Here is a 57,671-nt window from a genome sequence, read left to right as displayed (position 1 = left end):
AATCGCGGTCGGTCACGTCGCGGCGGTAGCCGTTAGTGATGAAAATGTCCTTCAACCCGTCGTTGTCGTAATCCGCCACGAGCGGTGCCCAGCTCCAATCGGTTTTGGAAATGCCGGCCAGCAGCCCGACCTCGGAAAACAGCGGCGTGCGTGAACCGGACTCGTCGCGGTTGAATGTCCCCAAATTGAGTTGCAGCATATTCCGCATGTATTGCAGCTGGTAGCCATATTGCTCCGAAATGCTCATTTCCTTACGGTCGTAATCCTGTCCGGCGAGCATTTTTTTCTGTCTCAAATTATCCTCGGGCAGCATATCGAGCTGGAAAATATCGGGGTAAGTATCGTTGTTGATGTCGGCAATGTCCACGCCCATTCCGAACAGCGCCGTGTGTGCGGTAGCCTCCTTGATTACGTTGTTGAATACAGGTTTTGCGCCGGCGCCGGCATTCAGGTACAGCATGTCGCTGCTGATGAAGTCGTTGGAACAATAAATGTCGGGGTAGCCGTCCTTGTTCAGATCGCTGAGGGCCAATCCGAGGCCCAGTCCTTCGTATTTCACACCGGCCTCTTTGGAAATATTGGTGTATTTGGGCGCACCATTCTCCTGAAATCCTTCATTGATATAAAATTTACCTGTGCTCGGGTAGGAGCCGTCGTTGTAGGTTTTACGGATGAAATTCGGGTTTTGCAGGTCGGGCGCGGTGTTCATCAGGTAGGCGTCGAGGTCGCCGTCGAGGTCCGCGTCGAAGAAGGCGGTTTGGGTGGTAAATGCATTGTCATTCAGCGCATATTCTTTCGCCAGTTCCTTAAAAGTCGGCACGCCGTCCGGCCCGTTTCCCTGGTTCACAAAAAGCAGGTTTTCAGAATCCGGCATTTTCATGTGCCGGGCAACGCTGATGTAAATATCGAGCCGGCCGTCCTGGTTAATATCCACCATCGAAATGCCGCTGCACCAGCGGGTAGTGCCCACGCCGGCCTTTTCGGTAATATCCTCAAATGCCCATTGGTGGGAGGTAGTGTCGATTTTGCTCAGGTACAACCTGCTGCTCACCTGGTTGCCGCCGAAGAAAATATCGGGTTTGCCATCTCCATTTACGTCCCCGATGCCCACACCGCCACCATTGTAAAAGTTGGTGAATGTGAATGGGTTAATGGAGTCGTTAGGGGTAAGTTTGTTGACGAAGTGTACACTGGTTTCGTCGGAAGTGTGACTCAAAAACAACGTGTCGCTTTTGGACTTACAGGAAACCAATGCATGGATTAAAAAGAACATAAGCAAAGAAATGACACCGGAACTGAGCCGGTGCCATTTCATATTTGCCAATTGATTTGCAGGATTAATAACCCGGGTTCTGATCTTTGGCTTCGATTTTTGCATTGTTATCGACTTCCTGTTGCGGTATGGGCAGTAATTCGTGTTTGTTGGCCTGAAAATAAGCGATCGGCTCGGTTTTCAGCTTGCTGTTTTTCCGCCATCTCAAAATGTCGCGGTTGCGGATCTGCTCACCGCTCAGCTCCACCCGGCGCTCATGCATTATGGCCGCAAACACCTGATCTTTGCTCCCCACCGGGTATTTGGCAGTAGGGTAAGCCGGCATCGAAACGCTCTTCCGCGCCCTGATCATATTCAGGTACTGCACCGCCTGCGCAGTGTTGCCCAGCTCGTTTTCCACCTCTGCCAGCGACAGGATGGTTTCGGCAAATCGCATGATCCGCTGATTGATACCGCCGGTCAGGAACGATTCGTTCATTTTGTACATCAGCGAGTATTTCTGCCAGCTGATCTTTTGTGTCACACCATCCACGACCGACGAGCTGCCGTTTTGCTGTCCGTCAGTCAAAGTCGAAGCGCCTTTGTTGTACTTCTCGCCGGTGAAATAAAACGAATCGTCGTAGCGCGGGTCTGTTTTGGCGTCGCCTTTGGTGGTTTTTTCAAATTCAGCCAGCAGGCCGTTTGAAGGAATGACATTTCGCCAGCCGATGGCCGAGTATTCCTGCGTCCGCACCGTTTCGGTACCGGCCGTGGCGCCATTTCCATCGCCGTCCCAGTTGTACACGCCGCCCGAAGGATAGAAGTTCACTTCGAAAATGGATTCTTTGTTGAATTCGGTTTCTTCCAGGAAGTTGTCGTTGTAGTTATCGACCAGCGCATACACCTTCGAATCGTACAATTTCAACAGTTCGGTTTTGGCGCTCGCATAATCGCCTTTTTGCATGAAAACGCGCGCCAGCAGCATTTGTGCCGCGCCTTTGGTAACCCTTCCCTGGTTGGCCGCATCGTAGGTAGCCGGGAGCTGGCCCTGGATTTCCTGTAATTCGGAAACGAGGTAGGCGTATACCTCCGCGTCGGTGGACCTTGGCAGGCTTCCGTCGACTGTCAGCACGTAGTTCTTGTACAAAGGCACGCCGCCCCACATGCTCACGAGCTCGTAGTAGGCGTAGGCGCGCAGGAAGCGTGCTTCGGCCAGCAACCGGGCCTTGTCGGCGGGCGCAATGTCGGATACTGCCGTGGAGTTATCGACGACCGAGTTGGCGCGGTGGATGAGCCGGTAATAGGCGAGCCAAACCGTGCCCATGACCGAGTTACCGCTGTCGTGGGTCCCCAGGAGCAGCTGGTTGCGGGGCGTTTCGAGTTGTCCGCCGCCGGCCGCCATGTCGTCGCTGCGCATGTCGTGCAGGAAAAACCACTCGCGTGCTACCAGGTTATTGGATTTGAGCATGGAATACACGCTGGTAACCCCGCTCGTTAGTTCCGCACCATTTTTGTAATAATTTTCGACCGTCACGCCGTTCGGGTTGGTTTTTTCGAGCACGTCCTCCTTGCAGGAAAAAATGATGCCGAACAAAAGCAGTGACCCAAGTATGATATTTCTCTTCATTTCAGTGCTTTTTCAATGTTGTTAAAAACCAAAACTCAATCCTACCTGCAAGGTTCTGGGCTGCGGGTACATGCCATAGTCGATACCGTTGATCAGCTGCGTGCCGGTGCCCGTAGACGATCCGTTGACACCGATTTCCGGGTCAAGACCTGAGTATTTGGTCAGCGTAAGCAGGTTGGTGGCCGATACGTACACTCTCGCTTTGGTAATGGTATTCCGTGTCAGTGAAGCCAGGCCTTTGGAAGGAATGGTGTAACCGATGCTGAAATTTTTGATCCGCATGTAAGAGCCGTTTTCGATAAACCGGTCGCTGGTTTTGCTGTTGTTGTTCGGGTCACCGCTCACTGCGCGGGGCACATCGGTATCGGTATTTTGAGGTGTCCATGCGTTCAGTACATCCGTTCCTGCATTAAATAGCCGCAGCATACCTTGTTCGATCACCTTGGTACCGTTGTAAATTTTGTTTCCCTGCACACCTTGCAAATACAGCGAGAAATCGAAGCCTTTGTAGCTACCACCGAAATTGCCGCCGTAGCTGAATTTCGGAATGAAGCTGCCCAGGTATTGGCGGTCGTTGCCGTCGATGACGCCGTCGCCATTCAGGTCCTTGAAACGGATGTCGCCGGGCGCTGCGGCAGGCTGGTATTTGGTCTGGTCGTTTCCATCGGCGGCATTGGCAGCGTTAATTTCAGCCTGGTTTTGGAAGATACCATCCACTTTCCATCCATAGAACGACTGGATCGGATGTCCGGCCTCTGTTTTAGTAATGTCAAAACCACCGAAATCGTCATTCTTGCCGGAGAAAATCGTGGCGCTCTCCGTGGCAAGGCTCACTACCTTGTTTCGGGTAATGTCCAGGTTTACAGAAGCATTCCACTTGAAATCGCCGTCGTTTTTATTGTAGCCCAACTGGAATTCATAGCCCCAGTTTTTCATTTTACCAATGTTGGACAATGGGGAAGAAGAATAGCCGAGCGAATTAGGGATCGGCACTTCGAGCAAAAGTCCGTCGGTATTTCTGTTGTAACGCTCAGCGGTGAATGTAACGCTGTTGTTGAACAAAGCCAGATCGATACCGAAGTTGGTCATCGCTGTGCTTTCCCATTTCAGCTGGGTGTTGCCCAGGGCGCTGAAATACGAGCCAAGCAGCTTGCTTCCGCCGAAATAGTAGTTGGAGTTATCCGCTTGTACGAGCGACTGCCATGCGTAGCTTCCGATTCCGTTGAAGCCGGTTTGTCCGTAGCTCGCGCGGAGTTTCAATTCGGAAATGGCAGGGACGCTTTTCAAAAACTCCTCCTCGCTGATACGCCAGCCCAGTGACAATGAAGGGAATGTACCCCACTTATTACCAGGTGCGAACCTCGACGAGCCGTCGCGACGGACCGATCCGCTGAGCAAATACTTGCCTGCATATTCGTAGTTCAAACGGCCGACGTAGGAGATGAGCGCACTTTCATCGAGCGTGCTGCTCGCATTCGGGTTGGAAATACCCTGCATCTGGTCGATGTCGTTGTTCGGCCGGTAACCCGAGCCGTTGAGCGTATTGGTCCTGAAAGTTTGCTTGTCGACGATCGCGGTCACATTCAGCATATGTTTGCCGAAGGTCTTGTCGAAAGTCAGCTGGTTGGTGATCACCGGCGAGAAGTAGGCGGTGCGGCCATTGCGGATCTCGTACTGCGTACGCGACTTGTAGCCGTCGTTGTAGATCGGGAACTGATCGTTGGACAATGCGCTCACCACATCCGCTCCGAAGCTGAAACGGTATTTCAGGAAGCTGGTCAGGTTGACTTCGGCAAAAATTGAACCCAGTACTTTGATGCGCTGACTACGCGATACATCCATTTGGGTGATCCGCAACGGGTTATCCGGGTCGCTTCCGTCGGCTGCGGTAGGGGAGCTGTACCCTCCGAGTTTGGTAGGGTCGGTCACGGGCCAGTAAGGTAAGTTACGGATCGCCTGCATGACCAGTGTCCGTCCGCCGCCAAAGCCCTGTTCGCCCCGGCTTTTGTCGTAAGAAAAGGTCAGCGTCTGGCCGATTTTCAGGAATTTGGTGATCTGGTGATCGGAGTTAATGCGGAAGTTGGCACGTTTGTAATTGGTACCCACCAGAATACCCTCCTGGTCGAAATACCCGGCCGAAGTGAAAAAGCGCGAGACACTGTTGCCGCCGCTGACCGAAAATTGGTGTTGCTGAATCGGCGCATGTCTGAAAAGGACATCCTGCCAATCGGTGTGGGTTTGCGCGAAAGTTTGCGACGCACCTTCATAAACAGGCTGGTTCAGATTGGAAAGCCTGCCCGGCATGGCGATACCCGCATTTCCCAGCAAAGCTGTCGCATATTGAATGTACTGGTCGGTATTCAGCAGGTCCAGTTTTTTCCAGGCCGATTGCGTGCCAAAATAGGTATCCACATTTACATGCAGCTTACCGTCCTGCGATCCTTTTTTGGTCGTAATGATAATGACGCCGTTCGACGCGCGGGAACCATAAATGGCTGCCGAGCTCGCATCTTTCAACACTTCCAGCGATTCGATGTCTTTCGGGTCGAGGTTATTCAGGTCGCCGGAAGGGATTCCGTCGATCACATAAAGCGGCCCGGAAGCGTAGTTGATCGAACCAATTCCCCGAATGCGAACAATCGGCGTTTGCCCGGGGCTACCGTTATTCACCACACGCACGCCCGGCACGCGGCCTTGCAATGCCTGCTCGGCACTTACCACCGGAAGCGCGGTCAGTTCTTTGGGCGAAACCGAAGACACGGCGCCTGTTAGCGAGGATTTTTTCTGGCTACCATATCCTATCACGACCATTTCTTCCAAAGCCTGGTTTTCGGTGGCCAGTTTTACGTCGATACGCGTTTGCATACCTACTTCGATTTCCTGTTTACCAAAACCGATAAAGCTGAAAACCAAAACGCTACTTTCGGATGGGACCGTGATAGCGTACTCGCCGTTTGCATTGGTACTCGTGCCCACGTTGGAATTTTTGATTGTCACGTTCACACCTGGCAGCGCTTCGCCGTCCTGGGAAGTGACCCGGCCGGAGACCTGCTTGTCGGCTGCTTTTGCAAATGCCAGGTTGGCCGAGGCAATCACACACAGCACGAATAGCATCCACGGCCTGACTTTCGCTAGATACGCTTGTAAATTGTTTCTCATAGGGTTAATGTAGCTGGACTAAAAGAACAAAAACTTGTACTAGTCAAAGGTTGGACGATTTCAATAAAATGTCAAGCCCACACTTAACCTATGTTACTATTAGTTGATCAAATTGAACATTTGTTATAGTATTACTTACAAAATTGCTAGGGGGTCAGGGCTTTGCAATCAGTTCTGATTTGGGCTTTGCGTGAAGGTATTCAGAGGGAAGCATGCCGAATTTTGCCTTGAAAGATTTGGTGAAATAGCTCGGCGAAGCAAACCCGGTGGCATAGGAGATTTGAGAGACGTTCAGGTCGCTTTTTTCCAATAGCAAAGCTGCCTTTTCAAGCTTGATGGTTTTGATAAATTCGATGGGCGTTTGTCCGGTTATTTCCAATAGCTTGTTGTACAAAGTCCCGCGGCTCATGCCCAGTTGCCTGCTCATTTTCTCTACATTGAGGTCGGTACTGTTGGTCAGGTTTTCGTCGATATAAGCGAGGATGTTTTTGAGCAGTTTTTCGTTTGCAGAAACAATTTCAGGTTCGGGTTTCGAAATGTCGATCTGCTTGGAATAGGTATTTTTGAGGAGTCTGCTCAGCAGGAGCAGGTTACTGATCTTCACATTGAGAATGTCAAAATTGAAAGGCTTGGTCAGATAATCGTTCGCGCCCGAATTGAGCCCGCGGAGCTCGTGCTCCTCGCCGGTGGAAGCGGTAAGCAGGATCACCGGAATATGCGCGGTACGTTTGTCCGATTTGACTTTCCTGCTCAATTGGATCCCGTCCATTTCCGGCATTGCCACGTCGCTGATGATGATCTGCGGGTGGTGGGCCAGCGCTTTCTGCCAGCCTTCCACGCCATTGGAGGCCTCCATGATTTTGTAATTGATTTCCAGATTACTTTTCAGATAATGCCGGAATTCGTCATTGTCCTCGATGATCAGAATATCAGCTGATAATTCCGGCCGTATGACCGGCGTTTCCGGCGTTGTTTCCGACGCGGGTGCGCTTGTTGTATTTTCTTGTGAAATCACCGGCGGAAGCGTTTCCCGAACGGCAGTTGAAGCGGGTTTTTTGCACGGAAGTGCTACGGTAAACGTGCTGCCTTGTCCCGGCTCGCTCTCTACTTTGATTACCCCACCATGCATTTGTACGAACTCTTTCACGATCGACAGGCCGATCCCGCTCCCCTGGTTCAATACCCTGGATGAGTCGTTTTGATAAAAACGCTCGAAAATCTTCTGGTGCTTGTCGGCGGGAATGCCTACGCCCGTATCCGATATTTTGATGTTTAGCCACTGGCCGGTGTTAGGCCCACCGGATTGAGACAAGGAGAGTTTTACCTGCCCACCCCTGGGCGTATGTTTAAATGCGTTAGATAGTAAGTTCAGGACAATGCGTTCGATTTTATTGGCATCGAAATCCATGGGCAGGCTATCGACCTCGCTTTCAATTGCATAGTCAATTTCCTTCGCCTGCGACAGGTATTGAAAGGACTCTGCGGTTTCGCGGATAAACGATACGATCTCGCCAGGCGTAGTTTCGAGCTGTGATTCGTGTTGTTGCAGGTTTTTAAAGTCCAGCAGCTGGTCGACCAGGTTGAGTAATCGTTTGGCGTTACGCCGGATGCCCTGCAAATGCGGGGTGTCTTCGGCGGCCCGGCCCCGATTCACCAACTGGTCCAGCGGTGCAAGTATGAGGGAAATCGGTGTCCGGAACTCATGGCTCAGGTTGGTCAGGAACTTGATTTTCATTTCATCCAGCTCCCTTTTACGTCGGGCCTCGGTTTCCAGCTCTTCCTGCCGGAACTGCCTTTTGAGTTTTTGGATACCTCTGCGCCGCATTAAAAACACGAGTCCAAACAAGGCAAATGCGTAAAACAGGTAAGCATAAATGGTCATGTAAAACGGCGGCTCGACCACAATTTCGACCGACGTGCCCGGTTCATTCCATACGCCATTCTGGTTTTTGGCCTGCACTTCAAACCGGTAAGTTCCGGGGTTAAGGTTGGTATAGCCGGCGGTTTTGGAAGATCCTGCGTAGTGCCATTCATCGTCGAAGCCAACAAGCCGGTAGCGGTACACGGTCTGCGAAGCGTCGGAGTAGTTGAGCGCCCCGTAGGTAAGGGTAAAATTCTGTTTGTAATCCAGATGAATGGATTTCGCGATGGAAATGTGGTCAGCCAGGATGTTGGAATCGGCTGGTGTGATGGAGTTGTTGCCGACGCGGAGCTCTTTCAGGATAACGGGAATACGGCTGTTGTTTTGGCGGAGTGTGCGGGTGTCGAGGTAATTGAAGCCCTGGATCCCACCGAAAAACAGCAGGTTGTCGCGCGTACGGATACCTGCGCCCAGAACGAACGTATTGTCCTGCAAGCCATTGAGCTGCGTGTAATTCACAAACCGTTTCGTCGCCTGATCCAGGTAGCTTAATCCCTGGTTGGTGCTCACCCAGATCCGGCCCTGCGCGTCTTCCAGTATCTTGTTGACCACGCCGCTCGCAAGGCCTTCCTTTTGACCAAAACCCAAAAAGCTGCGCGTCTCCGCATTGAATTTCGCCAGGCCTTCTCCGCCAGTCCCCACCCAGATATTTCCCTTACTATCCTCAAAAACCGACAGTACATTGTTGCCCGGCAGTTTGCTGTTGAGTTTATCCAGGTGAATGGACTTCTGCTGCTCAGGATCAAAGATCACCAGACCAGTGCCGTGCGAGCCGATCCAGATTTTGCCTTCTTTGTCCTGTAAAATGTCCCTGATGTAGCCGTTGAGCGGAATGACGCGTTTCTCCACCGGAATATTCTCTTCAAATAGCCGGTTAAACTGTTGTGTCTGCGGATCGAATACATTCACTCCGCCGCCATTCGTTCCGATCCACAGTTTTCCGCTTTTATCGGTCGTCAATGCGAAAATGTCGTTGTTGCCCAACGACGAAATGCTTGCAGTTTGCGTGTATTGCCGATATTGGCCCGTGTTGACGTCCAATTGAAAGAGCCCGTCCTGAAACGTCCCGATCCATAATTTATCGCCGGCCATTTCGAGCGACAAAATGGCCAGGCCCGATGTCGCCAGCTTACTTTTGGGAAGGAGCGGGATCTGGGTGAACAGGTTGGTTTTCCGGTGGTACACATTTAACCCGCCGCCATCGGTGCCCACGAACAAGTCGCCGTCGGCTTTCTCGGCAAATGAGGTAACGAACGGCGCGCTTAGCCCGTAACGATCATAAGTATCCGAATTTTTCAATCCGAAAATCGTGACGTTCTTGTCAAACTTGTTGACGCCGCCTTTATACGTTCCCAGCCAGAAAATGCCACGGTCGTCGATGAGAATGCTGCGGACCGACTTGTTAGTAAGGCTATACGGATTACGCGGGTCGGGCGCGTAGCGGGTTACTTTTCCGGTTTCGGTATTCATCAGGTTCAGTCCGCCGTCGGTACATATCCAAAGCGTTTTCCGGTCTCCGGAGGCCACGGCATAGACCATATTGCTGCTGATCGTCTGTTTGTCGTTAGCCTGATACCTAAAAGTTTGGAGCAGACTTCCGTCGGCGGCAAATTTGTAGAGCCCGCTAAATGACCCCACCCAGATATGCCCCGATGGACCGCCATAAATCGTTTTGACCTGACTGCGGTTCCCGGGCCCGTCAGTGATTTTTCTGAAACGGTCGGTTTTAAAATCGTAAATGAATAAGCCGTTAGCGGTCCCCACCCACATTTGACCCGTTTTATCCTGGTAGAAACTCAAAATCAGCTGATTTTTGATTTCTACGGGGACATCCGCGCGCTGGCTCATCCGCGTGACTTTGAATGAAACCGGGTCTACCCACGTAAGCCCCTCGATGGTACCCACCCACAACTTGCCCGTACGGTCGCTGGTGATCGCCGAGACACTTTCATTCACGCAAATGCGTTTGAATGCATCCTTTTTACGATCATATAGGTTAAGCGCCCCCTGGATTGTACCGATCCAAATGCGGCCGGCCTTGTCTTCGTACAGGGATGAAATATCGTTGGAAGCAATGCTGGCGGGATTCGCGCCGTCGTTTCGGTACACTGTAAATTCTGTGCCGTCGTACTTGTTCAATCCATCATCTGTCCCGAACCAGAGCAGCCCGTGACGGTCCTTCAAAATGGCATGGACTGTGTTCGACGACAGGCCGTCTACCGAAGTGAGTGCAGTAAAATTGAGGTGCGGATCATCTGCATTCGCCTGCGCCAATGAAATGAGAAAGCCCGCAAAAAAGGCAATGATACGAGAACGAAATTTTGACATGGCGCTGATATTTATTGCCCTGACGTTGCGAAAAAGCCACATTTGAACATTTGTGATATTAGTTTCAACAAATGTGTTCGCATGTGCCCCGCCGAAGACCTACATTTGCTCATTGATAAATTAAAAATAATATAAAAAAAGTAATGGACTTTCGATCCATATCATAGAAGTATTATGCCTGAAAAATATATTGTCAATTTGACAAATAATATAATCGAAAAATTCATGGAGCCTGGATTGCCCCAGTTTGGTGCCAATTTCCGATTGACGAAACTTCATGTCCTTGTTTGTTTTTCCCTGACCCTTTCCAATGCCTGCTTTTCTCAGCAGCCTTTGAAGCTCTGGTATAATACGCCGTCAGGCAATACCTGGGAAAATGCCTTACCGGTGGGCAATGGCAGGCTGGGAGGGATGGTGTACGGGAATGTGTCCGACGAAACCATTCAGTTGAATGAGAGTAAATTATGGTCGGGCGGGCCCAACCGGAATGATAATCCTGCCGCATTAGCCGCCTTGCCGGAAATCAGGAAACTGATTTTTGATGGAAAACAAAAAGAGGCCGAGAAGCTTGCTAACCAGGCTGTTATTTCCAAAAAATCGCATGGACAGATGTTTCAGCCGGTCGGCGAGCTGCATTTGGCATTTCCCGGGCACGAGCAATACCAGCGGTATTACCGCGAACTGGATATCGAGCGGGCGGTCGCGAAAACGACTTATCAACTTGACGGTGTCACTTTTACGCGCGAGGTACTGGCCTCTCAGCCGGACCAGGTGCTGGTCGTCCGATTGACAGCCGACAAGCCGGGTAAACTGACTTTTTCGGCAGCTTACTCAACGCTTCATCAGCAACCGAAAATCGAGATTTCTCCGGCAAAAGAGCTGGTGCTTTCGGCTACTGCCGCGGATCATGAAGGAGTGAAGGGATTGGTGAGATTCAAGGCGATTACAAAGATCCGGACGGAAGGTGGGAGTATTTCGGTGGGGGATACCGCGGTTAACGTGAATGGCGCGACGGCCGCAACGATTTATGTCTCTGCTGCCACGAACTTCACGAATTACCACGAAGTATCGGGGGATGAAAATGTTTTGGCAAGGGGCTATTTGGAAAAGGCTGCCGGCAAGTCCTATGATACGATACTCAAATCGCATGTTGCTGCTTTTCAGCAATATTTCAACCGTGTGAGGCTCGATCTGGGCGCGACGGAGGCCGCAAAATTTCCTATTGACGAAAGGCTGAAAAATTTCCGGACTGCGAATGACCCTGCACTGGTTGCATTGTATTACCAGTATGGCCGTTACCTGCTGATTTCCAGTTCCCAACCCGGTGGGCAGCCTGCCAATTTGCAAGGAATATGGAACAACAAAATGCGGCCGCCTTGGGACAGCAAATACACGATTAATATCAATGCGCAAATGAATTACTGGCCTGCGGAGAAGACGAACCTGTCGGAGCTGCATGAGCCCTTCCTGAAAATGGTCACCGAGCTGTCCGAAACGGGCCGCGAAACGGCGAAAGTCATGTACGGCGCGCGGGGCTGGATGGCGCATCACAACACGGACATATGGCGCGCTACCGGCGCGATCGACGGCGCGTTCTGGGGTATGTGGATCGCGGGCGGCGGCTGGACGAGCCAGCATTTGTGGGAGCATTACCTGTATACCGGCGACAAGAACTTTTTGGCGAAGGCTTACCCCGTTTTGAAAGGGGCGGCCACTTTCTACGTCGATTATCTGGTGGAACATCCCAAATACCATTGGCTGGTGACCAATCCGGGCAGTTCGCCGGAAAATGCGCCGGCCGCACACGAAAGTTCTTCGCTCGATGCGGGCACGACCATGGATAATCAAATTGCATTCGACGTTTTCAGCTCGGCCATCCGGGCGGCGGAAATTCTGAAAAAGGACGCCGCATTTACCGATACGCTTCGCCAGATGCGCAAGCGGCTGCCACCAATGCATGTGGGACAATACGGACAGTTGCAGGAGTGGCTTGACGATGTGGACGATCCCAAAGACGAGCACCGCCACGTGTCGCATTTGTATGGGTTGTTCCCCGCTTCGCAAATTTCGGCTTATAGGAATCCCGAACTGTTTGCGGCTGCCCGCACCACTTTAACCCATCGCGGCGATGTTTCCACGGGTTGGAGTATGGGCTGGAAGGTCAATTGGTGGGCGCGGTTGCAGGACGGAAATCATGCGTTTAAACTGATCCAGGACCAATTGAGCCCGCCGAGCAAGCGCGGTGGCGGTACTTACAACAATCTCTTCGACGCTCACCCGCCATTTCAGATTGATGGTAACTTCGGCTGCACCTCGGGCATCACCGAAATGCTCATGCAAAGTGCCGACGGCGCAATGCATTTGCTCCCCGCGCTTCCCGATGTATGGCAGAATGGTAGCATCAGCGGGTTGATGGCACGTGGTGGTTTTGAGCTGGTGAGTATGGAATGGGCTGGTTCAAAACTGACAAAAGTTGAAATCCGGTCAAAACTGGGAGGAAATCTCCGGTTGCGGGTTCCGAATGCATTGAAACTCTCAGGCGGTACATTACAAAAAGCTTCCGGCGAAAATCCGAATGCATTTTACCAAACCGAGGAGATAGCCGTGCCCATCGTTTCACCGAAAGCAACAAAGGAACGGTCGCCATTGAAAGAGACGCTGCTTTACGATCTGCCCACGCAGGCCGGCAAAGTGTACCGTTTTACAGCTCCATAACCGAAAGCATTTTCACCATTTTCATCCAAAAAACCATGCAAAGAATTATCCTGCTCGTCGCAAGCTTTCTGATGTTTGCGAACACCGCTTTTGCCCAAAACAAGCCAATGGAAATGCCCAAAGGCTATGACGTGGTGCGGCAAGGCGTCGCTGCCGGCAAAATCGACACGATAAGCTATCCGTCGAAAACGGTCGGTAATACACGAAAGGCATTGATTTATACGCCTCCGGGTTTTTCTAAAAAGAAGAAATACCCGGTGCTGTATTTGCTCCACGGCATTGGCGGCGACGAGAAGGAATGGCTGAAAGGCGGTAACCCGCAACTCATCCTGGATAATCTGCTGGATGAAAAGAAAATCGAGCCGATGATCGTGGTAATGCCGAATGGCCGCGCGATGAAAGACGATCGCGCTACCGGAAATATTATGGCACCGGACAAAGTGGAGGCCTTCTCGACCTTCGAAAAAGATTTGCTTACAGATCTGATCCCATTTATCGAAAAGAAATACCCGGCGCTTACCGATCGTGAGCACCGCGCCATCGCAGGCTTGTCGATGGGCGGCGGCCAGTCCCTGAACTTCGGGTTGGGAAACCTGGACAAGTTCGCGTGGGTAGGAGGGTTCTCGTCCGCGCCCAATACCAAAAAGCCCGAGGAACTCATGCCTAACCCCGAAGATGCCGGCAAGAAACTGAAATTGCTCTTTATCTCCTGCGGGGATAATGACCGGTTGATTACATTCAGCAAACGCACGCACGATTACCTGTTTGAGCACGACGTGCCGCATGTATACTACGTGGAGCCGGGCGTACACGATTTCAAGGTCTGGAAAAACGGCTTGTACATGTTTTCGCAATTCCTGTTCAAACCTGTCGATGTGGCTTCGCTGCCGAAGTACACCATTTTGGGTACGCCGGCGGCTACCAATGTGCGGTCGGCGCAGTACCCGCAGATACTGCCGGATAACCGCGTCGTGTTCCGCACGAAAGCCCCCAATGCGCAAAAAGTACAGGTCGATCTCGGGAAAAAATATGATATGGAGAAAGATACCGCCGGGTACTGGTCGGTCACGACGGATTCCATTGGCGAAGGCTTCCATTATTACTCGTTGCTGGTAGATGGCGTAGCATTGGCCGATCCGGCCAGCGAAACGTTTTACGGCATGGGCAGAATGGCCAGCGGCATCGAAATCCCTTTCCGGGGAGGAGGCTATTATGCCATGCGCGACGTGCCACACGGCGATATCCGGGTCAAACGCTACCTGTCCAAAGCCAGCAATACGTGGCGTGAAATGTATATCTACACGCCTCCGGGCTACGATGCCTCGACCGAAAAGTACCCCGTACTGTACCTTTTACATGGCGGTGGCGAAGATCAGAGAGGCTGGGCCAACCAGGGGAAAACAAACCTGATCCTCGATAATCTCATTGCGGAAGGCAAGGCGAAACCCATGCTGGTGGTGATGATGGACGGCAACATGGGAAGCCCGATGGGGCCGGGAAGTATGGCGACAGCGGGTGACGGTTTTCTCAAACTCTTTGAAAGTGAATTGAAACAAGGGGCGATGCCTTATGTTGAAAGTACTTTCAGGGTGCAAGCGGATGCGGCGCACCGGGCGCTGGCAGGGCTGTCGATGGGTGGGATACAGACACTTTACGCCGGAGCTAAAAACACGGACCTGTTTTCGTCGTTGGGCGTGTTCAGCTCGGGCTGGTTCGCCAACAATGCGGCACTATCCGGCCCGCATTATGAATTTGTCAAAACCAATGCCGCCGCGATCAACGGCAATCTCAAAAACTTCTGGATTTCGATGGGCGGCGAGGAAGATATTGCTTACAAAAATTGCAAGATCATGCTGGCCAAGTATGATGAACTGGGGGTGAAATACCAATACAGTGAATACCGCGGCGGGCATACCTGGCCGGTCTGGCGGCACGACCTGTTCGGATTTGCGCAGCAGCTATTCAAGTAAGCGGAAGCAACCTGGGACCCCGGTCATTGACCGGAGTTCTTTTAGATGTGGTAGTTAACTTTGGCCGGAGGATTTACTTCGGTCAATTTTGTTTGTAAGGTTTGATTCCTTGTTATGGGAAGCGGTTACAAAAGAAGGGCGAATCCGCAGGAAGTATAGGTATCAGCTTTTTTTAACGAGAAAAGTCATTGTTATCTTCATAATTTTCGACAATAAGGAATTAACTTTTGGTTTGTTGGTTATCAGTGGCTTATGGCAAATACGGACTAAGGAAGGTCGCTCGATTTGACCCGCTTCCGGATTCGGTACTTGGACTTCTTCCAATAAAATTATAGTTTTCAGCCTCAAATCGAAATTTCAGATATTAATGGCTGAACACATGCTAATTCCCGGGCCGGACACCTTAGTCTTTCGCCCGATAGAAAAAAAAGATACCTATTCTGTTTGTCTGCTGCTCGAACAATTGTCTGAATTTCCTGGTGGTGTGGATGTGATTGATATAGAAGACAGCTGGAAAAAGTTTGCGTCCTGTTCCAATGCCTACGGAGTTGTGGGCATTTCCGACGATAAAATTGTTTGCTACGGCAGTGTCATCATTGAATATAAAATCCGGGGAGGAAGGTCGGGGCATATTGAAGACATCGTTGTAGACCGGCAATATCGGCGTAAAGGATATGGAGAACAGGTGATATCGCGCCTCATTGATTATTGCAAAACGGCAGGCTGCTATAAAGTAATACTCGATTGTTATCAGGAGACAGTCCCGTTTTATAACAAGCTCGATTTCAAGGCCACTCATTTTGGGATGTCGAGATATTTATGAGCTTTGAATATCGCTTGCATTGATAACCAGAGTAATCGCTGAAATCCCGGTGCATTCCCGACAGGCCTCCGCGCCATGTTGGCGAATTGCTTGCCGATCCGGACGGGAACATAGTTTCGTTATCTTCACCCTAGTCACTGCATACGTAAGTGACCTCAAAAAACTACAAATTGAAATACAAACGCCTCGCGCGGTTTAAGTACATTTTATATTATGATTCCCTTTAACAAACCGTATCTGACGGGAAAAGAGGCTCATTACCTCTATCAGGCCGTTCTGTCGGGCAAAATCTCCGGAGACGGGATTTTTACAAAAAAGTGCCATTCCTTATTTGGGGAGCGTTACAGCTTTCAGAAATCTCTCCTGACGACCTCTTGTACCGACGCCCTGGAAATGGCCGCTATCCTCGTGAATATCGAACCAGGCGATGAGGTGATCGCACCTTCCTACACATTTGTATCTACCGTCAATGCTTTCGTATTAAGGGGTGCCAAAATTGTTTTTGTAGACTGTCTCCCCGACCATCCCAACATGGATGTGTCTCAAATTGAGCCGTTGATTACCGAAAGAACGAAGGTGATCCTTCCGGTTCACTATGCGGGAATTGCGTGCGATATGGCACCCATAATGGAACTGGCTGCGAAATACGGCTTGTTCGTGATTGAAGATGCCGCTCAGGCCATCGATTCCTACTTCAATGACCAGCCGCTGGGCGGCATAGGTCACCTGGGTGCGTTTTCGTTTCACGAAACCAAGAATATCATTTCCGGCGAAGGCGGAATGCTCGCCGTCAATGAGCCAGGCCTGATAGAACGCGCAGAAATAATCAGAGAAAAAGGGACGAACCGATCACAGTTTTTCCGTGGCGAGGTTGATAAATATTCGTGGGTGGACATCGGGTCGTCATTTTTGCCTTCTGATATCATCGCGGCGTTTCTTTTTGCACAACTCGAACATCTGGACGACATTCAGGCCAAGCGAAAGTCAATTTGGCATCTTTATAATGAAAGGCTCGCACCGTTGGCCAATTATGGTGTTCAGCTACCCTATGTGCCCGGGTACGCAACCAACAATGCGCATATGTTTTACCTGGTCTGCAATTCACTCGATGAACGGACGAGCTTAATCCAATTGCTGAAAGACAATGGAATTTTATCTGTTTTTCATTATTTGGCTTTACACAAATCACAATTTTATGCAGAAAAACATGACGGCAGGGTCTTCCCGGAAACCGACCGTTATGCCGATTGCCTGCTCCGCCTGCCGTTGTTCTATGAATTAGAAAAAGATGATATCCTCAAAATTACCGACTTAATCCTTGGTTTCTACCATAATCGTTTTTCTGCATGATACTGCACTTGATGCACGACGAAAAGTTTTGTGATAATACCATTAAAAATTTCGAAAAAGTAAATCCGGGAAACAATAAATACCTTGTATTCAAAGCAGCCAAGGACAAGGGTGTTTATCGATATATCAGTCATCCCGAACTTACTTGTGAATTTTTTTATGAACACGAAAGTTTAAACGATCATGTAACTGCCACACCGGCGATCAGCGGTATCATCGCGCATTCCATCAGTTCCCTTTTTGCTTCCGCTATTTCAGACCTGATTGAAAATGTGAAGTTATATTGGATTGTCTGGGGGTACGACATTTATACGCTGCCGGAAATTCAACCCGGATTGTATGCTCCGAAAACGTTATCCTATCTGACAGGGGAGAAACGATGGCTAAGCCTTTCCTGGACCTTAAACAAATACAAGTTGCTCCGGTTCCTTTTTTACACCGCACGTGGGAAAAAGAATGTCTGGAACCTGCACGAATCGGCCCACCAGAAGGTAGATTACTTTGTAACTTATATCCGGGAAGATTACGAGCTATATAAAGCGAAATACCCCGAAACGAAATGTAAATTCCTCGATGCAGCCTTTTTCAATCTGGATCAATATGTCGGGGAGGCATTTATCGATAAGAAAACTTCCGGCAAAAATATACTGATAGGCAACTCCAATTCCCCCGAGTCAAATCATTTGGACGTCATTCAGTTTCTTAAAGACGTGCCGCTGGATAATGAAACAAAAATATACATTCCGCTTTCTTACGGGGAAAACGATGGGTACAAAGAGGCGGTTACCCAAAGTGCTGAACAACTTTGGGGCTCACGCTCGATCCCACTGTTAGGTTTCATGCCCCAGCAGGAGTATGTAGAGATATTACTGACCTGTGGTGTCGGCATCTTTTACCACCACAGACAACAGGCGATGGGTAATATCATTGCCATGCTATGGTTGGGAGCGCGCGTTTACATGGCCGGGGTCAATCCTGCCTTTCAATTTTTGCGAAGGATAGGCGTCCATGTGTTTGATTTACAGCATGATTTTCAGCGTTACGGACTGAGCGCATTAACGGAGGATCAGATCACCAGGAATCGCGCGGTTCTGACAGCAGCATTCTCCGAGGAGAAAGTCGAGCAAGACTATGAGAATCTGGTCAGGAATATTTACGAATTTAACGGTCTTCCATGTCACTGAAACAAAAAGCATTTGGAGCTGCAAAATGGACATCTTTTTCAGCCATGGCAACTTCTGTGATGCAGCTGTTACAAATTGTCATCCTGTCAAGATTTATTGATAAGGCGGATTTTGGTTTAATGGCAATCGCTCTTTTTGTGATCGGGCTTTCCCAGATGTTTATGGATATGGGAATTTCCAATGCGATTATTCACAATCAAAAGGTTACCAGCAAACAAATAAACACGCTCTTCTGGCTGAATATCTTTGCCGGTATTACCATTTACGTTACACTATACATTTGTACCCCTTTTATTGCCGATTTCTATCACAGCCCTGAGCTGGTAAGTATTATCAGGTGGACATCGGCTACTTATTTGATTGTCCCTTTTGGTCAGCAATTTGAAACACTGCTGGTTAAGGAGCTTAATTTTAAGTCTCTGTCGATCAGGGATGTGATTGGAAAGACAGGTGGCCTTTTAGCGTCTGTTCTGCTGGCATTTTGGCACTACGGCATTTATGCGCTCGTTTATGCCAATTTATTCCAGGCCCTGGTTTCTACCGCGCTGCTGGTCGTTTACGGCCTGAAAATTTTCAGGCCGAAGTTGGAGTTCGATTGGTACAGTTTGAAAAATGAAGGTTTCTTTTCGTTTGGGCTCTTCCAGATGGGTGAGAAAACGGTGAATTATTTTAACTCCCAGTTTGACACGCTCCTGATTGGAAAATTGCTTGGTATGGAGGCGCTCGGTATTTATAATATCGCCAAGACCCTCGCATTCAAACCCTATCAGATCATTAACCCGATTGTGACCAAAGTCGCATTTCCTGTTCTGGCAAAAATGCAGGACGATATCGACAAACTAAGGCGGGCCTATATTCAGATTTTACGCCTGCTTACCTACGCCAACGCACCGGTGTATGCGGCGATGATTATCCTGGCAAAACCCTTGATTATTCTGTTTTTTGGGGAGGCCTGGACCGAATCGATCCCTTTTTTGAGAATTCTTGCCATAACCGCTCTTTGCAACAGCATCGGTAATCCGGTTGGGGCTTTATTAATGGCCAGGGGGCGCGCCGACTGGGGTTTCTACTGGAATTTAGGTATGCTGCTATTTATGCCTCTTTGCATTTGGATAGGCAGTTTTTGGGGATTAGAAGGGATCGCCTGGGGGCTGACCCTGTTCAAAATCGCCGTCATGCTTCCCGCATGGGGTTTGTTTGTATACCCGCTCTGCAAAGCCAAATTCCTGGAATACTTCGGGAGTGTCGGCAAGCCTATTCTGCTCGCCACAGCCAGCGCTGTGGTTGCCTATTTAGTTTCCCCGTCCATGAATAATAATTATCTGGATCTGGGCATAGGGCTGTTTATACTAGGCGCCGTGTATGTGGGTCTTGGAATGCTGGCTACCAATAACCAGGAAAGAGCGTCCCTGATGCATTTTTTTGCTAACAAGGGGCAGGTTGGCCAGCAGAGTTAGTGACCGGCAGGTCCAGCTTCATTTGGAGTTCAGAGCAGATGAGGCCTTTCTTGATTGTTGAATCGATTCATCTTTTCAGGATAATGCGAGATGCAGTGCTGCGATGATTATCGTAGCACTGCTTCTTTTCCGACCCACGTACCAGTTTACAATTCCTTCGCGGATATTTCGCTTAATTACATCCGTAAATACTTCAAACTTGTATCGCTTCATAAGCCTTTTCATCGAACATGGTGTCTACTATTGGCGTTATTTTGTCATGTATACTTGACAAAATGAAATGTTTGCCTATCTTTACATGTGCTAAACATACAACATCTAAACTTATGGAACGATCGGAAAAAAATGCCAGCCAAAACTCCGTAATCTTTGCGCTTATTTACGGGGCCACCTATGTTCCTGCTACCTGGTTGTTAAAGCATCAGATGGTAGGCAAGCCACTCTCGATAATCATCGCCATAGTGCCCATTGTCACATTCTCCGTTTTTATTTTGAAACTGATCAAGGCCTTTTCGGTCATGGACGAAGTGAAGCAGCGGGTGCAGTTGGAGGCCGTGGTGATCGGGTTTTCGTTGACGGCCATGTTGATAATGCTTTTGTTTTTACTCGAACTTTGCGGTGTTTCCAATCGCGGCTGGTTTGGTTACGGGCATCTTGTGGGATATTGTTGGGCTTTTTATTTTATCGGCTGGTTCGTTTCGAAGAAAAAATACGGTGTATGAAGAATACAATAAAGGTTGAACGGGCTAAAAAAAACTGGACTCAGGCCGAACTGGCAAAGCATATCGGGATATCGAGGCAAGGTTTGAATTCTATCGAAACCGGGAAATTCATTCCTTCCACAGTGCTCGCGCTGCGAATGGCGAAGGCTTTTAACACTACCGTTGAAGTATTGTTTCAATTGGATGATGGAGAAGAGTAAGCTAACTTGCCTCCATCAGCGCCTGGCGCACTGCGTCCTTCTTTAAGCGCGACACGGGAATTTTCGCACCGTCTTCCAGCAAGAGGTAGCCGCTGTCTTCTTTCAGCAGACTTTTAATGTAAATCTTGTTCACCAGATGTGAATGATGGCACCGAACGAAACCATAACCGGTAAGGGTCTCATCATATTCAAACATCGGCTTGGATACCAGCAGCTTTTCACCCCCGCGCAGAAAAAATGCCGTGTAGTTGTTCTCGGCCACACATCGGATGATGTCGGCGGTTTTGACAAATCGTGTTTCCCTGGCAGAAGAAAGCGCGATCCGGTGTTCGGATTTCTGCCCAGAGGCCATCAGCAAATGCATCAGGTTTTGCAGCTGCGCATTCTGTTTCTTCTGCTCAATCTTTTCTCCGGCGCGCTGAACGGCATATTGCAATTCGTGCGGGTCGATGGGTTTCAAAAGGTAATCGATGGCCGAGAAGCGGATCGCCTGGATGCCATATTGTTCGAAACCGGTAACGAAAATGACCTCGAAATCATACCTGGACAACGATTTGAGCAGGTCAAAACCATTCCTGCCGGGCATTTGGATGTCGAGGAAAACGAGCTCGGGTCTGGCATTGAGAATCAGTTCAATGCCTGCTTCGGCACTGCCGGCCTGGCCAGCCACGGTTACGTGCGCAGAATAGCGTGTCAGCAGTTCCCGCAGGTTCTCGATATTGTTCGGTTCGTCGTCGATGATAACTGCGCGCATCAGAGCCAATTTTTGAATGTCAATATGACTATTGTTCCTTCTTTGCCGGAAGTCATTTGTATGGTAATCAGGTATTTTTGTTTGTTCAAAAGTTTAATCCGCTGGTGAGTGAGCGAAAGGCCCTTGCCTTTGGCTTGCCGGCTGGTGTCGAAACCGTGCCCATTATCCCGGATGGTGATCAGCAGATCTTCATCTTCAACTTTAAATGTCAGTTCCAGCACGCCCGCCGGACCGAGCCCTGAAATGCCATGCTTTACGGCATTCTCCACCATCGGCTGCACGAGCATCGAAGGCACTTCCAACTGGGTATTCCGCACAACTTGGTCCGCCGTAATCTCGTAACGGAAGCCGAAACGGAGCTGTTCCAGCTGGATGTAATTCTCAATGTTCGTTATTTCCAGGCTCAACGGTACCATCTCGCGTCCCGAATTTTGAAGTGTGTTCCGCAGCAGGCGACTGAAACCGGTCAGGTAAGTGTTGGCCCGGTCGATCTCGTTCTTATTGATCAACCCTTGCAGCGATCCGAGCGCATTGAATACGAAATGCGGATTCAGCTGCGATTGAATAGATTGCAATTCAAGGTTGGTTTTGTGTGCCTGATCCCGTGCTTTGCGCAGCCGCTTCCGGAAATAAAAATACATGAGCAGGCCCACCAAAATGGTCGTAAGCCAGAGTTTGGTCATCAGCACCATACCGATCAGCCATAGTATTACTTTGGTATTGTAAGTAAAACTGCCGATCCACGTGTGGTCGATGGTGAATGCATAACTGCCGTAGGTTTGCTCACTTGCGGTATAGCTGTACTGGACTTCATATCGCCCATCCACGAGCCACGACCAGTTCCCATTGATGTGTTCCAGCAAAAAATGGGGGGTCATCTCGCTGGTGGTTCCTATCCATTGCCCCTTTTTACCAATCCTGTAACTAATGCGCGATGGTCGTACTTTTCCATCGTAGTATGCCTTTTTGAATCCGAAGAAGAGTTCGGCCTCTGCAATGGACAGGGAATCCGGCACGGCATTGGGATGAGAGTAGGTATTGGGTGCCTTGTTGAAGAAATGCATAAACTGCCGGAGTTCGGTGGTGTCCTCGATGCCGGCCGCATTGTGATGCCTGATATCGACATAAAACAGTTCAGGCTTGGGGAAAATCCACGAAATTTTTAGCTGGCTGATCAGCCGTTCGTTACGATCCAGTAAGGAAACCGTCGTAGAGTCGCTCCGGAATGGGAGTAAGGCCGCAGCGTTGCACTTTTCGCCATTCAGCTGATAATAGGCGACATCGGGAATGTCGTCCCGCGTGTTCACAGGTTCATTATCCACTTTCAGCATATAACCCTTTGATAATCCTGCCGGATTTCGAATTACCAGCGTCAACCGTTCCGCCATTCTTCCTGCTGTAACATGGTAAATGCGGGATGCCACTTCACGCACTTTTGCCTTTGTAACGGTGTCCATCACCGCGTTGCGGGCAATGTTGCGCTTTTCATGCGCTGTGAAGGAGTGTACGATCAGGTCCAGGTGAGGTTCACTGGTTTGTTGGTTTATGAGGAAATGGCTGCTCGTTGGGTCAAGGACGAGCGTTTGCGCGCTGACATGGGCGATTGAGGTTACTAAAAGGAAGAGTATCGACGCTTTTTTCCACTTTTTCATGCCTTTCGGATTTGGTTTAAGACAAAATTGGGAAGGCATCTTGATGTTCAGTAGTGGAAATGTGTTGATGACGGCTCTTGATGTGTAAAATGCAAATAGCAGGCAAAACTAATGGACGGTTTAATTTTAAGTAGGAAAAACTAGTAATTTCATTGCATGAAGTTACGCTGGCGACTCTGGCTCTTGCCTGTTCTGATGATAGGTATGTTCATTTCGGTTTTTGAAGTGAACACAGAAGGCATATCCAATAGCTGGGGTGACGAATGGGACACGTATTTACCTGTTGAGTACATACGGGATCAGTTTCAAACCACCGTCGTTTCACCCTCCCGGGCGTCGGGCGTGGTAGTCCCGTGCAAACCGAAGCAAGGGGTTCGAAAGTTCTCTGAACGATTATTCACAATTGCATACGGCCATCAGCGATGGCACTGGCAGCCTCGGATTTTCCTGCGATGTTGCCAATGGCGGATTTAGACCGGCAATGAACCCACATGGGCCTTCTGTAATCGGAAGGTTTGGCTTTGTTGTCCAATCTAAATGCTATTTCATGAAATTCCTTTCTGTTTTTGCTGTGCTGATAACGACGTCGGCACTGGGACAATCCATGTTGCGCGCCCGCGTCGTGGATGCGCAGTCCTTGGCTCCTTTACCCGGCGCTACTGTCCAGATTATCAAGTTAAACCGCGGTGCAACTGCCGATGAAAGCGGACTGGCTGTCATGACCGACATACCCGATGGCTCGTTTCAGGTCACTACCAGGCTGATGGGTTATAAAACGGCCCTGAATGAGTTGACTTTTCCCATGTCAACGAACGACACGATTCGGATTGCACTATCCACAGCCGGTGAAGAGTTGGGTGAAGTGACAGTGTCTGCAACCCGTAGCAGTCGTACTATCAGCGACATTCCAACCCGGATCGAGGTGATTTCAGCCGGGGAATTGGATGAAAAGGCCAGCATGCAACCCAGCAATATCCGCATGGCCCTCTCGGAGAGCACGGGGATTCAAACCCAACAAACTTCGCCTACTTCTGCCAATGCCACTATCCGCATTCAAGGGCTCGATGGCCGTTACACCCAGCTGCTTCAAGATGGTTTCCCCCTATATTCCGGGTTTGCGAGCGGTTTAAGTATTCTGCAAATTCCCCCGCTGAATTTGAAACGCATTGAGCTTGTCAAAGGATCATCGTCAACCCTGTATGGCGGCGGCGCAATTGCCGGATTGATCAATCTGGTCACGAAGGAACCTTCCACAGAGCGGGAGCTTTCATTTTTGGCTAATATTAATCAAACCGGGGCGTTGGATGTCAGCAGCTTTTACAGTGAAAAATACGGCAAAACAGGGCTCACATTGTACGCATCCCGAAATAGCCAGGCGGCATATGATGTCAATAAAGATGGCTTCTCCGACCTGCCGCATTATACGCGTTACACAGTCAACCCAAAATGGTTTTGGTATTTAAATGCTTCCACAAAAATCAGTTTCGGCATTAATGGCAGCTTTGAAGACCGGCTGGGTGGGGATATGCAGGTAATAAAGGACCAGGCAGATAGTACGCATCAATACTATGAGGGAAACAAAACCAACCGGCTTTCGACCCAGTTGCGCTTTGATAAAACATTGGCCAACAAAGATATACTGTCCCTTAAAAACGGCATTGGTTATTTTGCAAGGGATCTGACACGCCCCGACTATTACTTTGGAGGGCACCAGGTTGCGACCTTCTCCGAACTGTCATACAGTCGCCCCGACCCGGTGTTTGAGTGGGTGCTGGGTGCTAACTTATGGACCGACCAGTTTCATCAACGGAACCCGGGAAAGCTTCCGCTGGACTATTCGCTAAACACCGCCGGTGTCTTTGCACAAAGCAACTGGAAGCCGTCCGCCAGGTTTGTGCTGGAAAGCGGTTTGAGAATTGATTACCTGAGTCGCGGCAGGGTGTTTGCCTTACCACGTATTTCAGCACTTTACAAAATTTCACCCGCAGTTACGATGCGGGCCACATCGGGAATGGGATATAAAGCCCCAACAATTTTCACCGAGGAAGCCGAGGAACAAGCCTTCCGCGCTATTCAGCCAATTAATACTACCGCCATCCGAAACGAAGCTTCGCTGGGTGGGAGTATTGATATCAATTACCGGACGCAGCTCTCCGAGCAGATTAACCTCTCGGTCAATCAATTGTTTTTCTATACCCGGTTGAACCATGCCCTTTTGCTGGCAGACAGCCCTTCCGCTGACGGGCTGTACCATTTCTACAACGCCGCCGGGCGCCTGGTTTCAAGAGGAATGGAAACGAATGCGAAGCTCTCCTATGATGATCTGTCGCTGTATCTGGGTTATACTTTCATTGATGCCAAAACAAATTATAGTCCTGTCGCCGGCAACCCCGACGTCCGGCAAAATCCATTCACGTCCAGAAACCGGCTGTATACCACGGTGCTGTATGAAATCGATGAGAAGCTGCGGGTGGGCTACGAGTTATTCTATGTCGGAAATCAAACAATCAGGGACGGAAGTAAAAAGCCATCCTACTGGATGATGGGTATCTCTGCCGAACGACGCTGGAAGCATTTTAGCCTGTTTGTCAATTTTGAAAACTTCCTCGATGCAAGGCAAAGTCATTTTGAACCCATGTACACCGGTACAATCCCAAACCCGCATTTCGCTGATATCTGGGCACCAACCGACGGATTCGTATATAATGGTGGTTTCAAACTTATCCTGTAATTCCAATTCGAACGATAAGCAATTTCGTAGCATGGCTACGGCCTGAATACCCTTGACAAGGCGCTGGTGATACCGATCAGATCGTAGTCTTCGTCGTAGACCATGTATTGATTGCGCCAGGAGGGGGAAAATTTGTCTTTGAATTCGCGCAGGCCTTTGTAGTGGGCAAAGGAACGCAATCGCTCGTAGGCGAATTTGACCGATTTGTCGGGAAGACGGGTCGCGTCCTGTAAGCCGGACATGGGCGCAAGGCCCAGGTTGACCGTTTGGAAGCCCGCTGATTTGAGATGATCAAACATAGCTACCATCAGGAAGTCGATTGTGCCGCCGGCCGCGTCGGGCAGTTTACGGATCAGGTCGTAGGTGGCTTCCCCCGGCGCAAAATCCGGGATAATGTTCAGAAATCCTGCAAGCTCTCCCTGGGGGCTTTCGGCGGTGATGATCTCCTGGCTCCGTAGTTCCTCCAAATCGAAGAGCCCCTGCGAGAAAACAAGTTCGGTACGGTCAGTGGATTGGAGCCATCTTGCCGAAATATTTGCAAGCTGTGCCAATACGGATTCAGCTACCGGCGGCTGATAGATTACCGGGCGGTAACCCAATCCGCGCATTTTCGAGATAGCATTGCGGATCGATTTTCGGGAGGGGCCTTCGAGCGTAAAATTGCGCAGGTCTACAACGGCTTCCTGACCGAGAAAAACGCTTCTCTTTCGTTGAAATAAACCCAATTGTGGTTCCGGGACCCGGTAGTACACGCTTTTCAGGCCGGACCGGTAACAATATCGGTCGAATTCCCGGATGCACGCTTTCTTTTCGCTTTCCGACGAGGCAACGGGTGTTTCCAATACAAATGCAAATTTTCCGGAAAGACGGTAAGCAATGAAGCCGGTGCGACGGGTTGACCAGAAGATCAGTTTATCGGGGTAGGTTTTGAAATAATCCAGACTACCCGTACCGAATTTCTCTACCATCGACCGGGCTTCGGGCAGATCCGCTTCGTCCGGATCGAGGAAGTGTGCGTAGGGCCTGGCGAGGGTATAAATCAGGAAAGCCATACTCGAAAACCCCAACAGCCGGATCGAATGCAGGAACCCCGCAGCGAACTTGTCGTGGGGGAGGAGCGGAGTTTCCAGCAGAAAAAAGTTGCTGAATGTGTATCGTACCGACTCCCGAATGCTGAAATCGATGCCGAAGTGGGATTGGTCTAAGAAATAAAAGCCGGCAATGCCATATACCAGCGCCAGGGCGGTGGCCAGCAAGGACACACTGACCCCGACAAATCCCAGTCGCTGATTGGTCCTGACATTGTACTGCTTTCGGGTTAGGATCAACAGCACCACCACGCACGCCGAAAGAGCGGCTTCCTCGTAGTCCAATGCTTTGGTGAGGTGGCCTATACAGGATAAGACGGCCAGTAAGACGGCGAAATACCAGGCGTTCTGTAATCCTTTGAGTAGAAATGCTGCCACCACCAGCAGCAACAGACCAGCTGCGAAAACAAAGTAATTGGAAGCGGTGACGACGCCGATCGGGATGACGGATTCCAGGGCATGGAGCCGTTCGGCAATCGCCGGCGTGAGCGCCGAAAGAATGTTAACAAGGCCTAGTGTCAGCAGCAGGAAAGCGGGGATGATTCTCATCAAGAACCGGTTGGCAGGGCGCAGAAATGCGAAAATGCCTGATAGCAAAGGAAGCCAGAACTCGAAAATGCGGTACAGAAGGGTAGTGGCAACGGCCTGGTCCTCCGACAGGCCCAATTGGCCAAGCAGATAGGCCGTCGATAACTCCACCGCGCCCATTCCGCGGAGAAAGGGCGATGCCAGCATGAAAATAACGGAGACCACATAAGCGATCACGGCGGCAAAAATGGAAGGCTCGATGTGTAGTGCACACATGGAAACATACAAGTGCGCGATGCCGATGCATTCGATCAGCATGCTCACCGCAACTGTGGCCAGCATAGGCCGCACACGTACCTGACCGGACAGCAGTTGTTGCAGAAACTGCGCCAATGAAGGTAATTTCTGCGAGAGCCAGATGTAGAACCGGCTTTTGGCGCGAACGGCCCGGTAAAGCAGGAATAGCGCTGCGGTCGCCAGCGTGACGATCAGCAGACTACCCCAGGCGCTGTTTGCTATCGGACTGACCATCGCAGCCCAGCTAAATGCAGGTATAGCGACGATCAGCACGGTGAGGATCCCCACAAAGCCGTAGATCGTGGAGGCAAGATTGATTTGCTCCTGACTGGTGCCGTGCCGCTTTATGTCTTGTGAAAAGAACGCCAGCGCCGAAACGCCGCCAGCCGGCAGGAATACACTGACCAGGTTTCTTTTCAGGAACAGCATCAGGCATGCGGACATAGATACTCCCGCGCCGACGGAACGGAATGCACATTTATACATCCATGCCTGGGCCATCACGTAGCACACAACCAGCAATACGCCCGCAACAAGCCACCCCAGGGAGGCTCTACCGATGAAGGACTGCACGTCGGCGAGCTCGCGACCCTGATGGGCGAGGAACCAGCCTGCTATCGCGATGAAAAATGCACCGATCAAAAACTGCACGATAATGCGCAGATGCTCCGCGATGAACGTGGGGTATTTGAGAGATATTTTTGTCCTGGCAGAGTTCATAATCATGTGGAGGCCGCATGACGTTATGTGATAGTATACTCCATAACGGTCATATTTAGCTGTCTTCCAGTAATTTCTTTCGTTTTTCGCGGCTACTGTAAATGTATTCGTAGATAGTCGGCAGGATGAGCAGCGAGAGCAGGGTAGCTGTCATAAGCCCGCCGATCACCACAATGGCCAGTGGTTTTTGGGTCTCCGAGCCAATGCCGGTGCTCAATGCAGCCGGAAGCAATCCCAGCGAAGCCATCAGGGCCGTCATGATCACCGGGCGGAGGCGCGAACGGGCACCGTCTTTGATTGCCTCTACGAGCGTCATGCCCGCGTGCAGGTTGTGCCGGAATTTGTTAACCAGGATCACGCCATCCTGCGTAGCCACGCCAAACAGGGCAATAAAACCAACCCCCGCCGAAATGCTGAAATTGACGCCGGTAATGAGCAGCGCGGCAATGCCGCCGATCAGCGCGAAGGGCACGTTGAGCAGCACCAGCAATGAGTCCAGTGTATTGCCGAATGAGGCGAACAAGATGAAAAAGATCAGCAAAATACTGATCGGTACTACTACCATCAGCTGTTTCTCGGCCCGCTCCTGATTTTCGAACTCACCGTTCCATTTGATTTCGTAGCCTTTATCAAGTTTCACGTGGTCGGATACCTTTCCGCGAGCCTCGTCCACGGCGCTGCCCAGGTCACGGCCGCGAACGGAGAACTTGACGGCGATAAAGCGGGCATTGTCCTCGCGGTAAATGAAAGCGGGCCCTGCCTGATTCCGGATCACAGCCAACTCTTTCAGCGGAATTTTTCCGCCATTCAGGGTTGGTACCAGCAGGTTGCCAATCTGGTCAATGCTTGATCGATAGGGTTCCGCGTAACGCAGACGCAGGTCGAATTTGCGCTCCCCCTCATAGACCTGGCTTACTGCCTTACCGCCGATCGCCATTTCAATGACCGCGTTAGCGTCGGCGGCATCCACGCCGTATTGGGCCATTTTGTCCGGGTTAAGGGTGATGCGAAGTTCGGGCTGTCCCAGGTTGCGGAAAATGCCCAGGTCTTCAATACCGCGAACGGTTCCGAGCTGGGCGTACACCTGGTCGGCTTTTTGGTCGAGTATATTCAGGTCGTCGCCCGTGATCTTGACGGCAATTGAGCCCTTAACACCGGAGACGGCTTCTTCCACATTGTCGGAAATAGGCTGCGAAAAGCCGAAATCGATTCCTTTGTAAACTGCGAGTTTAGCTTGCATTTCGTTGATAAGCTCTTCCTTGGTTATTTTACGCTTCCATTCTTCTTTCGGGAAAAGGTCCACGAAAAATTCCTGGTTGAAAAAGCCCGTTGCATCGGTACCGTCGTTGGGACGGCCCGTTTGCGAGATCACCCCTCTGACCTCTGGAAATTGTTCGAAGATCTGCCTGAACTTACGGGTGTAATGGTAACTGTCTTCCAGGCTCACCGAAAGCGGCATACTGGCCCTGACGTAAATGGAACCCTCGTTCAAATGCGGCAAAAACTCCGAACCCACCCAGCGAAAGGAGAAAATAGCAGCGCTCAAAGCAATCAGCGCGGTAAGAACGGCCCGCTTCGGGTGCTGCATCACGTGGTCGAGCAGGGGAGCGTACCGGCGGTTAAGCCACTCGATCAGTGGGTTATGGCGCTCCCGGACGTTTTTGTTCAATAAAATGCTGCTCATGACCGGCACGAATGTCAATGCGAGCAGCAATGCGCCGAGCAATGCAAATCCCATGGTAAATGCCAGCGGGCTGAAAAGTTTTCCTTCTACTTTTTGAAATGAGAAAATAGGCAATAAAGCCGTGATAATGATCAGTTTCGAGACGAGGATGGATTTACCCATTTCCAGCGCCGACTTCAAAATCCTTCCCAGCTTGGCCCGCTTGTTGAACTTCTCCATTCCCTCATGCTCGGCCCAATGCGCGAGCATTACAAAAAGGCCCTCCACCATCACAACTGCTCCGTCGATGATGATCCCGAAGTCGATCGCCCCGATGGAGAGCAGGTTAGCGCTCATGCCTTTGGCGCGCATGAGAATAAATGCGAATAGCAATGCAAGCGGAATGACGAGCGCGACGGTGATGGTCGTGCGCCAGTCGGCCAGGAAAATGAGCAAGATCACTGTCACCAGCGTGATACCCATCGCCACATTCTCGGCAACAGTATGCAGGGTATGCTCATTCAGTTCGGTACGGTCGTAGAAAACCTTGATCCTGACATCGGAAGGCAGCGCGACCGTGTTCAGGTAATCGATCTTGGCCTTCAATCTGGGCAATACATCGCCGGGGTTTTCGCCCTTGCGCATGAGCACAATGCCCTCCACCACGTCGTCGTGCGCATCGCGGCCCACGATCCCAAGCTGCGGCAAGGCCGACTGGTGTACCACGCCGACGTTCGTCATGCGGATAGGTACTCCGTTCAGGTTTTTGATGATGATTTTTTCGATGTCGGCCACGCTGGTGACAATACCTATCCCGCGCACAACAAACGCTTGCTGCCCCTGCCGGAGCACATCACCGCCTACGTTCACATTCGCGCGTTGAAGCGCACCGTACACGTCGAGCGCGGTAAGGCCGTACCTGGCGAGCAGGCTCGGGTTAATGCTTACTTCGAAGGTCTTCACATGCCCGCCAAAGCTCACCACGTCGGCCACGCCCGAAACAGCTTTGATATTTTTCTCAATGACCCAATCCTCAATGGTTTTCAGCTCGGTGTTTGTCCGGGTCCTGGATTCCAGGGTGTAGCGGTATATTTCGCCGGTAGGACCGGCAGGAGGTTGTATTTCCGCATCCACCCCCTCGGGCAGGTTCACATTTGCCAGCTTCTGTGAGGCTTCCATCCGCGCATAAAACCCGTCGACGCCGTCTTCAAAGACAATTTTGATAAATGAAAGCCCAAAGAGATTGATCGATCGCAAGGCCGATTTGTGGCTGATTGAATTCATTTCCGTTTCGATCGGTACGGAAATAAACCGTTCCACCTCCTCGGCGCTCCGGCCCGGCCACTGGGTGATGATCACCACTTCGGTATTTGTCACGTCGGGATAGGCTTCCACCGGCGTGAAATAGAAGCTTATCGCGCCGGCGACCACCACGAGTAGTGTCAGAAAAAAGATGATGGCCTTGTGTTTAAGCGAGAACCCGATAATGCTTTTGATCAGTTTGTCCATCCCTAGTTATCGGTTAGTTCGCTGAAAAGCATCAATGCCCCTTCGGTCACGACCTTGTCCCCGTGCCGGAGGTTTCCCTTCACGTACATGAACCTGGAAGTGTTTTTCAGGATTTCCACAGGAACCGATTCGTACTTGTCCGGCCCATTTTCACGGATTACAAAGTAGCGGTCCTGGCTGAAAATAACTGAGATCGGGTTTACGGCCAGCATCTTATCCGGCTTTTCAACGCGCAGCTTGACAGTACAGAACATGTTGGGTTTCAATGCCCGGTCTGAATTGGAGAGTACCACGCGCGCCTGAACGACTTTGGTATCATCGTCCACCATTTGCCCGATGTTGGCGATCTTACCTGTGAAAGTTCGTCCGGGATATGCCAGGGTCGTAATGTCGACCAACTGGCCCTCTTTCACTGATTGGACGTCAGATTCGTAAATATTGATCATCACCCAAACGTCTGTCAGGTCGGATATGATAAAAAGCGGGTCGGCGTTGTCGGGACGTATCTGCATATTGGAATTGATGTTACGCTGGACGACGAAGCCGCTTTCCGGCGCTTTTACCAGGAAAACCGGTTGATTGGCCGACGGCTTTCCACCGTAGAGTTTCAACATTTGCGCTGACCGTTCCAGCTCCGAACCGGCTATTTCCAGTTGCTTGCGCGCATTCACCAGATCTGTTTCAGAGGAAAACTTGGTTTTGTAAAGCTGTTCGACATTGTCTGCATTGCGTTTGGCAATGTCATAGTTGGCTTTGGCGCTGTTGTGGTCTTTGAGGACGTTGCTCACATCACCGCTTTGCAGCGTGGCGATCACCTGTCCTTTTTTGACATATGCCCCCAGATCAGCCCGTACATCGATCACATTCCCGCTCACAATCGGGTAAACCTTGTCGACTTTCTTTTCGTCGAAAGATACCGAACCGGTGAATTGCAATTCCTGTTCGAAATTTCGAAGTGCTACCGTGTCGGTGCGGAATGCGACGTCGGTATCCTTGGTATCTACCTGCTGCGGTTTGTCGGGTTTGTTGCAAGCAGATGCTAACCCGAGTAATAGTAGCAGTCCGTGACGCCCGCCAATGGCAAAATAGCTCTTCGCTTTCATGAGGTGAGTAGTTGAATCCTAAAATGTCCGGGTATTGGTAACGAAGTTGAGCAACTGCCTCGACTGAAAGAGGTTATTGCGGAGGTCGAGCAGGTTGAGCTGAGCGTCGCGATAAGCACGGATCTTGTCGATATAGTTCACCAGATCGATGACGCGTTTGGCATAATTCTCGGTAGCATTTCGGGAAATCTCTTCGATGCTTTCCAGGTAGGCAGGCGAGTACTTTTCCTGCAAGGTCAGGGCTTCCTGCATTTGACGGAACGCCGCCACGACATCCTGCTCCACTTGCAAATGCGCCAGCTGGGAAGCGGTTTTGGACTGATCTATCGCATAGGCTGCGCTGCGGATATTGCCCTCGTTTTTATTGGCTACCGGCAGGTCCATGATGAACTGCACGCCCACATAATGCGGGAATGCCGAACCCACCCGTTGGTAGTCGGCGCCAACCGTAAGATTGGGCGTGGCCAGTGATTTTTGGTAAGTAAGGTTGCGCTGGTTGTACTGTACCTCCTCATTGGCGACTTTCAGGTCGGGGCGGTGGGTGGTGGCTTGCTCCACGAGTTGCTGTAAAGTGGGCAAGGCCTGCTCCGCTGTGGTGTAAGGCTGCGTCAGGATATAGGTTGAGCCGGGCAATGCGAGCAGCACGCGCATATCCGCCTGATCACGGGCGATCTGCGCGCGCAGGTCTGCGAGGTCGCTTTCAAAGTTCTTTTGTTCGAGTTCCAGGCGTGTGACTTCGAACGGAGCGATAGCGCCCACCCGTAGCTGAGCCCTGAATGCGGTCAGCAAAGTTTCCTGCCGCACGCGCTCCTGGTCGAGCATAGCCAGTTTGGCAAGGTTATTCGTAAGGCTCCCGAACGTAGCGGAGAGTGTGTACCGCGCGTTACGCATTACATCCTCGAATGCGGCCTGTTGCAGGGCCACATTGCTCTCGGCCAGTTTTACGAGCTTGCTCCGGCTGGCGGTAAGGCTCAGCACCTGTTGAAGCTGGATGTTAAAAACTCCTCCCGTCGGATTGACCAGATCACCCTGCTTGCTATACGGCAGGAATTTGTGATCGTAGCCGTTGTAAAGGTTGGTCTCGACAAACAGGTTGGGATTGTACCAGAGCCGGGCTTGCCTGACACCCGCTTCGGCGATACTGATATTGAATTTCTGGGCAATCAGGCTAAGGTTTTTTTGTAAAAACTGCTCCTGCGCCTGGGGAAGTGACAAACGGATGGTATCCTGCGCAGTAGCTGAAAGGGCAAATCCTAGCAAGAGAAGTAAAATTTGTTTCATAAAGCGATCGATAACCTTTCAATACTACATGGACAGATCACACCTGCAAATCGGCGATCCGGCAAGGAATATCCAAATCCTCGGATAGGTAATAAATGGCGCACACGCGATGGTAGCCGTCGGCGATGATTAGTTTCTTGGACCTTACCAGTAACACTGGCGAGAGTTTTTCACCGTCTTTTACCTTTTGAATATTCTCCTTGACATGAATGTTGTCGGCCGGCAGCAAAGGCAGCTGACTGGCCCGAAGAATGTCTTTGGCCTTTTTTACGACCGTCTTGCCGTCTTTGAGTTTTTTGACAGTCTTCTCAGGGATGCTGTCGGAAAACAGTAGATCTAAATAGTCCTGAGCGGCGGGGTAGTTACTATTTCTGGGCTTTTTAAGCCAGAATTCCAGATTTGCCTGATGTTTAGTCATGGGATAAAACATGTAAGGTCAATCAATATGTCACCAATTTATTTATTTTCGGGATTATTGAAATAATAATGATTATCAAAATATCTCTACTTGATTGCTTGCCTCATTTTTATTCGTTTGCTTCGGACGATTCTCCCGGTAATCGGGGACGCACCAATGTATTTGCTTTCCCGATCATGAATTCCTGACGACGATTTTCAATGAAAAAGGCTGCCACCTTTTTGGTGGCAGCCTCCCTGGCATTCATCGATAGGCGAACCGGGGCTATCTATTTCCTGATCGCCACTTTATGGGATAATTCGGATCCGTCGGCGTGCTTTGTCACAAGCACGTACATGCCCGGGGCTATGCCTTTCAGATCAATTTCCGTTTGGGCCTTTCCTGCACTGTAAATGGCCGTCCCGCTGGCGGTTATCAGTCTGATACCCGTGATTGCATTTTGCGAATTGGAACGGATGAACAGCCGCTCGCTTGCGGGATTCGGGTAGATAGAAACACTTTCTTCTGCCTTTTGCACCATTTCAGCGGCCATGCGTAGGCTGGATACCATTTCCTGCGGTGGCGGAGAAACGCTTTTCCCTGATACCAATGTAGAAGGGTAGCGCCACGGGCCGTACATCTGGCCGGTTATTGCGAGTACCGGGTCGTATTTCACCCGCGCTCTTACTTTCGTACCCCCTGAAAGTTTGGTTACAGATGCGATGATATTTTTATTGCCAAAAGAGTTACCCAGATCGACATAATCCGGTGTCGACCCTGTAAATTGTACACTATTGGCGACAGATGTGTTGGGAACTCTTGAAAATGGTTGCGAAGGATTTTTGGTTTCCCAAACCACCTTGAGCTTGGTCCCTCCCAGGAAGGACTTAATGACCAGATTGATGTCGAACGTTGGTTGTGCATCCTGGCCGGGCAGGCCTGGCGCATAGGGTGTGAGCGAGCCGGCGTTGTAAATCGTAAGATGGCCCTGCCTCGCCGGGGGATAAGATTGTTTGTTTCCCGAGGTATATTCTCCGCCACCGAAATAGGTTCGAACCTTTCCGACATCCTGAGCGGTCGGCGTGTCGAATCCCGGTATGCCGACGATAATATCCGAAAATCCGTCGCCATTCACGTCGCCCGCACAGGATACCGAAGTGCCCATTTGGTCCATTGTATAGGCGCCGGCTGCTACCCAGCCGGTAACGGTGCCGGGGCCGTTCGCTCCGGGGTAGTTACCCGGAATAATAGTAAAACGGCCAATCTGTAACTGCATGCTAGAGTAGGCTGGCGAACCTATGATCAGGTCACTGTAACCATCGCCGTTGAGATCCCCTGCGCCGGATACCGATGTTCCAAAACCCGTATCACTAAGTGAGCCGTAATGGAATTGCTTATATGTCTCTTGCAAGCCAACCGATTGACCGAAGTACACCGCGATGGCACCCGATTTTGAAATTTCCCAGCCCGGGATACCTACCACGGCATCGGAAAAACCATCTCCGTTAACGTCACCCGCAGCGGCCACGGAAGTGCCGAAATGAATGTTGCCATAGTCAGCCTTAAGGAGGGTGGTAGAATTATCGACGCCGCTCGCAGATCCGTAATAGACCCAGGCAGCGCCGGTTTCCACGGCAGGAATACTCGTTGTGGGTGCCCCTACGATCAGGTCGTCGAATCCGTCGCCGTTGGTATCACCCAGGCCCGCTACGGCGGCGCCCATGCTGGCATTGATGCTTTTTCCAAGGAGGATCTTGGGAGTGGTGATCAGTCCGTTTGCTGAGCCATAGTAAACGAACGCAGCTCCTCTTACCTCGTTGCCCACCTTATACTTCGGTGCGCCGATCACGACATCGGCATAGTGGTCGCCGTTCAGGTCGGTGGCGCCGGATACCGCAATTCCGAACAGAGAACCATTGCTCGGCTCTGTCAGTGTGACGTAGTTTATGGAATCAAGGCCTGTGGGGCTGCCATAGTAGATTCTTGCCTCACCGCCGTTTCCGGTGTTGGTGTAATTGGGGTTCCCAATGATGATATCGGCGTAGCCGTCGCCGTTGATATCGCCTGCGCCTGCCACAGCGCGTCCAAATTCGAGTATTTTCGAAACGATATGGGAGTTCCCGATACCAGCCTCGGAGCCGTAAGCAACGAGGGTTCTTCCCGCCGCCGCCGGATTTGTTCCCGGCGCACTGATCAGTACGTCATCTAATCCATCTCCATTGATGTCACCCGCGCCGGCCACCATCGATCCGAACCGCTCCGAAGGTGCCGAACCGACCAGCGATGTCCCGGATGTTTCGTTGCCCGGCAAGCCTCCACCGTGATAAATCAAAGCGAGGCCTTCGTCGGTTTGTCCGTTGTCGTAGGTATATGCACCGATGATCAGGTCGCTGTAACCGTCGCCATTCACGTCGCCTGCCGGAGCAAGCGCCGAGCCCAGCCAGGCGTCCTGTTGCTGGCCGGTGATCATCACATCGGACCAGGAGTAGTCATCGGAAAGACCTCCATAATAGATGAATGCACCTCCCTCATTATTTTTTTCATTGTCGTAATACCGCGCTCCAATCATAAAATCGGCGAAGCCGTCGCCATTCACGTCACCCGCTCCGGCGACTGCCCATCCAAATTGTGCTTCCCGCTGATTCAGCGTAATCATCGTCTTACGCCCACTCTGGTCTCCAACACCGAGCCCGAAATACAGGAATGCCGCGCCTTGGTTTTCCTGTGTGCCATCATATAAGTATGCGCCTATAATGATATCGGCATAATGATCGCCGTTGACATCGCCTGCCGCGGCAAGCGAGTGACCGAAGCGTGCATCAACCTGGTCGGATTCCAGCCGCTGAGGGTTATCTTTGATCAGCCCCGAGGCGCTTCCTCTGTAAATAAAAACGGCACCTTCGTAGGCCTGCCCGTTCGAATACAACCGCGCACCAACCATCACATCCGTATATCCGTCGCCATTCAGATCACCGGCGGAAGACACGGAATAACCCATCATAGCACCCGCCTGATTAGCTTCCAGCGCCACCGCACCTGCGCCTACACTGACCGCATTGCCATAATAAAGGAAAGCCGCGCCTTCATTCAATTGTCCATTGTCATACCGATGTGCACCGACCAGGATATCGCTACGCCTGTCACCATTGACATCCCCGGCCATCGCCACGGAAATACCGAAGTTGGCCTCGGTCTGGTTAATTTCCAGAATTTTCGCAGGATTTGTATTCAGCCCGGCAGCACTGCCGAGGTACACGAATACGGCGCCTTCGTCGGTTTGTCCGGCATCATAATAAGGAGCACCTACGAGCACGTCGCTGTAACCATCGCCGTTTACATCCCCTGCGGTCGACACCGACGTACCCGCCTGGGCATTAACCTGATTGCTTTGCAGGATCTTTGCCGCAAGACTGATGCCCGCCGCTGTTCCCGGAAACACGAATGCGGCCCCCTCGTCGGCCTGGCCATTGTCATACTTGGGCGCACCCACGATCACATCGCTGTATCCATCTCCGTTCACATCGCCGGCAGTGGAAACGGAGTAACCCATCCAGGCATAGTACTGGTGTATTTCAAGCATCTTATTCGCGCCAACCGGCCCGCTATTGGTTAATGGGTCGATCGTTACGGGAAAGCTCGCGTTTTCCACCCCGACTTTAATTTCAATCTGGTTGTTGACGTAGGCGAGTGCAGCATCGAGTATTTTACCATCGGCATCCCAGCATTTTAAGCCATTGTATACAAGCTCCTCTGGCTGACCGGCCTTCCCGGTGCCGGTTACAAAATGAAGCTCGTTTTGCCCCAAATCACGCACGGTCGCACCGGAAACGATCAATTTCACTTCCAGCGACTTTACACCCTCAGGTGCCTGTTCAACGATGAAGTTCTGGCGAATGCCTTCTTCGCTATTGATAAATTCTTCCGAAAAATGGCCATGATCGATCACAACCTTGTTTTCCGAATGCGTAACAGCACTCTGCGGCGCCACGGCATACAGCAGTTTGTCGTCCGCGAATACCCCCTTATTCAAGAGTTTTACCGTAAATCCCGAGTGGGTCGAATCGACGCGTTTCCGGATTGTGAGAGCGCCGGGCTCGTAGGTAGCGCGCAGGTTTTGCCTGCGGTTGGGACTTTGGAAGCTACGCGTCTGATTGTCGTAAGTAACATGGTATTCCCGACTGGCAATCACATTCCTGATGTTGCGGATAGCAGCACTGTCGGGGAGCAGGACATTATTTTTTGCAGTTGTAGTTTGAGAAGAAAATTTGTCTGAACTTTTCCCGGAAGGGAAAAAACGATCATTTTTTTGAAGGGCCCAAATACAGAATGCGAGCAGAGGAAGAAAGAGGTACTGATAGAGTTTTTTCATTGGCAATTTTTTTGTGTACAATAGAGATGAGTAGTTAGTAATTGGGTAATAAGACATTGGCCTAGCGAATATAACTATTGTAACCAACTCTTAACCTATTAAGTATGCGCGCAACTTTGCTCTTGGTTTGTTTTTACCCAAAGTTCGTAGGAAATTGCCAGGAGATTTTTCCAGTCCGTTTGGGCTAAAACCATTCGATATTTGCGTAAATCCCTTTTTTAGAGAAATTGATATTTATGAACCGAGGCGTACTCTTGATTTTACTTGGCTTTGCAACTACCAATTGTAAAAAGGAAGTGCCTGAAATACCTCAGGAGATTTCGGGCATTGTAGGTAAATGGCGAACCGTGGAATACACCCAATTTATGGGTGATTCGATTGTCACAGGTTCTATACCTAAGGAATTGTCAAGGGTGATCATTTTTCGCTTCGATGGCGTAATGCTTGAAGAAAATGGAAAACAGACATGCAGCACTCCGAATATCTACCTGCTAAATGGTCAGTTGATAGAAATAAAGCCACAAGCCCCGGTTCCTACCACCATGAATTGTACGGGTATGACAAGTGTGCCATGCCCGGAACACTATAAGATCACTCAGATATCAACGGATGAAATTGCTACCGAATACTGCTCAGTAAGATTGAAATACGTGAGGGAAGAGTAGTTGTTTCGACGACAACATCCTCGACGAATTGCCTACCAGAGAAATCGGAAAGAGATAAAATGGCGCCTCGTGAAATTTTGGAAGATATAGGTTGGTCTGACAATCGGAGAATCGGCATAATGCCGTTCGTATATAACACTCGAATTGAAGTACTACGAGGGAGTCCTAAAAAAATCAAGTTCATATAACCTTATAAGTAATAAAATAAATACTTCCACAGTCATAAGTTTGACCTGCGCTCGAAATTCAATATAAATGCATCTTTGTCAAAGCGGAATTCGGGTAAGTGCGATCTGGCCTTCACGCTCAAAAACGCAAAACACAGCCTTGCGGTCGTCGCTGAGCGCTAGTTTGGGGTATTGGCCCTTTGTTAAAGAGACCGTTTTGGAGTTGTGCGCAGTCCAAAGGTTCAACGTTCCTTGTTGCTCCCAAACGACCAGCGGCCCGGAGCCAGTGCGAGCGACCACCGGGGTACGTCCTTCTCCTAATTTAACTTCTTCTTTTCCAGGCCGGGAAAGGAAGATTTCATTCTGTCTGCGCCAGACGGTAACAATATCGTCCTTCTCATCGATGCTGATGTCGCCACCATCCATCGGGCATGCATTGATCATAAAATTGCCGTTTCCCAGCTTTTGGGGCGTGCCCAGGCTGTCGCCGTGGGATTTGATCAGATAGATGTTACGGGCACCTTCGAGCTTGTTACGGAACATCACATGGGCCACGCCATTGTTGCCCATACGGATCGATGGTTTGCAGCAGTCGCAGACCCCGTTCTCTTCACCCTTGTAAACCAGCCGGCTCCTGGACCAGGAAAGCCCTCCATCGTTGGACCGAGCGCCAAAAAGCGTATTGTTGCCTAGCCGGGTATCGAGCCAGACGGTGTACAGCTCGTTGTTTTGACCGGCACCCAGACCGGAAAGGGCCTCCTTGGCGGTAGTGTCCGCGTCATTGATTTTGCGGGGCGCCGTCCAGCTGCCGGCGCCATTTTTGGTGCTGATTGAATATAGGCCGCCCCGGTGGTCGCCGACGGTAATAACGGTATAATCTTTGGTGGTGGCCATTTGCGGGCCACGGCCCATGCCCAGTCCCATCTGAGGGAAACTGCCTATCAGTTCGGGTTTTGAGAAAGTGCGACCATCGTCGGTTGAACTGACAAAATAGATCTTTCGATCCTGTCCATCTTTTACCCCGTAAACAACCCGTATTGTGCCAAGCTTGTCTATGGTGATGGCAGGTTGACTTCCCCGGCCCAAAACGGTTTCATTATCTGAAACAGAAAACGGCGCGATCCAAAATGCAGAGAGCCAGATGATTAGATGGATGATGCTTCCCAGGAACATGGTTTATAGGTTTAGGATATTGGATGAATATGATCTCAAAATCAAAATTGCATAAAAACTGTTGAACGGTATATGTTTTGCATCATCTTCTCGCATGTTTATAAAGGCCAAAGAAAATGCCCACGAGCATACGCTCGCGGGCATCGAAGAATGCAACAATGCATTTATTGCAGTAACCACATTTTAGAGAACTGGTCGTCGACGGCCGGCGAAAGCGTTCCGACACCAAGGTCGTAGGCTTCTTTGTTTTGACCCAGCTCGTTGCCCGGATAACGATAGCGCTCGGGGAACTGAAACCCGTTCAAACGGCCATTGTTGAAGATGTTAGGCAAGCGGGTGCGGCGCAGGTCGAGATATGCCTCGGACGACACCAGGAACAAGCTGATCCATTTTTGATCCGCAATTTTGGCAAGTTGACCGGCTTTATCCGAAGGCAGCGCAATGCCGGGTTGGGCCAGATATTTGGCGACTGCATCCTGGCTGACACCCCAGCGCAGGAGCGAGTTGGTAATGCCCTTGCGATAGTAAGTATCAGCACTACCGGAAATCAAGCCTTTTGCGGCTGCCTCTGCGAGGATGAATTGAACCTCATCACTATTCATAATCTGCGCTTTCAGCAACGCGTGTTTGTTTTCGCGGAACAGTTTTGAAAATTTCGATACTTTGAAATTACCAACTGCGCCGCCCGCAGCCACGTCGTAATGCCCGTTCCCGTTTTTCCAGTCGGCGAGCATACCTGCTACAAAACCTACATATACCTTATTGGAATCGAGCAGGATGTCTTTGGTCGCGTAGGCTGCGATGTCCTTGTTTTTGCGGTCGATATACTCCCAGGTTGAAGTGTAGGTATAGCCATTCGGGTCGGTGGTCGTGAAAGTCTGACCGTTCTTGGCGCGGTCGCTGGTCCAGGGTTTTTCCACCGGTGCGAACCATACTTGCATACGTGGGTCGTTCAGTTCGGTAAGTTTGTCGATCAGCGTCTTACAAGGTCTGCGGGTATCGAAGTTGTCGATAGTCCCCCAGTTCAACGGGCCGCCCGTCCAGGAATTGCTATTATCGCCGCCCAGGGTCCCGATATAGCCGATGGAGGCATTTTCAGTCGGGTCCGATAGCAATGGCGCGCTTGCAAGCGCTGTCAGACGCGCGCCTGCGTCGCTCAGCTTGCCCGAGGCGCGCATGGTAAGACGAAGTTTCAGGGAATTCGAAAATTTCTTCCATTTATCCTTGTTACCGCCGAACATCAAGTCATAGCTTTCCGAAACAGGTTCCGTTCCGGCGTCTATCAGGGCATTGGCATCATCCAGCTCTTTGAGCAAGCCTGTGTAAATATCCGCTTGCTTGTCATATTTCGGATATAGAATGCCTTCGCGGGCTTTGAGAGCCTGGGAATAGTAGACGTCGCCATAGAAATCAGTCATATAGGAAAACAAAAGCACTCTGAACACGCGGAAAATTCCCTGGTGTGTTTTCGAATTGCGCGTTTCCGCCAGACCGATCGATCCGTCGATCAGTTTCAGGATGTCCATTGCCGTGTACATATCGGTGATGGGCGCCCGGAATGCATTGTAAAAATTGTCGCCGCTCTGGTAATTGCTTTCCATATGCTGTACAGCACCCGGCAGGACGCGGGTATCATAGCCCATTTTCTGGTAAAACAATGTGGTCCGCTTGATGATCGAAGCCAGTAGATAAGGATCGTTCACCGACTCAACAGCGTCTTTTTTCTGAAGAGCGTCATAAGTTCGCAGCTCGTCGTCGGAACATGCAAAAAGTCCTGCGATGGCTGCAATGGCAAATATTTTGATCGATTTCATGTCAGTTTTGAATGGAATGGGTAATTAAAAATCAAGAGTCAGCTTGACACCATAAGAGCGGATACTCGGCAATGTCGCCCGCAGAATGCCCTGGCTGGTCCCTACGCCTGAAAATGCCGACTCTGGATCCTCGTGACGTCCGGACTTGTTCCACTGGAACACGTTTCTTCCCACTAATGCCAGCGTCACATTGTTGAGCTTGTAGGCACGGGTCAATGCGGATGGCAATGTGTAAGCCAATGAAATCTCTTTCATTTTAAAGTTGGTCGCATCATACGTACGTGTCGCGCTGAAATTCCAGATGATGTCCCCGTATCCATTGTAAGGGAAGTCATAGAATGTATTCTTAGGATCGGCACCGTTCACAATGTAGTCCGAATCCTTCGCATCTTTCGGGTCGCCTTCGTAGTTCGGGTTCAGGAAAACGCCTTTCACATAGCTGGCATCCTGGAAATCAGAGCGTTTGTCATCGTTGTTCGCATTGATCGCCTCATACTGGCTCGCGCCTGCCGCCGGCCATACCATACCGCCATGTTCGGCATCACGGCCGCCTACCCACCATGGGTTATTGTCGCCCGAACCCAGGGTAGTCGTTGCGCGTCCGTTGGATTCGAGGTATTGCTGGTTGACGGAAACGTATTTGCCGCCCTTCCGCAGGCTACCTACCATGTTCAATGTAAATTGCTTGTAACGCAGGGTGGTATTCAAGCCGAGGATAAAGTCGGGGTTGAAGTTCCCCAGCTTGCCGCGGTCGCGCTCGTCGGAAGAAGCCTGGATTTTCCCCTGCTCGTTGTCGAGCAAAGGCATTCCGGCATATTTACCGGTTTTCACGCGCAGTACGGGGTTTTCTTCGTAGATATTCCCGATGGTTTCGCCTTTGGCAATTTTTACTTTGGTTTTTCCGTCATAGCTGGCAAACACATAGCCGTTAGGGGCGAAGCTGTCGGACAGGCGTGTGATGGTAGCCTTGTAATGCGTGAAGCTACCGGAAATGTCCCAGTTGAAATCCTTCGTTTTTACCGGCGTCAGCGTCAGACCCCATTCGTAACCCTTGCTCTGCACATCGCCGATGTTGGTCAGCAAGCCGGTATAGCCTGTACCCTGTACCAAAGGAATGTTGTCGATCTGGTTCTTTTGTGTTTTGACAAAATAAGTAAAGTCAAATTTGATTTTGTTTTGCAAAAGCCACAGGTCCACACCCGCTTCCTGGGTAACCGAGTGCTGGGCTTTGATGTTCGGGTCCACAATGCTCGCTTTCAGGCTGACGGTGTTGATCGCGCCCCATGGGCTGGGATCGTAGGAATAGGTGTCGATAGACCGCTGTCTGGTCAGACCGTTACCCACATCCGCCAAGCCGACGCGGAATTTAAGCAGGTTGAATGCTTCCGGCAATTTGAACGTCTCCGAAGCCAGCCAGCTCAATGAAGCGGAGGGGTAGAAGTAGTGGATCTTTTCTTCGGCCAGAATACCCTTCCAGTCATTACGGCCCGTCACATCAAGGAACAATTTCTCATCCCAGCCGAATGTCGCAGTTCCGTAAGCGCTGACCGATTTGCTGGTCAGGAACGGGTCGCCGGCGACTGTCATAGTTCCCGCTTTGATGTTTGCCAAAGTAAACAATGAAGGCGAGTTCAGGTCGTTGCCGGTGATTTCCATGCTGCTGGCATTGGTAAATCGATAGTTACCACCACCGGCCAACGTCATCGACAGTTTTCCGAAATTCTTGCTGTAAGTCAGGATCGCATCGGTGTTGGCTTCGACGCTGCTGTTGCTGCCCTGTACATATTGGCCGAAAGGATCGCCTTTTTCGCCCCACGACTTACGGAGCTCGTAATTCTCTTTTACATTTTCCATTCCGGTACGGAGCAGGAGGGAGAGGTTGTCGTTGAACTGCCAGTTCAGTTGCAGCTTGCCGAAGTAGTTGTCACGACCAAAACGGTGTATTTTCTCATAAGTCGTCCACCAGGGGTTGTTTTCTGCTACCGATTTGCCGTCGTCCTTCATGATCGCGCCATTTTGCAATGAGCCTTCGAAGCCGTCGAGCCAGTAGCTTTTCATATCCGACAGCGGTTGCAGGTTACTCGGCATATTGAACAAAAGGCTGTTCAGCACGCTGTTCGAACCGGTCGTGTTGGACTTGTTCGGGTTGAAAGTATTGATGTACCGCGCACTTACCGTTACCGACAAGCGGTTGGTAATATTGTATTGCGAATTGAAATCGACCGATTTTTGCTGGGTTTTCGTATTCGGCATAACACTGTTGTTGGTCATATTCGACAATGACAGGCGAAAAGAACCTTTGTCGTAATTACCCGTCACGGCGACGTTGTTAGAGAATGTGCTACCCGTGCGCAAGTACGCTTTTACGCGGTTTTCGCGCGAGGAAACCATTGGGCCATTCTGCCAGCTCTTTGATTTTACATCCCAGTAATTGGACGTGAAACTGCCATCGAGCTTAGGTCCCCAGGTGTCGGTATTGTCATATTGCCATTCGTAGGCACGCTCTCCCTGGCCAAACTCCATCTGACTGTCGATGAACTGATAAGGTTTTTCGACGGTCGCCATGCTCGAGAACGAGACGCCCAGACCTTTTTTGCCACCCTTGCCCGATTTGGTTGTAATCATCACCACACCGTTACCGCCTTCCGCGCCGTACAATGCGCCCGCGCTGCCGCCTTTCAGGATGGTGACGGATGCAATGTCGTTGGGGTTCAACTGCGAAAGGATATTACCGAAGTCGACGCCGTCTTTGGCGGTGAATGTCTGGTTCCCTACGGGGATACCGTCAATCACATAGAGCGGCTGACCCTTCAAAGCCACGTTCGCTCCACCGTCGCCCGTTGTCGGCATAGCCGTCGTTCCGCGGATGTTGACCAGCACCGAAGACGTTGGGTCGCTGCTCAGGCTGGTGAGGTTAACCCCGGAAACCTTGCCGTCCAGCGACTTCATCAGGTTCGGGTTACCGGCCCGTACGATGTCTTCGCTTTTGATATTACTCACTGCGTAAGCCAGTTTTTTGGATTCCCGGCTGATACCGAGGGCTGTCACTACAACCTCCTTTAAATTCTCTGCGCTGGGAGTAATTGCCACATCGATTATACTGCGGCCATTTACTTCAACTTCTTCCTGCAGGTAGCCCACAAACGAAAAAACGAGCGTTGGGCTTCCCGGTCCTACGTCGAGCGAATATGCGCCGGAAGCGTCCGATGAGGTTCCCGTCTGGGTACCTTTAACGACGATGTTGACACCCGGCATAGCTGTGCCATCCTCCTTTGAGGTGACTTTCCCTCTCACTACCTGTGCCTCGGCTGCACAGGCCATGACCACAGCTAATACAATGGCTAAGCGTGTGCGAAGCAAAAAATCACGAAAAATTAAAGCTGAATACATATTATTGATTGGATAACGGTTTTAATTTCTGGGTCTACGTACTAGGATTCCCGGGTAGGGGAATCGTCATTCGGAGAATTCTCATTCAACAACCGGTTGAAATAAATCTCCAAAGCATCCGAATACAGTTTCTGTTCTTTTTCGTTGGTGATGCCTGCCAGCAGTTCAGCCAACTCCTCCTGGGAGATCTTGTTTTCCACCAGCCTGTCGATCAATTCTTTCGCCCGAAAGGAGAACATCTTACTTTTGATTAATTACTTTAGTCTGTACAGCATACTACTTCCCCCGAAGCAAAGACTATTCGGAGACCGTAACTTTTATGTTATGTTTTGAAAAATGTGCCTTTTGAGCATCTCAGGCCTGATGCTGAACACCGCTGTGTGACACCGCCAGAAGGATCCGGGGTGGGGGTACGGCGGTGCTAGCTACTAGTTCTGTCAACGTTTCTGTTTTCGAATATCAATGGTAAGCAACACGAACTTTTCGATCAGATAAATTGCAGAAGCGAGCAAATCCAGTAAAATATCGCTTTGCCCTATGCCTGGATTTTCCTCTTCATCTCGGTTTATTCTAGGGTAAAAGCCATTGCCGTAAAAAGAACGAGGACAAGCATCAGGCAGGAAAAGCAGATTGGCCAACCGACCAGGATCCTCTGCCGGTAGGATTGTTCCGAAAATCGCCAAATCGATATTAAATGAGTGAGTGCCAATGCGGCTACCGCTACCAGCCACACCGAAAAGATAGCCAGGATCAAGTTATAAACATGTTCCAAAACCCCATCATCGCTCGGGCTTTCGACCAACGGCATCATCAATGTTTCCAGGAGATAGGCTAAGATCAAAATGACGGCGATACGCCAACCCGATTCTTTGATCATGAAATTAGATTTTGAGAATGTAATGTAATTGGTTCAAAGTCTTCTATTTCACGGAAACTTTGGTTTACACCGCCACCTTTCCCCGTTTGGAACGCAAAATGCATAATCCTCGCTTCAATCTTTACCTCACTGGCGATATTTATCAGCAGCCTTGATCATTTCGGTTTGGTTTCTTCCTGGCCGAGCAGCGACGGAAAGAGATCGGTATCCGGAATGTGCTGGGGGCCGGCACAATTGCACTTGCATTCCTCTATCCAAATTGACCGCGAATACTTGGCAAAAATCATAGATGTATTGGAATTCGCCCTGAGGAAAATGAATGAGGCGCCACCCGACCGACTTATCTATTCAGTTGGGCCATTCTCCGGCAAAATTCAACCTTAACAACTAAACACCTAGTCCAATGGATTCACGTTCGAAATGAAAATCAAATTTGCCTACAACCTGCAAATGCAACTCGAAGAAGCTGGATTGTTGCCACCAGCTGCTAGGTATGCATCCGTCGTAATAACCGGGGAATGCATGTGGAAAATGAAACGATTTGGCGTGAAGGTATCCGGCAAGGAAGATAGCAATCTGATTAATCTTAAACCTTAAGCGAGTCGAACCCCTATGTTGGGTAGATTGCTCTTTTCTCTAAATGGCTATGAGTTTGAACCAAAAAGCGATGAAAAGGGCTAGCGCCATAATCAAAAAAATGGGTAAAACGTCAAGCATGCGTCTGAAAAGCGATATTGGACCGGTGAAGATGAGCATCAACACACCCATTAGAACACTTGGCACTCCTAAGATGAGCATAATGAATATAGCTGACATTATTGCATACTCGGTCTGTTCATCAACAGGGAACTCGCTTGCACGATAAATCAACCAGTACGATACAAAAGCTAAAATACCGACGATGCCCCAGGAGATTTTTTTAATCATGGTCGAATATAAGAATGAAGCAACACTTAAACGAGTCGAACCCTTGAGTCCTACCAGCTTGTGAGTTAAATGGTAGTTAATCTATGGCCCAATGTAACGATCACTAGCCACATAAATTCCAAACAACAGGAATGTAGTTACGGCGATCACCGAAGCCAGAAAGAGCCAGATAACTACTCGAAGCAAGGTTCGACCATATTTCATCGTTTCAGTAGGTCATATTTTTACAAATACCAATCAAAACTTTAACAGCGTCGAACCATATGAACACTTATAGCAAATTAGGAAATCGAAATCTTTCATGGCCAGCTACAAGGTCAAGAAAATACGACTCGAACCCTGCGCGGGCATGTGACGAGACTGAAAAAGAAAACGGCTACTGGATAGATCACTAAAACAGATGCACGGGAGATACCGGTTCTTTGGTTGTCGCTTCCAACCAGGCTATCTAGAATAAAGACACAATTATTAGAACGGCTATTACCGAAATCGAAAATGGCAAGATTCTCTTGAATCGATTAGCATACGCAGTGTTACGAAGGGGTATCATCGCAATAACCAAATTTAAAATAAACGCCATAAGTCCAACCGAAATAGGCGTCGCCAGAATCTCGATAATCTTTGAGAAAATATCTTCTCGGCTGGGCGATTGCTTAAAGTGAAACAGCAAATAAAGAGGTTCTAGGCCTACGACTACCAATAATAAAATAGCAATTATCCAGCTCATTTTTCTTGACATAGGAGGAGTATCTTAACAATGCAACCGCCAATATAGTGACGATTACTCAATTACACGAAGGCCGGCGGCAGTTAGCCGAGCTCCACAGGCAACGTGATTGTTCCGCAGGGAGCCTACCAGATCTTCAAGCAATTCACAATTACTACGATTGTAAACTTTAACAGCGTCGAACGCTGTAATTAATGGAAATAATGCTTGTATTCCGAAAACAACTTGATTTCTTTCAAAAAGTCTTCCAACGTTTCGGCCAACGTTTGTTTGGCAGTTACTACATATGGGATCAGCTCGCCTTCGTCTTCCTCTTGAAAAAACAACTTCAAACGAGGAATCGACCCGGATGTTGGCCGGAAATGTGATCTTCTCAAAGTAGAGGAAAGGGTTGTCGATGTACGCTATCGGTGCAAAAACGATGTGCGTGTATCTCGGAATACCGTTCCATTTTATACGATCATCCATAGTGATCTGGTCAGTCAATTCCTTTGCTTTTTGCAATTTCATATCCTAGTTCATTACTACGGTTCAACCTGTGCGGTCCGCGAATATATGGAAAGGTGGAAATACCCACCAAATCCGGGGCCGAGCCTTAATGGGTTTATCTAAGCGTCGATTCCACCCTGTAAAGCGCTCAAACAGCTCGTAAACGGGGTGAACTGTAAGGGAGGTAAAAAGTGAACGGAAATAAGAAGCCCTTAAAGCATGTCCTGATGGATGGCTTTGAGGGCTTTTGATATGTAGACAGAGGGTGGTTATTGCCCTATTGCCAGCATCGAAATTTGGAATATTCATTCCCAGTTCATTCCGCAAGATGTTGACAGTAACCTAATGATAACACCATCCCTATAGATATTCCGTGACAGAAAAAGATATTGCCTAGTAAATTCCTCAAATAAAAGGTTGCAATGCCAGTGACTGTGCGCTCATTTAGGTGGATATAATGGCTCCGTGCATTCAAATGGGAAAACAAGTACACCTTCTTTTTTGTGAATCGAAAATCTCAATTCCCCTTTAATTTTTACAACCGTGTCGCCCGGGGAAATTTTATGCTCAAACTCAATGTACCAAGCTTCTTGATCTCGATAAAATAAACGTCTGCCTGTAACTGGATCATGCCCCTTTAAATAGAAATCTCTTCCTCCGTTTGGAGTATAAGATGCAACAATGTTACACTCCCGATCCCTCAAACGTTCTTTTAATTCTCTACAAGTTATTTGATAACACCCTGATAGGAAAAATATTGTCAAAAGAATTGTTACATGTTTCATTTTACGGGTCTTGTTTTAAAATCAATAAGCGCTGCATGTGTGTATGCAAATTGGCTCTCGCACCCCAAGCAAGTCCAGCCCCCAGTCCAACCCCGTAAGCCCTAAAGCCGCGTCCAGGTTCATACATACCTCTATTGTTTAAGGCAGATTGCGAGATCCCACCAACAAACCCAACACCGGCCAAGCCTGAGCCTCCTATCCCTATACTTTCCGCCTTTATATATTCAAGTGAGCTTGGCATACCCATATTTGTCTTTTCTAGTGCCAACACCTGAAATGATAAAGAAATCCAGGTAGCGAGGGTCCAACACCAACACCTTCGGAAATATATGGGGTAATTCCATATGGATCCATGGCAATTCCAGCGCTAAACGACGCCTCTCCCCCAAAACCACCGACGCTACCAGTTGCATGTATTGCAAACGCATCCGGAGTCCACGGGCTAAATGCATTTACTTGTTCTTGGTAAAGAATATCTGCTACAGTGTAGGAATAGTCATTTTTTCGTGGAGTTATTGTTACAATATCACTTTCCTGTCATCCGTGATTTTAAAACCAAGTAGGCTTACGCCCAATAATTCCTGCGCCTGCTGGACAGCAAAAAAGCCCTGACAAGCATTCGATGTGGCTTGTCAGGGCTTTGTATTTTAACGGCTGATAAACCCTGTAGTTCCTTCAAAAAGCCTCTTTTCTGCAAACGAACCACGTTTAAAGAGCGTGAGAGCACTTTACGGGTGGAGTCGACGCTTAGATAAATCCAGTAAGGAACGAGCACTAACCCAAGCAACTTTACCTAAGTTAGAATTTTTGTCCCCGCCGCCACAATCAAGTCCTTAATCGAAAATCTCATTTTCTCCGACTCAATCCTAAATGAAAATATACTAGGTTCCGAATGAAAATATTTATCAATATCAAACCCGCTTATATCGACACGAAACCTTTCCGCAAATGAGTATATTAACTCATCAGCATCGTCACCTGTGATACCTAAATCCAATTCTATACTACTATCAACATCAAGATCACGTATATCCACACTTGCGACCTCTTCTAAAAACTGGAGCACCTTATTATGCATTTCTTCCACGTCAATTTCAATTATTATTAGTAGATTTCACCATTTCTCGCTGCTGTTGCAAGAGCTCATTCGGTATGAAGGATCCGGACATTTGGCCAGTTTGTAAAAGCTGTGTTTGGTCTTCAAGCGACATATTCTGAAAATTAGTATTTGCCGTGTCTAGAATATCGTATACTGTGATAGCCAAGCTTGTCCGAGCAAGACCAAATCCGAGCCATCTACCTACATACCTGCCTAATAGATTCGTTTTAAAACGGACCATTTGACCGTTGATCATCCTAGTGTGGGTAAAAAGCCTCTGTGACATCAGATTCCGATAACCTAGAAGCCTTTGTAATCTTTGACTTTCTGCTAATTTATTGCTTAAATAAGAGATAGGAGTAGTGACCTTAGATGCATCACCTACGGTAGCTTTCCCCAACCATTTTTTGGGAATTTCAACAGCCGGCAGCCCAACGCCGAGTCCAATTAGGTGTCCCCAACCAGAGAAAGTGGATTCTTGATTTCTTTGACCATAGATAGTTGCTCCCGTGCCATCTCCATTCAACACTATACCTGTTTTTTTGTCATATGTAAAAAGTGATTTACTATCCCTGTATTCATCATATTTTTTATCATCGGGACAAGTCGGACATTCAGCTATGGTGCCAGATGGACTTAAGCCATACAAATCGACATAATTGACCGGACTATTATAAGTATAGTGGTATGGGCTCCAAGCCTCTTGCTCATCCGTTAACGGATCAATCACCCCCCACCGTCCTATCGTCGGGTCATACATCCTAGCTCCATAGTCGAGCCAGTTTGTCTCTGGCTGTTTCTCCTTCCCGTTGTAAAGATACTTATTTGCCCCAGCCGTCCTAGAAATCGCTAACCCAAATGCGTAATATTCTGTCTCCTGGACTACATTGCCAAACTCATCCATTACTGAACGAACGTTTCCCAGATGATCCCGCAGATAGTATTGAGGCAGGAAGTTTGTCCCGTCTTTGACAATCTGGCCTTCTTCTACACCAATACGTAACAAGCTGTTCTCTGCGCGATACTCGAACGTCCCCGCATAGTATGTATTGACATTATCCGGAGCTTCACTCTTAAGTTTTACTCCATTGGCATCATATGTGTACTGCACTGTGCGATTGTTGCGCACCACGCGGCGGGGTAGGTTCAATACGTTGTAATTGATCCCGTCGGTAGCACTATTTCCTATACCCCGGTTAAAATCACGAACCAGGTTTCCATTGCCGTCGTAGACAAACTCGTCGTCCGCGTTGGCTCCGTTGAGAAATCCTTTAACGGGTTGGCTCTGATTATCCTGCGAGTCGTTGACGCGGTGCAATTGATTGCCGCGATACAGATAGCTTAATTGGTCAATGGGCGTGTTATTGTATCTGCGGGTCAGGCTTTCCAGGTTTCCGTTAGCGTCGTAGCTGATGGGCGATTCGTCGTAGTTCGCGAAATTACCAGTACCCGTGGCCCCCGTCAGTCGGCTGGACTTGTCGTAGCTTAAATTCATTCCGCCACTATTGCTTTTGGTTGCCCACGACAAGCTGTTGATGTTTCCATTGTCCTGATAATTCAGACCTAATGAAAAAGGTTGCCCAGTGCTTGTTTGCTGATTACCGAGCCAGCCCCTGGGCGTGTACTTGTAGCCGAGAATTTGTACTCCTGCGTGCAGGGATTTAGTACCCATCTGACCCACTTCATTAAAAAGCTGTTCCGCCTGAGTGTAAGTTTTTTTCTGGACATCTCCTTCATAAAGTATCACATCGGTCTTGCTAAGCCGGTCACCATGATCGTAGGTAAACGTCTTGGCCAGCTTGTAGGTTACACTGCCGGTTTCCTGGGTAGTCCATTCCTGCTCGGGCTTGCTATCGAATGCCAGCTTATAGCTTACACGCTCAAAAGCACTGCTGCTAAATCCGTACAATTGACGTAGTGTCTGGATCACCCGCTGCTTGTCATCGTAGTAGATCACGGTCTGCAACCAGGGGCCATAATCACCACCAGGTAGCAACACCCTGGCAGACTGGCCGGTATTCAAACCGATACGATTGGCCGTAGGGGTTTGCGCAAAGGCAACACCGGTCATGCCAGGCTCGGCGGCATAATTTTTAAAGGGTGTGAATGCGTAGTTGTCGTAGTAGGTCTTCAGCAGCGGTTCCGGGGTGTCGCAGTTGCCATCCTTACACAGGCCCATCTCGATCTGACGATTAAGGTTGTCGTAGGTATAATAAAACTTCTGCCCACGGCCATCGGTACTGCTTTTGGGTAAGCCCGTGGTACCGATATAATCTATTTTGCCGGCGTTGCTGCCAGGCAGTTTTTTTCAACTACTCGTCCGTATTCGTCGTAACGGTACAGGAATGCGTGCCGACTCAGTTCCGCTTCGTTTTGATAGCCCGGTTGAAGTACTGCCCGAAGCTGACTTTTCTCATCGTAGGCATAATACGTGTCCAGATTGATATCCTGGGCTGCGCCCTGAACAATTTTGCTGGTAAGTGTCCGCTTAAGAACGATCCGGCCAAGCCGATCCTGGTACTGGGTCACGCTGCCACCTGCCTCGTCAACAGTACGCGTATAAGTCAATTCGCCAGCCGCATATGTGCTGTTCAATTCAATATCGGTAAGAGCTGCGCCGTTGGCGCGGTAGTATTTGACTTCATCGGCTACGTTTACACCATGGAACTGCGTGGAATTGCCGGTAGCCCCCGGCGCTTTACTTCCGATGACCCGGTTGAGCGGCGCGCTTTCGTAAAAAGTTTGAGTTGAAAATGTTTCCGGTTGTGCATTAGCTGCAATCGGAGCCGACACCTTTGTAGAACTGGTGTAATAATCCTTAGCTGCGGTTTTAACATCCGCCCCCGCCCGAAGTTGTCCACCATTGGAGCTCATCGGTGTCGGTAAAAATGTCCTGACGGGTCGTTGTAACGCGTCATACTCTGTTATTGTGACAATATCAGCCTTAGACCCTGCTTCAAAAGCGGCTACATGTTGGGTCGGCTTGCCAAGCCCATCGAAGTAGGAGACCTGGCTGGTAGCCTGATTGGCCGTGGCAGTAAAGTTGGCGCCAGCCAGGTTTTCGTTAACGCCAGCCTGCTTGTAGGTGCGGCTGATAATGTAATTGGCCGTGGGAGTCTGTGCCAGGCCCAAATAGGAGGTAGTAGCCAGCCAACTCAGGGCCAGCCATCGATAAAGATGATTCATACGCAAGGCTTCGCGGAAAAAATTTGGAAAATGTCCTCAGTGCAAGTGTTGGCAGGCACTATTTGGAGGACAAAGTTGAGGTTCTCCGCGTCGGGTTTCAATCACCCGGAAGGGGCAAGTTGGGGGTGTTTTAGGGGTACAAGTACCGAGGCAAAGCCTTAACTTACCAGGAAATGTATCAGTCTATTAATAAAGGAAAGAACTGAAAATTGGAAATGGTAACTAGTCTTCTGCGCCTTCAAAAGAACGCGTTTTGTATCGATGAAATAATAAAAATTGCAGGCTCTAAGTAGTGCGGCTGTCTTTAGCTGTCCCAAAAGCAGCAAACTATTCATTTCTAAGGCATTTGCTTACCCTAAACTGCTCCTAAATTGCCCCTAGGGGTAATTGCAATTATTGCGCCTGTGAATTTGCTTTGTAGAACTATTTTCAATCAAATGTGTTGGAACACATTAAGCTTAATTAATATTCTTTTTTTATTAGCATTCAAACGATTGAATGCTAGATCACTACTCTATCTCATTAACAAAATGTTTAATAATATGATTATCAGTTCCTTAACGCCTAGATATAATTTACCTTCCCCTATCGACGTTCCTGCTGTTGCACAATTGACTCCACAAGAACGCAAGATACTATTAATGACTCTCAATGATTACTCTTGTAAGGAAATCGCCGATTCGTTGAATATCGCCTTCGAAACAGTTAAACGACACAGGAAGAATATTATTCGCAAGCTAGAGGTGAGCGGAAAAACTGAATTTCGTCGATTGTTGTACCTATGGACAGTGAAATCATGGGCTAGTGTGCAGAGAGATATACAATGAGTGCACGCGGTGTTCGGCATATTCAAATAATTTTGAAATCAGAATCTCCAAATAAGTAGCTATTTTTAGAAGCTTTGATCTGTCGCTAGATAGATGATGTTATGCATATAACTTATGTACCAATTTATCATGATTCCGTTTAGTGAAATGACAGTTTGGGCTACGGTTATCTTTTCCTCTAAAACTGTTGAATATAAAGTTTAAAGCTCACGCTTTGACGATTGATCAAACCGGCGAGAAAAAGAAAGTATTGTTAAGAGTGTGTTGGGAAATTAGATTTGGCCTCCTTTCGGAACGCGCTGTAACATTAATTGAATATTGGCCAAATACAGCCAACTAACAGAAGAAGATATTGTGTACTCATAGTCTTTGACAACACGTCGGAAATAATTAGTCCAGGCAATTGTTCGCTCTACGACCCACCGCTTAGCTACTGGGACAAAGCCGCGAGATGATTCAGGCCGCGTCGCTTTTTTGAAATCGATACTCCATTTGGCCAACTCGCTAGCGAAGACTCCGTTATAGGCCTGATCGCCCAATACTTTTTCTAATCGATCACCAGCAACCCAAAGTATTGTTTTAATCATCGCGACAGCTGCCGGACCGTCTCCGTCGGTAGCTGTGTGTACTTGGGCTACCCATAAGCGACCTTGCGTATCAACAACCAGTTGACGTTTGCGGCCATTTATTCGCTTATGTGGATCTGTCCCCCGATGTTCGCAAATCATGGGATTCAGCTTAACGCTTTGTGAATCAATACATAATAGAGAAGGGTAGCTCTTTTTACCAACTCGTTCTCGATCCAGCTTATTAAGAACCCAATTAATTTTCTCAAAGGTTCCATCCGTTTTCCATCGATCAAAGTAATAATAGACGGCCTGCCAATGTGGCCAGTGATCAGTTAGATTTCGCCATTGACAGCCTGATCGTAGCAGCCAAAGAATTGCATTAACAATCTGGCGCAAATCATGTTGGCGTTTGCGTTTAAGGTTAAAAAAAGGCGAAATTACAGCCCACTGGTAGTCGCGGGGCGGCCCGTGCCGTCAGTAAATGATACTGCTTGGTCATCGTTTTTGTAGTTTGGCGACCGCAAAGATGACGCCGCTACCAGTTTTTCCCAATTTTCAAGCTGGCTGTCAGCAAAAACAAGATTTGCCGATGATTATTAAAAAAGGAGACCTAAAAATCTTGGCGCAGAAACTAATAGATTTTCTAGGTGATGAAACTCCGATACTGGAAGACAACTACTGGATCATTAGTAGTGATAACTGGACCAACTTCTCAAGGCAACCTGATGCCGATGTTGGGTCATTAGCTGATGATTGGTACTTTTTACAACGATTGCTACATGAAGACGGTGCTGTATCAGCCTCTGACTTAGATAGATTATCATCGATACTGCGAGCCATAAGCCAAGAAATCAACCCTATCTAAGAAATCCCAACACGCTCTAAACTTTACAGGCTATACTACAATTCTAATGGAGAATTGTAGATGTACATGCTCATTCCACGATTCCGCATAACCATCATCGGAGCGCTCTTAATTTCGCCCTTTGGGGATAATATTGTGCTGCTTTACAAGAAAAAGCGGTCGCTTTTTCTGCCGGCGGTACAATGGTTCGTTAGTAATACCATCTCACACGAAATGGGTTGTGTTACCCACCAGCTTGCTTTCCGAGAAGATTTTTTGTTAATTTATCAAGCATAATAGGTGAGTAAGTGCTCGGTTCTTTTTATAACAGGGTGATTCAGAATTTAAGGGATAATTCAATGTTCGTGCAAATGACCTTCGGTTTGTTAGAACTTATCTTAGTTTCTGGCTATAACTTGGATAGTTCGTCAGTGCGGCCCGGTTTGTGGGTCCGACCGCACAAGAACGCCTGAGGGTTACGACGCTTGCCGGAGCTTACCTGCCGTGGTAAACAACTTGTTCCTCACTAGTGCAACATTCGCGCTAATCCTCGACTTTCTCACTCGACAGTACCGCATCGTTGTTCTAATGCTTCGATGGCCTAGCATTTTGCTGACATCTTCCAGAGGAACGCCATTGTTAAGCATCATATCTGCGAAGAAATGTCGGGCGTCATGTGTATCGAGCCTTCTGATACTTCCACTAACATCCCGAATTTCACACAGCTGGGCAATGTCTTTCAAATACACGTTGTAGCGGTAGTTGCTGTTTACCGGGATTAACTTGCGATTGGCAAGACAGTAAGGATGGTTCTGGTATTTAGATATCAGTTGGTCGACGATCGGCAGAATGGGCACCATTTCGCCGACCTCTGTCTTTCCGCGGTGCTTGACAAGCCAGCTCTTTTTTAGGTCCGACTAGAACGACGTTTTCTGGACTCAGATCGTAAATATCCTGGTAGGCGAAACCGGTAAAGCACTGGAAAATGAATGCATCACGAACCTCAGAAATCCGGTCTACGCTGAATTGCTTTTGCTGGATTTTCTCGACCTGCCAAAATTCTAGCGGAATTACCTCTACATCGCCGCCAGAGCACTTGAAGCCTTCCATCGGGTTGGAGGAGATAAATTTCTTTTTAACGCCAATTTTTACGATCTGACGCACCCATTTCACTTCTTTGCGAGCAGTTACCTCAGCCAGCGGTTTCGCGGATCAATCCGAAAACTTGGGGGGCGGAGAAAAAAGTGGTTGTTTTGCAATGAATCAATATTTAATGCATTGCAAGAGTCCTATTTAGCCCTAGTCCGCGTCCTATTACCCGAGGGTATCCTC

38 protein-coding genes and 1 pseudogene (1 of these 39 running past the window's edge) are annotated in these 57,671 nt (G+C 49.4%); 13 read left to right on the top strand and 26 right to left on the bottom strand.

Annotated features, from left to right (window positions below; all coding sequences use genetic code 11):
• From J7619_RS29540 to J7619_RS29525, 4 genes are all read right to left on the bottom strand, one after another.
• Positions 1-1,315, bottom strand: the 5' end (the start) of a protein-coding gene (locus J7619_RS29540) for a VCBS repeat-containing protein (RefSeq protein WP_291207806.1). The gene continues 2,123 nt to the left of window position 1, outside the view; only the first 1,315 of its 3,438 coding nucleotides appear in the window; the start codon lies at positions 1,313-1,315; its stop codon lies off the left edge, out of view.
• A 22-nt stretch (positions 1,316-1,337) separates the two neighbouring features.
• Positions 1,338-2,879, bottom strand: coding sequence for a RagB/SusD family nutrient uptake outer membrane protein (locus tag J7619_RS29535; RefSeq protein ID WP_291207804.1), 1,542 nt, complete (start codon positions 2,877-2,879; stop codon positions 1,338-1,340).
• Positions 2,880-2,900: 21 nt separating this feature from the next.
• Positions 2,901-6,038, bottom strand: a complete 3,138-nt coding sequence (locus J7619_RS29530) for a TonB-dependent receptor (RefSeq protein WP_291207802.1) — start codon at positions 6,036-6,038, stop codon at positions 2,901-2,903.
• Positions 6,039-6,192: 154 nt separating this feature from the next.
• Complete coding sequence (locus J7619_RS29525) at positions 6,193-10,287, bottom strand: hybrid sensor histidine kinase/response regulator transcription factor (RefSeq protein WP_291207801.1); 4,095 nt, start codon at positions 10,285-10,287, stop codon at positions 6,193-6,195.
• A 225-nt stretch (positions 10,288-10,512) separates the two neighbouring features.
• Between J7619_RS29525 and J7619_RS29520 the strand changes: the two genes are divergently transcribed.
• The 8 genes from J7619_RS29520 (at position 10,513) to J7619_RS29485 (ending at position 20,708) form a co-directional block, all read left to right on the top strand.
• Positions 10,513-13,002: a glycoside hydrolase family 95 protein gene (locus J7619_RS29520; protein WP_291207800.1), complete on the top strand. Its 2,490-nt coding sequence runs from the start codon at positions 10,513-10,515 to the stop codon at positions 13,000-13,002.
• A gap of 35 nt (positions 13,003-13,037) precedes the next feature.
• On the top strand, positions 13,038-14,972 hold the full coding sequence (locus J7619_RS29515) for an alpha/beta hydrolase-fold protein (RefSeq protein WP_291207799.1): 1,935 nt from the start codon (positions 13,038-13,040) through the stop codon (positions 14,970-14,972).
• Between the two features lie 367 nt (positions 14,973-15,339).
• The gene (locus J7619_RS29510; RefSeq protein WP_291207797.1) at positions 15,340-15,795 is read left to right on the top strand and encodes a GNAT family N-acetyltransferase; all 456 of its coding nucleotides are present in this window, start codon (positions 15,340-15,342) and stop codon (positions 15,793-15,795) included.
• 213 nt (positions 15,796-16,008) lie between these two features.
• Positions 16,009-17,145 (top strand): dTDP-4-amino-4,6-dideoxygalactose transaminase, encoded by a 1,137-nt coding sequence (rffA, locus tag J7619_RS29505; RefSeq protein WP_291207795.1) that lies wholly within the window; start codon positions 16,009-16,011, stop codon positions 17,143-17,145.
• Entirely contained in the window at positions 17,142-18,329 is a 1,188-nt protein-coding gene (locus J7619_RS29500) for a TDP-N-acetylfucosamine:lipid II N-acetylfucosaminyltransferase (RefSeq protein WP_291207794.1), read from the top strand. The genes rffA and J7619_RS29500 overlap by 4 nt, the downstream gene beginning before the upstream one ends.
• The gene (locus tag J7619_RS29495; RefSeq protein ID WP_291207792.1) at positions 18,320-19,786 is read left to right on the top strand and encodes an MOP flippase family protein; all 1,467 of its coding nucleotides are present in this window, start codon (positions 18,320-18,322) and stop codon (positions 19,784-19,786) included. Before J7619_RS29500 ends, J7619_RS29495 begins: the two co-directional genes overlap by 10 nt.
• A 326-nt stretch (positions 19,787-20,112) precedes the next feature.
• Complete coding sequence (locus tag J7619_RS29490) at positions 20,113-20,508, top strand: hypothetical protein (RefSeq protein ID WP_291207790.1); 396 nt, start codon at positions 20,113-20,115, stop codon at positions 20,506-20,508.
• Positions 20,505-20,708, top strand: coding sequence for a helix-turn-helix transcriptional regulator (locus J7619_RS29485; RefSeq protein WP_291207789.1), 204 nt, complete (start codon positions 20,505-20,507; stop codon positions 20,706-20,708). Before J7619_RS29490 ends, J7619_RS29485 begins: the two co-directional genes overlap by 4 nt.
• A gap of 1 nt (position 20,709) precedes the next feature.
• On the opposite strand, the gene J7619_RS29480 is transcribed toward J7619_RS29485, so the two are convergent.
• A complete protein-coding gene (locus J7619_RS29480) occupies positions 20,710-21,462 on the bottom strand; it encodes a LytTR family DNA-binding domain-containing protein (RefSeq protein ID WP_291207787.1) in 753 nt (250 codons plus the stop codon).
• Positions 21,462-23,114, bottom strand: coding sequence for a sensor histidine kinase (locus tag J7619_RS29475; RefSeq protein ID WP_291207785.1), 1,653 nt, complete (start codon positions 23,112-23,114; stop codon positions 21,462-21,464). The genes J7619_RS29480 and J7619_RS29475 overlap by 1 nt, the downstream gene beginning before the upstream one ends.
• A 547-nt stretch (positions 23,115-23,661) precedes the next feature.
• Here J7619_RS29475 and J7619_RS29470 point away from each other — a divergent pair.
• Positions 23,662-25,845, top strand: coding sequence for a TonB-dependent receptor (locus J7619_RS29470; protein ID WP_291207783.1), 2,184 nt, complete (start codon positions 23,662-23,664; stop codon positions 25,843-25,845).
• Positions 25,846-25,880: 35 nt separating this feature from the next.
• On the opposite strand, the gene J7619_RS29465 is transcribed toward J7619_RS29470, so the two are convergent.
• The 6 genes from J7619_RS29465 to J7619_RS29440 all read right to left on the bottom strand — a co-directional run bounded on the left by J7619_RS29465 (position 25,881) and on the right by J7619_RS29440 (position 38,800).
• Entirely contained in the window at positions 25,881-28,484 is a 2,604-nt protein-coding gene (locus J7619_RS29465) for a phosphatidylglycerol lysyltransferase domain-containing protein (protein WP_291207781.1), read from the bottom strand.
• A 49-nt stretch (positions 28,485-28,533) separates the two neighbouring features.
• Positions 28,534-31,650, bottom strand: a complete 3,117-nt coding sequence (locus J7619_RS29460) for an efflux RND transporter permease subunit (RefSeq protein ID WP_291207779.1) — start codon at positions 31,648-31,650, stop codon at positions 28,534-28,536.
• Between the two features lie 2 nt (positions 31,651-31,652).
• Entirely contained in the window at positions 31,653-32,753 is a 1,101-nt protein-coding gene (locus J7619_RS29455; protein ID WP_291207777.1) for an efflux RND transporter periplasmic adaptor subunit, read from the bottom strand.
• Positions 32,754-32,771: 18 nt separating this feature from the next.
• Positions 32,772-34,034 (bottom strand): TolC family protein, encoded by a 1,263-nt coding sequence (locus tag J7619_RS29450; RefSeq protein ID WP_291207775.1) that lies wholly within the window; start codon positions 34,032-34,034, stop codon positions 32,772-32,774.
• A 37-nt stretch (positions 34,035-34,071) separates the two neighbouring features.
• Positions 34,072-34,452: a hypothetical protein gene (locus J7619_RS29445; RefSeq protein WP_291207773.1), complete on the bottom strand. Its 381-nt coding sequence runs from the start codon at positions 34,450-34,452 to the stop codon at positions 34,072-34,074.
• 268 nt (positions 34,453-34,720) lie between these two features.
• Positions 34,721-38,800 carry an FG-GAP-like repeat-containing protein gene (locus J7619_RS29440; RefSeq protein ID WP_291207771.1) on the bottom strand — a complete coding sequence of 1,360 codons (4,080 nt, stop codon included), beginning with the start codon at positions 38,798-38,800 and terminating at the stop codon, positions 34,721-34,723.
• Between the two features lie 236 nt (positions 38,801-39,036).
• On the opposite strand from J7619_RS29440, the gene J7619_RS29435 reads away from it, so the two are divergent.
• A complete protein-coding gene (locus J7619_RS29435; RefSeq protein WP_291207769.1) occupies positions 39,037-39,465 on the top strand; it encodes a hypothetical protein in 429 nt (142 codons plus the stop codon).
• A 266-nt stretch (positions 39,466-39,731) separates the two neighbouring features.
• On the opposite strand, the gene J7619_RS29430 is transcribed toward J7619_RS29435, so the two are convergent.
• The 5 genes from J7619_RS29430 to J7619_RS29410 all read right to left on the bottom strand — a co-directional run bounded on the left by J7619_RS29430 (position 39,732) and on the right by J7619_RS29410 (position 46,886).
• Positions 39,732-40,805, bottom strand: coding sequence for a sialidase family protein (locus J7619_RS29430; RefSeq protein ID WP_291207767.1), 1,074 nt, complete (start codon positions 40,803-40,805; stop codon positions 39,732-39,734).
• A gap of 164 nt (positions 40,806-40,969) precedes the next feature.
• On the bottom strand, positions 40,970-42,619 hold the full coding sequence (locus tag J7619_RS29425) for a SusD/RagB family nutrient-binding outer membrane lipoprotein (RefSeq protein WP_291207765.1): 1,650 nt from the start codon (positions 42,617-42,619) through the stop codon (positions 40,970-40,972).
• Positions 42,620-42,643: 24 nt separating this feature from the next.
• The gene (locus J7619_RS29420; RefSeq protein WP_291207763.1) at positions 42,644-46,009 is read right to left on the bottom strand and encodes a SusC/RagA family TonB-linked outer membrane protein; all 3,366 of its coding nucleotides are present in this window, start codon (positions 46,007-46,009) and stop codon (positions 42,644-42,646) included.
• A gap of 41 nt (positions 46,010-46,050) precedes the next feature.
• Positions 46,051-46,248 carry a hypothetical protein gene (locus J7619_RS29415; protein ID WP_291207761.1) on the bottom strand — a complete coding sequence of 66 codons (198 nt, stop codon included), beginning with the start codon at positions 46,246-46,248 and terminating at the stop codon, positions 46,051-46,053.
• A gap of 326 nt (positions 46,249-46,574) precedes the next feature.
• Positions 46,575-46,886 carry a hypothetical protein gene (locus tag J7619_RS29410; protein WP_291207759.1) on the bottom strand — a complete coding sequence of 104 codons (312 nt, stop codon included), beginning with the start codon at positions 46,884-46,886 and terminating at the stop codon, positions 46,575-46,577.
• Between the two features lie 420 nt (positions 46,887-47,306).
• Here J7619_RS29410 and J7619_RS29405 point away from each other — a divergent pair, with 420 nt between their 5' ends.
• On the top strand, positions 47,307-47,483 hold the full coding sequence (locus tag J7619_RS29405; RefSeq protein WP_291207757.1) for a hypothetical protein: 177 nt from the start codon (positions 47,307-47,309) through the stop codon (positions 47,481-47,483).
• A 39-nt stretch (positions 47,484-47,522) separates the two neighbouring features.
• On the opposite strand, the gene J7619_RS29400 is transcribed toward J7619_RS29405, so the two are convergent.
• The 6 genes from J7619_RS29400 to J7619_RS29375 form a co-directional block, all read right to left on the bottom strand.
• Positions 47,523-47,813 (bottom strand): hypothetical protein, encoded by a 291-nt coding sequence (locus J7619_RS29400; RefSeq protein WP_291207755.1) that lies wholly within the window; start codon positions 47,811-47,813, stop codon positions 47,523-47,525.
• 918 nt (positions 47,814-48,731) lie between these two features.
• Positions 48,732-48,917: a hypothetical protein gene (locus J7619_RS29395; protein WP_291207753.1), complete on the bottom strand. Its 186-nt coding sequence runs from the start codon at positions 48,915-48,917 to the stop codon at positions 48,732-48,734.
• Positions 48,918-49,469: 552 nt separating this feature from the next.
• Positions 49,470-49,814, bottom strand: a complete 345-nt coding sequence (locus J7619_RS29390; RefSeq protein WP_291207751.1) for a hypothetical protein — start codon at positions 49,812-49,814, stop codon at positions 49,470-49,472.
• Between the two features lie 793 nt (positions 49,815-50,607).
• Positions 50,608-50,892: a DUF1493 family protein gene (locus J7619_RS29385; protein ID WP_291208164.1), complete on the bottom strand. Its 285-nt coding sequence runs from the start codon at positions 50,890-50,892 to the stop codon at positions 50,608-50,610.
• A 16-nt stretch (positions 50,893-50,908) separates the two neighbouring features.
• Positions 50,909-53,092: an RHS repeat domain-containing protein gene (locus tag J7619_RS29380; RefSeq protein ID WP_291207749.1), complete on the bottom strand. Its 2,184-nt coding sequence runs from the start codon at positions 53,090-53,092 to the stop codon at positions 50,909-50,911.
• A 95-nt stretch (positions 53,093-53,187) separates the two neighbouring features.
• Positions 53,188-54,099: a DUF6443 domain-containing protein gene (locus J7619_RS29375; protein WP_291207747.1), complete on the bottom strand. Its 912-nt coding sequence runs from the start codon at positions 54,097-54,099 to the stop codon at positions 53,188-53,190.
• 437 nt (positions 54,100-54,536) lie between these two features.
• On the opposite strand from J7619_RS29375, the gene J7619_RS32335 reads away from it, so the two are divergent.
• Positions 54,537-54,926: a helix-turn-helix transcriptional regulator gene (locus J7619_RS32335; RefSeq protein ID WP_409012780.1), complete on the top strand. Its 390-nt coding sequence runs from the start codon at positions 54,537-54,539 to the stop codon at positions 54,924-54,926.
• A 272-nt stretch (positions 54,927-55,198) separates the two neighbouring features.
• Here J7619_RS32335 and J7619_RS29370 read toward each other — a convergent pair.
• A pseudogene (locus tag J7619_RS29370) lies at positions 55,199-55,939 on the bottom strand (IS5 family transposase); the annotation flags it as partial.
• 37 nt (positions 55,940-55,976) lie between these two features.
• On the opposite strand from J7619_RS29370, the gene J7619_RS29365 reads away from it, so the two are divergent.
• The gene (locus J7619_RS29365; RefSeq protein WP_291207743.1) at positions 55,977-56,360 is read left to right on the top strand and encodes a hypothetical protein; all 384 of its coding nucleotides are present in this window, start codon (positions 55,977-55,979) and stop codon (positions 56,358-56,360) included.
• A gap of 455 nt (positions 56,361-56,815) precedes the next feature.
• Here J7619_RS29365 and J7619_RS29360 read toward each other — a convergent pair whose 3' ends face one another.
• Positions 56,816-57,199 (bottom strand): tyrosine-type recombinase/integrase, encoded by a 384-nt coding sequence (locus tag J7619_RS29360; protein WP_291207741.1) that lies wholly within the window; start codon positions 57,197-57,199, stop codon positions 56,816-56,818.
• A complete protein-coding gene (locus J7619_RS29355) occupies positions 57,159-57,503 on the bottom strand; it encodes a hypothetical protein (protein ID WP_291207739.1) in 345 nt (114 codons plus the stop codon). The genes J7619_RS29360 and J7619_RS29355 overlap by 41 nt, the downstream gene beginning before the upstream one ends.
• Positions 57,504-57,671 lie beyond the last annotated feature (168 nt).

This window comes from Dyadobacter sp. (genome assembly GCF_017744695.1).
Taxonomy (GTDB): domain Bacteria; phylum Bacteroidota; class Bacteroidia; order Cytophagales; family Spirosomataceae; genus Dyadobacter.
Note: the sequence above shows the minus strand (reverse complement) of the source record. Positions and strands in the feature narration are given on the sequence as shown.

Excerpts from the sequence above, each read along its gene's own strand:
- J7619_RS29535 (WP_291207804.1), bottom strand. The coding sequence starts at position 2,879 with ATGAAGAGAAATATCATACTTGGGTCACTGCTTTTGTTCGGCATCATT.
- J7619_RS29530 (WP_291207802.1), bottom strand. The coding sequence starts at position 6,038 with ATGAGAAACAATTTACAAGCGTATCTAGCGAAAGTCAGGCCGTGGATG.
- J7619_RS29525 (WP_291207801.1), bottom strand. The coding sequence starts at position 10,287 with ATGTCAAAATTTCGTTCTCGTATCATTGCCTTTTTTGCGGGCTTTCTC.
- J7619_RS29520 (WP_291207800.1), top strand. The coding sequence starts at position 10,513 with ATGGAGCCTGGATTGCCCCAGTTTGGTGCCAATTTCCGATTGACGAAA.
- J7619_RS29515 (WP_291207799.1), top strand. The coding sequence starts at position 13,038 with ATGCAAAGAATTATCCTGCTCGTCGCAAGCTTTCTGATGTTTGCGAAC.
- J7619_RS29510 (WP_291207797.1), top strand. The coding sequence starts at position 15,340 with ATGGCTGAACACATGCTAATTCCCGGGCCGGACACCTTAGTCTTTCGC.
- rffA (WP_291207795.1), top strand. The coding sequence starts at position 16,009 with ATGATTCCCTTTAACAAACCGTATCTGACGGGAAAAGAGGCTCATTAC.
- J7619_RS29500 (WP_291207794.1), top strand. The coding sequence starts at position 17,142 with ATGATACTGCACTTGATGCACGACGAAAAGTTTTGTGATAATACCATT.
- J7619_RS29495 (WP_291207792.1), top strand. The coding sequence starts at position 18,320 with ATGTCACTGAAACAAAAAGCATTTGGAGCTGCAAAATGGACATCTTTT.
- J7619_RS29490 (WP_291207790.1), top strand. The coding sequence starts at position 20,113 with ATGGAACGATCGGAAAAAAATGCCAGCCAAAACTCCGTAATCTTTGCG.
- J7619_RS29485 (WP_291207789.1), top strand. The coding sequence starts at position 20,505 with ATGAAGAATACAATAAAGGTTGAACGGGCTAAAAAAAACTGGACTCAG.
- J7619_RS29480 (WP_291207787.1), bottom strand. The coding sequence starts at position 21,462 with ATGCGCGCAGTTATCATCGACGACGAACCGAACAATATCGAGAACCTG.
- J7619_RS29475 (WP_291207785.1), bottom strand. The coding sequence starts at position 23,114 with ATGAAAAAGTGGAAAAAAGCGTCGATACTCTTCCTTTTAGTAACCTCA.
- J7619_RS29470 (WP_291207783.1), top strand. The coding sequence starts at position 23,662 with ATGAAATTCCTTTCTGTTTTTGCTGTGCTGATAACGACGTCGGCACTG.
- J7619_RS29465 (WP_291207781.1), bottom strand. The coding sequence starts at position 28,484 with ATGATTATGAACTCTGCCAGGACAAAAATATCTCTCAAATACCCCACG.
- J7619_RS29460 (WP_291207779.1), bottom strand. The coding sequence starts at position 31,650 with ATGGACAAACTGATCAAAAGCATTATCGGGTTCTCGCTTAAACACAAG.
- J7619_RS29455 (WP_291207777.1), bottom strand. The coding sequence starts at position 32,753 with ATGAAAGCGAAGAGCTATTTTGCCATTGGCGGGCGTCACGGACTGCTA.
- J7619_RS29450 (WP_291207775.1), bottom strand. The coding sequence starts at position 34,034 with ATGAAACAAATTTTACTTCTCTTGCTAGGATTTGCCCTTTCAGCTACT.
- J7619_RS29445 (WP_291207773.1), bottom strand. The coding sequence starts at position 34,452 with ATGACTAAACATCAGGCAAATCTGGAATTCTGGCTTAAAAAGCCCAGA.
- J7619_RS29440 (WP_291207771.1), bottom strand. The coding sequence starts at position 38,800 with ATGAAAAAACTCTATCAGTACCTCTTTCTTCCTCTGCTCGCATTCTGT.
- J7619_RS29435 (WP_291207769.1), top strand. The coding sequence starts at position 39,037 with ATGAACCGAGGCGTACTCTTGATTTTACTTGGCTTTGCAACTACCAAT.
- J7619_RS29430 (WP_291207767.1), bottom strand. The coding sequence starts at position 40,805 with ATGTTCCTGGGAAGCATCATCCATCTAATCATCTGGCTCTCTGCATTT.
- J7619_RS29425 (WP_291207765.1), bottom strand. The coding sequence starts at position 42,619 with ATGAAATCGATCAAAATATTTGCCATTGCAGCCATCGCAGGACTTTTT.
- J7619_RS29420 (WP_291207763.1), bottom strand. The coding sequence starts at position 46,009 with ATGTATTCAGCTTTAATTTTTCGTGATTTTTTGCTTCGCACACGCTTA.
- J7619_RS29415 (WP_291207761.1), bottom strand. The coding sequence starts at position 46,248 with ATGTTCTCCTTTCGGGCGAAAGAATTGATCGACAGGCTGGTGGAAAAC.
- J7619_RS29410 (WP_291207759.1), bottom strand. The coding sequence starts at position 46,886 with ATGATCAAAGAATCGGGTTGGCGTATCGCCGTCATTTTGATCTTAGCC.
- J7619_RS29405 (WP_291207757.1), top strand. The coding sequence starts at position 47,307 with ATGAAAATCAAATTTGCCTACAACCTGCAAATGCAACTCGAAGAAGCT.
- J7619_RS29400 (WP_291207755.1), bottom strand. The coding sequence starts at position 47,813 with ATGATTAAAAAAATCTCCTGGGGCATCGTCGGTATTTTAGCTTTTGTA.
- J7619_RS29390 (WP_291207751.1), bottom strand. The coding sequence starts at position 49,814 with ATGAAACATGTAACAATTCTTTTGACAATATTTTTCCTATCAGGGTGT.
- J7619_RS29385 (WP_291208164.1), bottom strand. The coding sequence starts at position 50,892 with ATGCATAATAAGGTGCTCCAGTTTTTAGAAGAGGTCGCAAGTGTGGAT.
- J7619_RS29380 (WP_291207749.1), bottom strand. The coding sequence starts at position 53,092 with ATGGGCCTGTGTAAGGATGGCAACTGCGACACCCCGGAACCGCTGCTG.
- J7619_RS29375 (WP_291207747.1), bottom strand. The coding sequence starts at position 54,099 with ATGAATCATCTTTATCGATGGCTGGCCCTGAGTTGGCTGGCTACTACC.
- J7619_RS32335 (WP_409012780.1), top strand. The coding sequence starts at position 54,537 with ATGTGTTGGAACACATTAAGCTTAATTAATATTCTTTTTTTATTAGCA.
- J7619_RS29365 (WP_291207743.1), top strand. The coding sequence starts at position 55,977 with ATGATACTGCTTGGTCATCGTTTTTGTAGTTTGGCGACCGCAAAGATG.
- J7619_RS29360 (WP_291207741.1), bottom strand. The coding sequence starts at position 57,199 with ATGGTGCCCATTCTGCCGATCGTCGACCAACTGATATCTAAATACCAG.